Consider the following 57671-nt stretch of genomic DNA (forward strand, 5'->3'; position numbering starts at 1 on the left):
GCGCGTCGTGCAGCGCGTGGGCGAACGTCTTCTCCGCGATGGCGTCATCCGCAGGTTCCTCCTCGGGTTCCGGCACCCGCAGTCGTCTCCCGGCACCGATGCCGTGTTCGAGGTCAAGTTCACGGATCCACCGCCAGTCGATGGGTTTGCCGTCGGCGTCCCGCGGCATGACGGGCTCCCATTGGGCGATGTCCTCCTTGGCCTGGGTGAGCCATGCGCGGCCGGATGCGGGATTCGTGTTGGTCATGCGTTCATCGTAATCCGAGGGTTCGGGCAGCGGTAGATATCGCCCGGAAACCCGTGTCCGTCGACGCGCACCGGCGCCGGCAGACGCCGTGGGCCAGCGCCGCCGCACCGCCGGCGCACGTTCAGAGGAAGCGGCGCGGCAGGCCGTGCATGGCGTCGGAGATGACGGCCTGCACGAGCATGCGCGGGTAGATGTTCACGGTCCACATGGGCGCCTGCGTGGCGGCGAACCGCATCTGCAACTGGTTGACCACGCCGTCCTCGCTGGTGTACACGTATGGCGTGGAGCCCGGACTGGGCGCGGAGAGCACGCGCACGGTGCGCGCCACGGTGGGGTTGAGGCGCGCGGGGAACTCGAGGATACGCCGCTCCCAGCGGCCCGGCGGCACGAGGGGCGGCTCGTAGGAGGGCATGGTCTCGCCGAGTTCCAACGACCATCGCTGCGATGTGGCGGCGCTGAGGACGGGTGAGACGAATTGGACGGCATCGACGGCCACGTGGTTGCGCAGCGAGAGGATGGGCCCGGAGCACAAGCGGCTGACGGGCATGGGCATGCCGGTCTTGTTGAGGATGTCGAGGATGAGCTGGACGTTGCCGGTGGGCGCCACGGCCATGTCCACCCATCTGATGGTGGACATGGGTCCGTCGGACATGGGGCTTTTCTGGAACACGGTGGGCATGCCGGTGCCGGCGGCCCATATGGGGAACTGCCAGACGCCCTGCACGAAGAATTCCTTTTCCAGCATGCCTATGCTCCTTCCGTCGTATCCGCTTCCGTCCTGCTCATATCAGCGGGTTGTCCGTCGACTTGCCCGCGGACTATTCGCTGGGCGCCGCGTATGCGAACTGGGCCACGTAAAGCCCGTCGTCCCTGCTGACGATCTGGGCGCGTCCGGGGACGGCGCGTTTGGGTTTGACTCGGCCGATGAGCTGGCCTTCGTTGGGGTCGCCGGACAGGAGCACGCCGGTCATGCCGAGGTCCTGGAACGATTGGAGGACCGGGTCGTAGAGGGCGCGGCTGGCGCCGCCGGTGCGGCGGGTGACGATGACGTGCAGGCCGATGTCGCCCGCCTGCGCGAGGTAGGGCACGAGGGGGCGCAGCGGGTTGCCGCGGCTGGTGGCGACGAGGTCGTAGTCGTCGACGAGCACGTACACGTCGGATCCGGTCCACCAGGAGCGGTCGCGCAGCTGCTGCGGCGTGAGGTCGGGTCCGGGCATGCGGGTCTTGAGGTAGTCAGCGAGGTCCTGGAATTGTCCGGTGGCCTGGTCGTCGTTGGTGATGTAGGCGCCGATGTGCGTGTCCGGGATCTGCGCGAGGTTGGCGCGCCGGTAGTCCACCATGAAGATCTTGGCCTTGCCGTCCGGGTATCCGCGCACGATCTCGCGGATGGCGAGTCTGAGGAGGGAGGATTTGCCGGATTTCGCGTCGCCGAACACGTAGAAGTGGGGTTCCTTGCGCAGGTCGAACACGACGGGCGCGAGGGCGCTTTCGTTGATGCCCATGATGAGGCGTCCGCGGGTGAGGAGTTTCGCGGCCTCGGGTTGGCGGAGCACGGCGGACACCATGCGCTCGTAGGGCAGTTCGGTGGGCAGGAGGCGGAGTTTGGGACCGGGTTTGTGGCCTTGTCCCTGCCATGCGGCGTGCACTTTGGCGATGAGGTCGGCCACGCCGTCGGAGACGGTGCCGGCCGCGTGGTCGCCGTCGATGCGCGGCAGGGCGACGAGCATGTGGCGTTTGGCGGGGCTGAGGCCTCGTCCGGGCGCGCCTTTGGGCACGGTGGCGGCGATCTTGCGGTCGATCTGGGAGTCGCCGGGTTCGCCGAGCCGCAGTTCGAGCTTGGTGCCGATGAGGTCGCCGATGTTGGCGCGGATCTCCATCCACCGGTTGGCGCTGAGCATGACGTGCACGCCGAAGGTGAGGCCGCGGGCCACGATCTGCTGGACCTTGGGTTCGAGCTCCTCGTAGTCGCCGCGGAACACGCCCCAGCCGTCGATGACGAGGAACACGTCGCCGTAGCCGTCGTCGACCTGTCCGGCGGCGCGGCGCCTGCGGTAGGTGTCCATGCCGTCGATGCGCTGCGCCTTGAAGAAGCGTTCGCGCGCGTCGATGATGCCGGTGACTTCGGCGATGGTGCGCCGCACCTTCTCCTCCTCGTTGCCGGCGGCCACGCCGGAGACGTGTTCGAGGTCCTCGAGCGGCGTGAAGGTGCCGCCGCCGCAGTCGATGACGAAGAACTGGGTTTCGAGGGGCGTGTGGCTCAGGGCGAGCGAGGTGACGATGGTGCGCAGCATCATGCTCTTGCCGCTGAGCGGACCGCCGACGACGGCCACATGGCCGCCCGCGCCGGACAGGTCGAGCGCCATGACGTCGCGTTTCTGTTCGCGCGGCTTGTCTTCGAGCGCGCAGGGGGCGACGAGCGCGCCCGCCTTGCGCCATCGGGGCGAGACGAGACCGTATTCGCGGGTGACGGCTAGGTCGGGCATGAAGTCGGGGTCGTCGAGCGTGTTCGGTGTGACGAGCGGCGGCAGCCAGACCACGTGCGCCTTGCGCCCGTGGCCGCGCATCTGGTCGACGGCGTATTGGAACGTGGTGGTCTCCCCGTCGAGCCCTTTGGGCACGCCGGACACGTAGGAGGCGCGGAAGCGGGTGATGGTGCCGGCCGGGGTCTTGAGGTAGCCGATGCCGGGCAGACTGGGCAGTTCGTAGGCGTCCGGGATACCGAGCACGGCGCGGGATTCGGATGCGGAGAACGTCTTGAGGCCGATGCGGTAGGAGAGGTGTTCGTCCAGTCCGCGCAGCTTTCCTTGTTCGAGGCGCTGGGAGGCGATAAGCAGGTGCACGCCGAGGGAACGGCCGACGGCGCCGATGCGCACGAACGATTGGACGATGTCCGGTTTGGCTTTGAGCAGCTCGGAGAACTCGTCGACCACGACGAGCAGCGAGGGCAGCGGTTCGAGGTCGGTGCGCCCGCCGTTGGTGCGGGCCTCCTCGTATTCGGTGATGTTGGCGAAGTTGCCGGCGTCCCTCAGGAGCTCCTGCCGGCGGTTGATCTCGCCGTCGAGCGCGTCCTCCATGCGGTCCACGAGGGAGGCTTCCTCGCCGAGGTTGGTGATGATGGACGAGATGTGGGGCATGCCGTCCATGCCGGCGAAGGTGGCGCCGCCTTTGAAGTCGATGAGCACGAAGTTGAGCTGGTCGGGCGAGTGGCTGAGCGCGAGGGAGAGCACGAGGGTGCGCAGCACTTCGGATTTGCCGGAGCCGGTGGCGCCGACGAGCACGCCGTGCGGGCCCATGCCGTGCTGGCCCATCTCCTTGATGTCGAGGTAGGCGGTGCTGGTGTCGTCGTGCAGGCCGATGGGCACGCGCAGGCGTTCCTTGCCGGTGCGGTACGCCCAGAGTTTGGCGAGGTCGATGTGGCGGATGTCCTCGATGCCGAGCAGGTCGGGCAGTTCGGAGGATTTCTTGTGCCCGCCGCCGGCGGTCTGGCCGGATTCGTCCGCCGTTCCCGCGGTGGGCGCGGCCTGGAGGCGTTGGGCCACGGCTTCGGCTTCGCGCACGGTGAGCGCGTCCGGCGTGATTTCGAAGGGTTTGATGGTGGTGGAGAACAGTTCGACGGTGTCCGCCTCGTGGGTTTCGAGGATGTTGAGGCCTTCCTCCACGGTGGTCCGGGAGAAGAGGACGCGCAGGACGTCGTCCTCTTCGAGGTCGTCCCATTGGGCGGGCATGTCGATGACGGTGACGCCGTCGAGCCCGTCCTTGGAGAACAGGCGGGTCTCCTTGGCGAGGGTGTCTGGGTCGAAGCCGTCGTTGACGACGATGAGGTGCGGCGTGATCTCGTAGTCGCCGCCGGTGTACCGGCTGCGGTCGAGGACCTGCTCGCCGACGAGCGTGTCGACGGCGTGCATGTTGGCGGTGACCATGTAGCGGCCGTGTCCCACGGTGGAGGCGAGGATCTCGTGGGGTTCCCGGCCGAGTTCCTCGTTGAGGGCGCGCGTGTGGGGCAGGAGCCTCGTCCATGCCCATTGGTCGATGCGGTCGGCGGAGGAGAGGATGAGGATGCGTAGGTTGTCCATGTCATGCCATGTGGCGGCTTGGCAGAGGATGGCGCGGGCGAGGGATTGCGTGTGGTCGAGGTCGCCGAGGAGCTCCACGCGTTTGAATTTCCGCAGGTTCACCGTGTAGGGCATGTGGCGCAGGGATTCGTGGGCGATCATGAACCGGTGTGCGGCGGATGCGGAGACGGGGTCGAGCTGGGCGAGGGGCGGCAGTTCGGGCGCTTCGAGCGTGATGCAGAGGGGTTCGTCGTGGGTGCCGAACCTGAGGGTCATGAAGTCCTCGTCGGAGGGGATGCGCTCCCAGCGTCGTGCGGGTTCCTCGGCGATGCCGGGCAGCGAGTCCGGCGCTGGCGCGTTCCAGAGGGCGGCGTTGCGTTGTTTGCGTCCGGCGGTGCGGACAGTTTTGCGCAGTCCTGCCAGATAGGTGAGGTATTCACGGCGGGACGCGGTGAGGTTGGCCATGCGCTGGGAGCGTTGGCGGAAGCCGTTGACGACGACGAAGCCGAGCGAGGAGAGCATGAACATGCCGCCGGTGAGGATGCCGGTGAGTCCGGAGTTGGTCATGAGCATCATGACCATGGCGCTGGCGGTGCCGAGGAGGGGTACCAGCGAGGTGAGGAGCGTGTTGACGCCGTCGCTGGGTTCGAGTTCGGGCGGCTGTTGGAGCACCACCTTGCCTTTGGGCGCTTTGGGGCCTTCGAGCCGGTTCTGCTGTGTTTCGGTGGTCATGAGCGACGCCCCCTGCTTTTGGCGGTGATGATGCTGCATCCCATGTCTCCGAGCGTGATGCGCGCGCCGGAGCGGATGGCGTGTCTGACGTGCGGTTGGAGGGTGGTCTCTTCGCCGTCCTCGGCGATGACGCGTGTGCCGTTGGTGCTGCCCAGGTCCGTGATCCACAGGTGGGCGGCGGTGATTTCGAGGCGCGCGTGGCTGCGTGAGACGGTGCCGGTGTGGTCCGGCACGGCGAGTGTGGCGTCTCCCGGCTGTTGGGGCGCGGGTTTGCGGCCGAGCACCACGGTGGAGGGGATGACGAGCGGCTGGCGCGAGCCGTCTTCGAAGTAGATGCTGATGCGTGGTCCACCGTGCTGCGGCGCCGGCGGCGTGGGAACGGCTGCGGCAGCAAACATGGCCGGCGGGACCGGAACGCCGGCCTGTCCGGCGGCGGCCCGGCCGGGTACGGGTGGCGTGGTGGGTGCGGACGGGGCGATGAGTGCGGGCGCGGGCGCGGATGGAACGGCCTGCACGGGCGCTGCCGGCGCCTGGTATGCCATGGCGGGTTCCGGCGCGGCCGGCGTGTCCGGCGTGACGCGGATGTCGAGGGATTCGGAGGAGTCGTCCACATGCCGCATGGCTTCGGAGCGGCGTACTTCGTGGTAGCGCGCATCCTGCGGGTCCCGTACGGTGATGACGCCGGTGACGCGTTGGTGGATGTCCACTTCCACGAGTCCGGCGGCGCGGTCCGCCCATCCCTGGCGCAGTTCGCCGCGGCTGAACAACGGCGAGAGCACGGTGACCACGAGTCCGAGGAGCGCGAGGAGCGTGGATCCGGCGAGCACGAGGTATTTGAGGATGACGCGGCCGCCGCCGGGCAGGATGCCGGCGCGCGGATCCCGTTGGCTTTCGGCGCGTACGGTGCGGATGCCGAAGATGAGTTTGCCGGGGGTGACGCCTCTGGCGCCCTCCCCCACCATGTAGACGATGGCGCATTCCACGGCGACCAGCACGCCCAACGCGATGTTGCGGGCCACGAGGCCGGCGCCTGTCGCGGCCGCGATCAGGAGGATGATGTCGATGCATGCGGCGGCGCATTGTCTGCCGGCGAGGGCCGGCCGGTATCCGGTGACGACCGTTCTGGTGTGCGGAGCGCTGTTGGCGGCGGTGTTCACCATGGCATCCCCCTGAGCAGTTCGAATGTGCCTGCGGCGAGGAACGCGGCCGCGGGCGTGAGCATGGTGGAGGCGAAGCAGAGCGCGTCGCCGATCCGTGAGAGCGCGAGCGAATGGAAGCCGCTGCGTTGGGCGAGCATGCCGTAGCCGATGAGCATGCCCACCACGGCGAAGGTGGCCATGCCGGCCAACGGCGTGACGCTGCCCGCCACGGGCAGGGTCTGTCTGATGTGGGCGAGCCAGACGGCTGCGACGACGAGCGCGGCGGCGCGCATGAGGTACCGTTCGAACGGCCGGCCGGATTGGCGTGGTTTGAGCGTGAGGAAGAGGAACAGCGTGAGGCTGAGCGTGTGGAAGCCGATGCGGTCGAGCAGGGCGCCGTGGTCCATCCATGCGGCCAATGCCAGGTATGCGGATGCGGCGAGCGTCACGGCGAGGCTCAGACCGGCGGCGTATCGGGCGAGGAACGACCGCATGTCCTCGGAGACGTCCTTCGGGGTGAGCACGCGGGCTTCGTCCGGGATGGAGCCGCGCACCGTCCACCGGCGGGTCATGTAGGTGCGCCATTCCACGAGATACCGGTCCGGCACGTGCACCACGATGTTCGGCATGAGCTGGATGGCGCAGACGCCTGCGGCCGTCACTCCCCCGGCGAGGATGGATGCCGGCAGGCCGGCGAGGATGGTTCCGGCGCTGCATATGGCGAGCATGAGCGCGGTGGCGGCGAGCGTTGATGCCACGCCACGCAGGGTGGGGTCCGTGGCGTTCGGAAAGACGAGCGCCGTGTCCGCCACGATCATGCCTGCGGCGCAGAAGACGGCGGTGAGTGCAGGTCTGTCGCCGCCCATAGGTCCGGCCGCGGCGACTCCCGTCCAAGCCGCGAGGCCCGCTCCGGCGAGCAGCGTCCATACGGCCATGCCGGTGTTCCTGAGGACGGCCATGCGGATGGCGATGCGGTTGCAGGCGAGCGCCGCCGCCGCGGTGATGGCGACGACGACGCATGTCCATGCGACGCCCATGCGTGGGGTGCCGCCATGAGCCGCGGACGTGTGGATGAGCATGGCCGTGGCGGCGAAGAGCATGACGAGGAGCGGCGCCACCAGGTTCAGGTCGCGCCGCCGTGTCTCACGCTGCTCATGCTGTGTTCCGGTGGCCATGCTGGTATGGTACGGCCGGCGTGTGCCGGCCGGTACATATATTCCGTCCTATCGCCGTCCGGCGTGTCCGCGGTTGAGTTCCGCTTCCTGGGCGTGGAGTCTGCGCATGCCCTCGTCCAGCTCGGCGCGGCCGTGTGCGGCCTCGTTGTCCGGATCGTCCACGTCTTCGAGGCGGTCCCGCACGAGTCCCATGCTTTTCTCGAGGTAGCCGCGCACTTCGCGGGCTTCGGGCGATTTGTCGATGCCGGCGTAGATGTCGTTCTCGCAGGTCTTGCCCATGTCGATGCGTTGTTGGAGCACCTGCCATGCGTGCCCGTATTCCCCGCTGCGGCGTTTGGATTCGATGTCCTCGTGCTTCTCGGCGATCATCTTGTCCACGCGCGCCTTCTCCTTCTCGAATTTGGCGCGTTGCTCCTTGATCTGTTGGCTCAGGTCGTCCATCTGCTTCATGAACGCTTCGAATTCAGGCGATCCCATGGTCGGCTCCTTGTGCTTCCTGTTGACGTCTCATGTGTTGGGTCAGGCGAACACCACGGTGCCGTCGCGGCCCGCCGGGGTGAATCCGCCGTTGGAACCGGAACCAGAGCCCGAGCCGGAACCGAACGTGGCTTTCACGCCTTCCGATTTGCTGACGAGCTGCTGCATGGTGGAGATGCAGTTCGAGAATCCGGAGAATGCCGTGTACAGGTTGTTGAGGCAGGTGGTGATGTCGTTCGCCCACTGGATGGCCTGGGCAACTTCGGCAGCGCAGGTCACGGCCACGAGGACCGGGCCGGCACCGGGGATGATGAGCTCGCCGGAGATGATCTTCAGCAGGCTGATGATCTCGTCGATGGTGTCGAGGATCAGGTCGAACGCGTTCTGCGCGTTCTCGGCGAGCGCGTTCAACGCCTGCGACATCTCGGTGCAGGGGGCGCAGCCTTCGCCGGCCACCTCGCCCACGGCGTCGTTGCGTTCCTTGAACATGTCCGCCGCGCAACCGCACCAGGATTCCTCGTTCACGTTGCTGGACATGTTCTGTATGGCGGTCTGCACGCCGGTCAGGGAGGATGCGAGTGCGTCCCATTTGGCCGCGGTCTCCTTGAGTTCGTCCCAGTCGCCGAAGAACGGCTTCTTCACCCATTCGTCCACGATGCTGAAGCCGAACAGGGTCTTGGAGACGAAGTCCACCACGGCCACGGCCATGCGCACGTTGGCGATGCCGTTGCTGATTGCCTCGTTCATCCCCTTCGCGGTTTTTTGGATGGTACTGACGTTCTTGCTCACCTCCTCGGAGGCATTCCCGATTTCCTTGGAGACATCACCTATCTTCAGTTTTTTCAAGCCAAGGTCCGTCAGCAGTCCGTTGACGATCGGTCCCGTCTTCAACGGCCCGATGGTGGGGCTCAGCGCGCTGGTCAGTTTGCCCAGTTCGTGGGTTTTGGCGAATTCACCCAGGTTTTGGGCGAATTTGAGGTCGCGATGCACTTCGTCCAGGTTGTCCGGCGTATCGTAGCCGAGCCGTCCGATGCGGATGTCGTTTTCGGAGCCTTCGGGGACTACGGTCTCGTCCTTGTCCGGCACGTCGTAGCTGAAGGGTCCGATCGAGATGTCGTTGCCGGAACCGTCGTCTTTGGCCATCAGGCGAACCTCCTCGGGGTGGTGGGCATGGTGATGTCGGTGCGTTCGGGCAGGGTCATGAGGTCGCGGTCGGCGTAGAGCGCCTGCAGCTCCTCTGCGGAGCGTCCGAGCGGGTCGTTGCGGGAGATGTTCTCCCAGACGTTGGCTTCGGCTTCCTGCCTGATTTTCTCGTAGGCGGCTTCGGAGTCGCCGATGCGCACGACGGCGTCGTAGTCGCCGTCGCTGTCGAAGTCGATGGCGGCGTATTCGCCGTCCTCGTGGTCGAAGACGCTGATGCGCGAGTCGTCGCCCGCGTCAGGGGTGAGGGCGATGTCGTCGGTGCCGTCGTGGTCGGCGTCCACGGTGAACGATCCGCCCTTGCCGTTCTGCGTCTCATCCGCTCCGGGAGGCAGCGGCACGGTGGAGGTGTCCTGTTTGCCGAGGGTGACGGACCCGTCGGCGTTCACGGTGACGTGTGTGTTCCCGTCGGTGGCGTTCAGCGAATAATCGTCCGTGGCGTCGCCGTCGGTGTCGAGACCGAGGCTGGAGGTGGTGTCGCGACCGGTGCCGGGAGTGGTGGTTCCTCCGGGCGTCGAGCCATGACCGGTGCCGTTCGTACCGCCGGGAGTGGTGGTCGACGTGTCCGGCGGCAGGGGCACGCCGTTCGTGCCGCCGTTGGAGGCCCCTCCGTCCGGCAGCGTGGTGTAGCCGGGGGTTTGCCCGTCCTGCGTGGAGACGGATGCGCTCCCGCCGGTGGAGCTTCCGCCAGCACCTCCTGCACCGCCGCCCGCGGTGGGCGTGCCGCCGCTGAGGTCTGCTTGCTGAAGCGGCTGGTATTGGGATGAATCATCGCCAGACGAACCGGAACCACCACTGGAACCGGAGCCACCGGAACCGGATCCTCCTCCGCTGCCGGAGCCGCCGCCATAGCTTCCTCCTCCACCGGAGCCACCGGTGCCGCCGGTGGAGGAGCCGCTGCCGCCGTCACTCGTGCCTTCGTTGTCGGAGCCGCCGCCGTTCTCCTGGTTCCCCTTGATTTCCTCGAGTTCCTTGAGGATCTTGTTGAGCAGGTCGATGATCTTCTGCTCGGTGTCTTCGCCGTCCTGGGCCGTTCCCTGCACGGCGCCGGAGATGGAGTCGAGCATGGATTCGATGTTGTCCAGATACGTCACCGTGGAGCTCTTGGCCGTCTCATATGCCGGAGCCACGAAGCTGAGGAGTATGCCGAAGTTCGGGCTTCCGGAGCCTTCGAACTGCGCTTTCGCGCTGGCGAACTCGTTGGCCGCTTGACTGAAGGAATCGGATACGGTCCCTAAATCGTCAGGGTCCATTTGCATAAGCGATGCCGCCATATTGCCCCCTTGCTCTTCCCCTGCGGTTCCCTTGCTTGGTTCGATTATCGTCGACCCATTACAACATTGTCACCATCCATTCTGCCACGTGGAACGAATACGTCAATGTTTCCCGAAGATTCTTTTAACGGATGCCGTATGTTTCCGTTGCGTTCTCCCCATACGTCAGGCCGCCCGAATAAATCCACATACCGTAATGCGCGCCACGCGGATCGCCCGGCAACGGAAACCGCGGATCACACTGATCAGGCCACCCCACCGGCCCCATGAACGGAGCCGGCAACTCCCGACGCAACTGCTCGTAGTACACGCGATACGCACGGAACAACTCCAACTCGATATACGGCTGAGGCTGAAAGTACGAGACCTTCGGTTCCAAGTCCCCCCAGTGCTCCACGTTGATCCACAAGTGGAGCACACCCCGATAGATGATGAACGCGGGCTTGTGCGGGAACATGTTCATCAGCCGCAACATCTCCTGTGAGCAACGCCCGTTGATCAACGGCGCGAACGGCACCCACTCCGTCTCACCGATACTGCACGCCCCATACGCGATCAAATCCCTATCCAACGTAAGCGGAAACGGAGCCTTCAACACCCACACCGTAAAAGTACGGCCTAATGGCTTCACCGGCACATATCCTTCCAACGTGACATCGTCACTTTGGCTGGGACGAATCATCACCAAGTCGATCAACCAGCCAGCACGCGCCCTGTAATAGGGGAAACTTATATTGCCTTGTTTGGTCCTCCCGTGTTCATCGTTCCATGGCCAATCACGACCGGACACACACATGTAGAAGAGCCATGCAGGGAGGCTAAACCCCGGGAACGCATCGCCACGCAATGAACCCGTTGGATACGTCCACCCTCGGTCTTCCGGGTCGAACGGGTCCTCGCGTGTGCGGAAACTCAACCGTCCACCGGCAGGAACACGCGTCATCACACACCACCCTTTCCGGACACGCCAGCATGCCGCAAACCGGCACCATACGTTGTGTCCAACGTGTTCTCCCCGTACGTCAGGCCGCCCGAGTAGATCCACATGCCGTAATGGGCGCCACGCGGATCGCCCGGCAACGGAAACCGCGGATCGCACTGATCAGGCCAACACACCGGACCCATGAACGGAGCCGGCAACTCCCGGCGCAGCTGCTCGTAGTACACGCGATACGCACGGAACAGCTCCAACTCGATATACGGCTGAGGGTCCAATTGCGATACCTTCGGCTCGATATGCCGCCAATGCTCGACATTGACCCACACATATAACCAACCCCTACAAATGATGAACGCCGGCTTGTGGGGGAACATGTTCATCAACCGCAGCATCTCCATGGAACACCTGCCGTTGATCAACGGCGCGAACGGCACCCACTCCGTCTCACCGATACTGCACGCCGCATACGCGATGAGCTGGTCGTCCAGCGTGACGGGGAACGGCGCACGCAATATGTCTACAAAAAATAATCCACCCAACGATGCATGCACCGGGTAGTAACCATCCTGGTCCGAGGCGCGACCGCCTCTTGCCGAGTTCAGATTCTGCATATATCCATTCATCCACCCATCACGAATCTTCTTTCGTCTTAAGCTTCCGCCATATTTTTTGATTCGTCCCCGACTGTCATACCACGGGCGTTCACGACCGGAGATACACATGAACGACAACCACGACGGCAATCCAAACGGGAATAACTGTTTTGCCGTATCATCAACACGCTTCCAGCCACGCTCGCGGTAGTCGAACGGGTCCTCGCATGTGCGGAAACTGAACCGTCCACCAGCAGGAACACGCGCCATCACGCACCACCCTTCCCGTACACGCCAGCATGCTGCGGACAAATACCATACGTCGCCTTCAACACGTTCTCTCCATACGTCAGGCCGCCCGAGTAGATCCACATGCCGTAATGGGCTCCACGAGGATCACCAGGCAACGGAAACCGCGGATCGCACTGATCCGGCCACCACACCGGACCCATATACGGCTGAGCCAACTCCCGACGCAGCTGCTCGTAGTACACGCGATACGCACGGAACAACTCCAACTCGATATACGGCTGCGGCGAATAGTACGAAATCCTCGGCTCGACCTGACCCCAGTGCTCCACGTTGATCCACAGGTGGAGCACACCCTGATAGATGATGAACGCCGGCTTGTGCGGGAACATGTTCATCAGCCGTAGCATCTCCCGCGAACACCTGCCGTTGATCAACGGCGCGAACGGCACCCACTCCGTCTCACCGATGCTGCACGCCGCATACGCGATGAGCTGCTGGTCCAGAGTGACGGGAAACGGCGCACGCAGCAGCACCGGGGTGCAACGTCTTCCCAGTTTCGGTATCACCGGGTGATAGCCGCGCCCGTAGTAACCGCTCGCATCATATGAACAGTCCATGTTCGGGAACACTCCCAAAGACCATTCGTCCCGTTTCTGCGTGTCAGGAAGCGGCAGCAACAACCCTTTCTCGATATTGCCGAGCCAGCTGCGCCATGGATTCTCCTGACCGGACACGCACATCCACATCAGCCATTGCGGAATGAGAATGCTGTGCCGTCCGCTGGTCGAATACGACTCGTCGGCGTCGCGCCAGCCACGATCCCTCCTGTCGAACGGATCCTCGATGTATTTGTGGATGAAATTCCACGATAAATCCAAGCGCGCCATGGCTCAACGATAGTCCATTCCCGTACCGGCCCCGGAGCGGCGTACGTGCTTCCGACTGCCCGTCCCGGCATGCGGGACCGGCAGTGATGTCATGGAATGGCGACCGAACGAACGCCATCGCTCCCGAACCGTGGGAACGGCTTTCGTCCGGCCGCCTGCTTCAAGACGTCCTGTCACATCTCGTCTGGGCGCTTGCGCCGGCCGGCCATGGCCGCCAGCGGTTTGGCTTCGAATTCCTCGTCGTCCTCCAGGACGGGAGCGATGTAGCCGAGCCCGCGGCGCTTCTGCTTCTTGCCGTTGCCGGCTCCGCCCTGACCGCCCATCATGCCGGGTGCGCCGGTGCGTGCGCCCGCACCGGATGCGGCAGATGCTCCGGCCGTGTTCGCGGATTGCAGGCCGCTGGCCATGCCGGTGGCGCCCTTCAACGAGGAGGACGATGCGATGGTCGCGTGGACGGGCGTGTTCGCATAGTAGGAGCCGACGCCGCCTGCGCCACCCACGGCGGCGAGTCCGACGCCACCTCCGGAGACGCCCATGCCGGCTGCCGCCCCGGACAGGCCGGCGCCGCCGGCGGATCCGGACAATCGTCCGGCCGCCAAGGCACCGCCCACACCCACTCCGGCGCCGACGCCGGCGGCGCCGGCGATCTTACCGAAGCCGGTGCCGCCGTGCAGCCCGGATTGCGAGCTATCCACGGCGACGGAGTCGTCATCCTTGCGCACCCACTTGTGGGTCACCGGATCGTACACGTAGTCGCCGTATTCGGTGCGTCCGGAACCGTTGGAGCCCGCACCGCCTCCGTTCGGAGAGGAGCCCGACCCGTTGGTTCCGCCGTTGGAGGAGCCGGTGCCTGCGCTTGGGGGCGCCGGCACCGGGTGCGCGGAGACGTAACCGCCGGCCACGCCGGCTCCGGCCGTTCCTGTGGCACCACCCGAAACCGCGGATGCCACGCCTCCGGAGACGCCGGATGCCCGCGACAACGCCACGGCTCCGGCTCCGCCGGCGATGGCCGCGCCGCCACCGATCAGCGAGCCGATGGATTGTGAGGATGAGCCGCCGCCATGTTCCTCGTCATCATGCGGATCGGGCCATGGAATCGGCTGCTTCGCAGCGGGAGGATCTACGATGGGAATGGAGCTACCCTTAAACTTTTTCTTATCTGCAATATCCTGTACTTTGTCCAGTTCTTGCGCAGCAACATCATTACGATTTGTAGCCAACAACCGGTTAATCATATTCACACCGGCGATTCCGGCGATGCCGGTTATCTTGCCGAGTCCGGGCACCACGCAATCCAACGGTTCAGTCGCATTCATGATTGCCTGCTGGGACTCCTCATCCAATGCATCCCCCGGCAATGAAACATTCTGGGCGGCATGGATGGCGGCATTGTAGCTGCAGATCTTCTCTTTGATTTGAAGGACTTGCCCGTCAATGTCGACATTGCGTATCGCGGCGATGATGTTCTCGCAGTACTCCTGCGCTTGCCGCTTCGCCTGACATTCGAATACGCCCTTTTCGCTTAGCCGACTAGTGATGTCTGACAAGCTTTGTGAAACGTCACTCACCGCCTGCACGTACTGGGTTACTTCAGTTGGCATCGACCATTCAGGCGTCTGCGCTATCGTCGCAAGATCCTTCTCAGGATTGCCGCTACCCATCGTGGTTGTTTTCACAGGCATTCGAAGCCCCTTTCTTTCATAACCGTGTTATCAATTTCATGCTGACTAACGAGGAACATGCTTGCTCAATACCGGTGGAGCAAATAGCTGAGGCTTCTGAGACGCAGTTTCCCTTGAATAATTGGCTGGAGAATACGGGTTGGGGCCAGAGCCCGGCGCATCGCCATAAGGCGATGGAACGGCTGGACCTTGCGGCAACCGGCGTGGAGCCGTGGGAGCGTTGACGCCCGGTCGTCCGGTCATGGGAGGCATGGGAGGAGCAGGCGGCATGGGCGGGGCACCGGGGCCACTGTTCCCCGGACCGCCGTGACGGCCACGATTCCGCTTCCGCCTCGCAAGCACCACCGCCAGCACGACGCCACCGACCGCAAGCACCAGGGCGCCGGCACCACCGCCCACGGCCCACCAGAACCACGAAGGAAGACCGGACGAGACAGCCTTGCCACCACCCGTGTCCGGCAACGGCGTCGACTTGTCCGCCTCATCCGCCGTGTTCGTCGCCGAATACCGCATGCAATCCGAACCCCCGTCGGCACGGCACTGCTCCACCCGCTTCCACGCCTTCACCTGACGGTCCAACTCCTGACCGACCAGCTCCGCCTCCTTCGGCACACGAATCGTACGTTCGCCGTTGTCTCCGTCGAACGGATCGGTCTCACCGTAGGAATAATCTTCCCAGTCGGCGTGGCTGGTGTACATCCCCTTAGTCTCCTCATGCTTCTCGCTGGTCTCCACCTGCCATTGGAGAATAGGATTGATGTCCGGATACTGGGTCGGATCCACCTCGAGCAGCTTCCCCAAATCCACCTCGCCGAACCCGCGTTTGTGCTCCGGATCCAGCTTCGCCTCACCCGAATCATTCCCCTTCGTATTCCGGATCAGGGACTGCAGAATCTGATTGCCCGTCGCCTCAGGCCACCGCGACATCACCAACGCCAGATACCCCGACAAGACCGCCGTAGCCACAGAGGTGCCGCCCCCCATAATCTGAGGCGCTTTGTCCTCGGCCTTGTTGTAGCGCAGCACATCCACACCGGGAGACAACGTCGTCACGTTACCGTCCATCACATCCGTGGACTTGTCGATGTTCCCATCCCGGTCCACCATATTCGTCACCACCTGGCCGGGAAACTCATTCATGGCCCCGGGCTTGCCCACCAGATCCTTGGTCCCCTTCACCGGATCGTTGCCACGCCCCGTCACCATGATCACCCCATGACGAACCGCATACAGAATGGACGGGACTCCCAACCCGGTTATATTCTGATCGATGGATAGACTGATAATTCGCGCCCCGCCCTCAGCAGCAGCACGGATGGAATCAGGCCCGCTTATCGGTGCGTCATCCGAATCCATACAAGGGACAATCACCCCATCCAACAACCCTGTCGTTGCAAATCCCTTGGCATACGAGGTCACGCTCGCTTTCGGCGCGGAACCCAAGACCCCCGGGTTGCCGTCATATCCCTGGCCGTTGCCCACGATGAACGCCATCATGTTCGTCCCATGCGTCGTATAGATACCACCATCACCGGCCTTACGACCCGCATTATCCGCCTTGATGGTTCGACGCCCAGTGACTATATCTCCGTTATACTCTTTGGAGGTTGAGCACGAGTCACCATGTTTGATAGCGGCCTTGAACGACACATCGGCACCCGCATACCCCGGATAATTCGAAATCATCTCGTCATCTACCACCGCGACCTTCACGCCCTCGCCGGTGATCCCCTGCGCCCACGCGTCACGAACCCCCGTGTCGTCCACATACCAATACCCAGGGCTATCTGCGGCCACCGCCGACGGCACACACAACGCACCCGCCGCAACCACCGCCACAACACCCATCACCAAACGACGCACCACACCAGCCACACGACCACCAGCCATCAACACACCTCCACAACAACACGACCAATCACATCAACGACAACACGCATGTCAACCCGCATACGCACCACCACCATAAGGAGACGGAACGGTCGGACCTTGCGACAACCGGCCGGGAACTGCAGGAGCGTTGACGCCCGGTCGTCCGGTCATGGGAGGCATGGGCGGTACAGGCGGCACGGGGGGAACACCGGGGCCACTGTTCCCCGGACCGCCATGACGGCCACGGCTCCGCCTCCGCTTCGCAAGCACCACCGCCAACACGACACCACCGGCCACGAGCATCGCTGCGCCCACGCCGCCGCCCACGGCCCAGCCGAACCAGGACGGAAGCGTCCCGTAGGTACGACCGCCCCGCGTATAACCGGTGTCCGGCAGCGGCGTCGACTTGTCCGCCTCATCCGCCGTGTTCGTCGCCGAATACCGCATACAGTCCGAACCCCCGTCGGCACGGCACTGCTCCACCTTCTTCCATGCCTTCACCTGACGGTCCAGCTCCTGGCCCACCAGCTCCGCCTCCTTCGGCACACTGATGGGCCATTCGCCATCGTCGCCGTCGAACGGATCCGTCTGGCCATAGGAATAGTCCTTCCAGTCGGCGTGGCTGGTATACATGCCGCGGGTCTCCTCATGCTTCTCACTGGTCTCCACCTGCCATTGGAGAATCGGGTTGATGTCCGGATACTGGGTCGGATCCACCTCGAGCAGCCTTCTCAAATCCACCTCGCCGAACCCGCGCCTGTGCTCCGGATCCAGCTTCGCCTCACCCGAATCATTCCCCTTCGTATTCCGGATCAGGGACTGCAGCACCTGATTGCCCGTCGCCTCAGGCCACCGCGACAACACCAACGCCAGATACCCCGACAGAATCGCCGTGGCGGACGATGTGCCGCCCCCCGACACCTTGGGCTCCTTATCACCGGTGTCACCATACCTCAGCACGTCCACGCCCGGTGAAAGCACCACGACGTTCCCGTCCATCACATCCGTGGACCTGTCGATGTTCCCGTCCCGGTCCACCATGTTCACCACGACCTGCCCCGGAAACTCGTTGATTGTCTCCGGTTTGCCCACCAAATCCCGGGTACCCTCGACCGGATCGTTACCACGTGGTGTCACCATGATCACCCCATGACGAACCGCATACATGAGGTAGGGAATCTCGGCCGAGTTACCGGACATCGACATGCTGACAATCCTGGCTCCAGCCTTGGCCGCCTGCTGAATCGAAAAACTATTACTCAGCGAGTCCTTGTCCTCGTCAATGCACGGCACAGGAATGCCGCCTTCCATGAGTCCAGGAGTCGGGAAGCCTTTGGCATAGAACACAACGCTCGCCTTCGGCGCGGAACCCAAGACCCCCGGGTTGCCGTCATACCCCTGGCCGTTGCCCACAATGAACGCCATCATGTTCGTCCCATGCGTCGTATAGATACCACCATCACCGGCCTTTCGATCGGAATCGGTTTTGGTCATTGTTCGCTTTCCCTGAACCTTTATCTCCTGATAGGAATCGTCCGCTGTGCAGGAGTTACCATGCACGATTTCAGCCTTGTATTCAGTTTTAACCCCAGCGAATCCTGGATAGTCTGATACCGCTTGATCGTCCACCACCGCGACCTTCACGCCCTCGCCGGTGACCCCCTGCGCCCACGCGTCACGAACCCCCGTGTCATCCACATACCAATACCCCGGACTATCCGCGGCCACCGCCGACGGCACACACAACGCACCCGCCGCAACCACCGCCACAACACCCATCACCAGCCGACGCACCACACCAGCCACACGACCACCAGCGCTGAAAGACACCGTCCGGCGAGTCCGTGGCGTCATCGCCACGAGGCCCGCCGTAGAGCGGCGGCACACGACGGCAAGCCGTCGGAGCCTTCCCCCGAAGTCCTTGTCACCGGCGTTCGCGCCGGTCCCCTTCACCATCATCGCACCACATCGCCCAAACGGCAACGTCACGCCACGGCGGGTGGCGCCGGCGGGTCGGGCGGCAGCGGCACGGACGTCACATCATCGGCGTCCTCGACGTTGTCCGCCAGACTCAGCCCGAACAGGTCGTCCAACGGCTTGAGTACCTCACGCAGCGTGTCGCGGGCCTGATCGCTTTCGAACTTCGCATCCGAAGCCTGCTCCACCGCGGCCTGCGAGGCCGCCAACGTCGCCTGTTGCGCCTGCTCGCCCTCCTCGAGCTCGGCGATCGCCTTCACCAGACCGTCCGCGTACTTGCCGGCGGTGGCGTTCAGGTTCCTGCGCGACTCGCCGAACTTCTCGGCGACCTGCTTGAAATAGTCCTCCATGTCCCGTTCGAAGAAATTCGGATCGCTGCGGACGGTGCCGTCCCAGTGGCCTCCCACGCCATCCTGCACGTCCTTGCCGGCGGCCAGCATGTTCGCGGCCTCCGCACGCACCTTGTCGCCTTCCACATGAATGTCGCCCGTGGCCATCGCCGTCTCCCTTCCGGACATCCCATCATCCTCATGCGCGTCCGTCGCCGGCGCGCGGATGGAGAACCGGCTTCCGGACGGGCGTCGCCCCTCCCGGAAAGCCGGTCCCCACTACGCGATGCACGGCCCATGCCTCAGCAGCATGAGAGGCCAGGCCGTCGCATCGTCAGAAACGCTGCGCCGAACGGTTGTCCGACTCCACGTACTGCTGCGCGATCTGCGACGTGGCCTGGGAGATCTGACCCAGAATCTGGTTCATCTCCTGCAGCTTGTTCGTCCAATCGGTCTGCGCGCGGTGATACGCCTCCTGCGCGGCGCCATCCCACTGGTCGATGAGGCTGCGCACTTCGGAATCCAACGTGTCCAGCTCCTGGGCGATGCCCTGCGCGTCATTGGCGATGTCGCTGGACAGCGTGTCCACCATCTGCGGACGAACGGAAATGGAACCCACCATAATATGCTCCTTACGAACCCTGACTGATGATTGTTCGATCGTCCGCGGCTCAGCCGAGCAGCGCCTGCAGACGGTTGGTGCGGGACTGGTTGTCCTCCTCGTTGGCCGCCTGGTCCTTGGCCGTGCCGCGCAGGTTGTCGCGCAGATCGTTCAGGATACGGTTCAGGGAGTTGGCCTTCTCCTGCCAGTTCGTCATCAGCGTGTTGTACGAGGTGGCCGCGTCGCCGCTCCAGAACGAGCCGAGCTCCGCCATCTTGGACTCGATGTCCTTGATGCGATGATCGATGCCGGTACGGGCGTTCTCCACGGCCACGGCGCCCTTCTCAAGCGCACCTTCGCCAGCTGCAATCTTTTCCGCCATGTGTGCATCCCTTCATTGAGTGCGTTATCCGATGTCGCTGCGGCGGATGATGACAAATCCTCAGGCCGCTTCGCCCTTCCCCAAGAAAACCACCATGGTTCCGGCGGGACGCGCCCTTGGCTCTCTCTTCACCATATACAACGATGGTTTTCATCATACGCCCAGAAACCAACGCGTCAATGATTTCTCCTGAATTTCACGTGAACACGGGACGACAAGCGATTCGCCCCCTATGATGGGAACCAACCGGCATACGGCCACGCGGGCGTGGGCCGGAGGAATCAGAAGGGACGTCAGCAATGGCAGCACGCACACCCATACCCCCACGACGGCCGAACCATGCGCATCGCACCCCACCGGACGTCCCCGCCATCCCGCCGGCACCCTCCGTCGCACCGCCGCCGGCCTCCGCAGGCGTGCCGGCCCCCATTCCGGTGCCGACGGCCCCGCCCGTCGCACCCGTTCCGGCACGCGTCGCCACGGTCCCGCCACGTCCCGCCGCCGTGCAGGCGCCCGCACCCGCGCCGACCGTCACTCCGGCGGCCACGCCGCATGCACGGCGCACACCGGCGGCCGACATCCCGCAGATTGCATACCCCGTCGACGACGCGCCCCTCCCCCCGGAGACGGACGCCGACGACGATCCCCGCCTCACCGTCACCATCGGCTACAAGTCACGCACCATCACCCTCAACGTGGGCGCCACCCCCATCGTGGCCGACCTCCTGCCGGACATCGCACGACGGCTCGGCGTACTCGACCCCGCCATCGTCTATGGCGGATACCGGCTCGTCGCCTCCGGCGGAGAGGCGCTCGACCCCTCGCGCACCCTCGAGGAGCAGCACGTGGCGGACGGCGCCACGCTCACCCTCGAACCCGATGCGCTCACCGACGGCGACATCGTCTACGACGACGTCGTCGAAGCCGTCGGAGCCAGCGTGCAACGCGTCTACAAACCCTGGACCAACGAACACACCACCATCACCTCGCTCATCATCAGCGCGGGACTCCTCCTCATCGCCGCCGCATGCCTGGCGCTCTTCCCCGCCGGCCTCGTCAACGCAACGCTCGGCTTCGCGTTCTGCGCCGTGCTCATGGCCCTCGCCGCGCTCCTCAACGGCAAGGCCATGACCGCGCAGGCGCTCGTCATGGGGCTCGTCGCCAGCCTGTTCGCCGCCATCGGCGGCTACCAGCTCGCATCCACGCTGCTTCCCGGACAACCCTTCCACGGGCTGCCGCTCCTCGCCGCCGCCACGGGCCTCATCATCGGCGGCGGCGTCATGACGCTCGCCGCATCCGGCGCCCGCCCCTACAGCCTCATCCCCATCTGCGCGGGACTCCTCGCCGTCATTCCCAGCGGACTCGCGTTCATGTTCCCCGTGAACGCCGCGCAGATCTGGATCTTCACCACCACGCTCATCGCCCTCGCCGCCAACGCGCTGCCCTGGATGTGCCTCTCCATGGCGCGCATCAGCGTGGACAGCCCGCACAGCGAATCCGAGATCTTCAAACTGCCCGAGGACATCGACTACGAGGACATCCGCCGCCGCTACATCCTCGGCTCCACCATGCTGTTCATCGGACGCGTGGCCGTGGCCGCGCTCCTCATCACCGCCGCACCCCTGCTCGCCGCGCAACCGAACCCGCTGGGCGCGCTCATCTGCCTCGTCGCGTTCCTCGGCATGCTGCTCGACTCCCGGCAAATCTACACGCTGCGCGAGATGCTCGTCACCGTGGGCGCCGCCGGCATCGGGCTCGTCGCCACCGCGTTCATCGCCATCCGCACGCATCCCACGCTCGCCATGCCGCTCACCCTGGCATTGCTCATCGGCGCGATGGCCACCGTCACCATCACCCACGTCACCACCCGCAGCTCCCTGTTCGGCACGCGCGTGGCGGACGCGGCCGAAGTGCTGTGCATCATCCTGCTGCCGCCGCTCGCCTACCTGACGTTGACGATGTAACAGCCGCAGGCCAATAGGAAGGAACCCGCACCATGGCAGACAAGAAGGACCTTTCCGAAGCGCAGAGCTATTCGCGCCGCAGACTCGTCACCGCATTCACCAGCGGCATCCCCTCCGGCGTGGAGCTCACCCCGAAGAAGAACCAGACGCCCGTCATCGTGGGCGTGGGACTCGCGCTCATCGCCATCCTCGTCAGCGTGTTCTACGGGATCATGAGCCCGTCCCTGCCCGCCGGATGGGAGAACAACAAGCTCATCGTGGCCAAGGACTCCGCCGCACGCTACGTCAGCGTCAACGGCACCCTCCACCCCGTCATCAACGCCATCAGCGCGCGCCTGCTCATCCCCTCCTCCGATTTCGACGTCATCACCGTCAAGGACGACCAGCTCGCCGGCAAACCCATCGGCTCCACCATCGGCATCCTCGGCGCCCCCGACGCACTGCCCGCCAAGGACCAGCTCGCCGCCGGATCCATCACCAGCTGCGCGGACGGCCCCGTCGACAATCTCATCAGCGGAAGCACCATCCCCGTACTCGACGAACGCCAAGCCATCGTGGCCACCGTGGACGGCGACGACTATCTCATCGCCGGCTCCACCCACTACAAGCTGCCCAAACAATCCATCATCCGCGACAGCTTCCTGCGCGCGCTCGGCGTCCCCCAGACCAACACCATCCATGCCAGCGCGCAATGGCTCAACCTGTTCCGGTCCGGCGACCCCATCGACATCATCACCGTTCCCGGCGAAGGCGACACGGTCACCGTGCGCGGCACCACGCTCACCGTCGGCGGCGTCATCACCCAGCAGGGCGACGCCTCCGGCACCCGTTACCTCGTCCTCGAGGACGGTTCCGTCACCGCGCTCGACGACCTCGCCTACAACCTGTACGTCGTCGGCAAGCCGGAGACGCTCGCCAAACCCAGGACCGTCGGCACCGCCGACTTCCAGCAGCTGAAGAACGCATCCTCCGGCGTCATCCCGTCCGACTGGCCCACGTCCGCCCTGCGTCCAGTTGACGACGGCGCGACCATGTGCGCCACGTTCCCGTTGAGCTCCGGTTCCGGCACGCTCGGCTCCCGCGTGCGTCTCGCCGTGGCGCCGCAATCCCTCAAGTCCGACGGCGGCACCGGCACGACCAGGTCCGACACGAAGCAGTCCGACGGCCCCGGTCTGGACGAGACGCCCACTGTCACCACGCGCGTCACCGGCGGCACCGGCGCGCTCGTCCGCGCATCCATCGGCGACAGCGGCAAAGGCACCGTCTTCGCCATCGACTCCACCGGCACCGCCTATCCCATTCCCAACGCCACCGAGGAAATCCTCAACCGTCTCGGCTACACCGGCAAGGACGTGCACGCCATCCCCCGCGCCTGGGTGGATGTCTTCCCCACCGGAGTGCAGCTCACCCCCGCCGCAGCGGGCGACGCCCCCAACCCGCAGGCCGTCATCGACCAGACCGGCGGCACGCGATGACCGGACGTGACTCGGATGGAACCGGCGTGGCCGGACGTGGAACCGGCATGGCCGGACTCGGAACGGCACGCGCGGCGACGCACGCGGTAACAAGGCCACGCTCCGCGCTGGCCGCCGCAATCGGAGGCCTCGCCGCCATCGCACTGGGATGCACGCTCGCCCTCACCGCACCGTTCGCCAACCCGGCGACGGCCTACGCGGACGACGGCACGGCATCGGGCGACACGTCGACCTCCAACGGGGCCGGCGGAACGAACGGGGCAAACGGCTCGAACGGCTCGTCGAACGGCGGCCAATGCCAGGCCGGCGTCGAAAACAGCATCACCCAGACGCCATGGACCAACACGCTGTTCGCACTCGACCAACTCCACCATCACGCCACCGGCGCAGGCGTCACCGTCGCCGTCATCGACTCCGGCGTCGACACCGACAACCCGCACCTCGACGGCGCCGTCACCCCCGGCATGAGCCTCATACCGGACGACCCCTCCAACGGCATGGCCGACACCTACAACCACGGCACCGCCGTCGCCGGCATCATCGCCGCACGCCCCGTGGACGGCTCGCAGGTACAGGGCATCGCGCCCGAAGCCACCATCCTGCCCATCCGCGTCTTCCAGGACATCCGCGAAGAGAACGGACGCCAGACCGGCGCCCCCAGCATGGAGGACGTGGCCAGCGCCGTCACCTACGCCGTGGATCACGGCGCGCGCATCATCAACATCTCGCTGAGCGACATACGCGACATCCCCGAAATGCGCCAAGCCGTCTCCTACGCCGAATCGCACGGCAGCCTCATCGTGGCCAGCGCAGGCAACCGGCTCACCTCCTCCACCACTAAAGACGGGGAACGCTACCCCGCCGCCTATCCCGAAGTCGTCGGCGTCACCGCGCTCGACACCACGCTCAACCCCACCAACGACTCCGTACACGGCGATCAGGTGGACGTGGCAGCCCCCGGCGCCGACGTGGCCACCACCGTCCCCGGAGGACTGGACTGCGTCTTCGCCACCGACGCCGCATCATCCAGCTTCGCCACCGCCTACGTGAGCGGCGAGGCGGCGCTCATCGCCTCCGCGCATCCGGACGAGACACCCGAACAATGGCGGCAACGCATCCTCACCACCGCCAACCGCACCAACCCCGACCAGCGCGACGACCAGACCGGATGGGGCGTCATGGACCCGCTCAACGCCATCGACGTGACCCTCTCCCCGCATCTGCGCGGGCCCGCGGGCGGCGGGCGACACGCCTCCACCACACAGGACCCCATCGTGCTGCATCCGGTGAAGGACGCGAACGCGCAGGTGAAACGCATCGTGGCCATCACCGCCATCGGACTGGCCGCGCTCTGGGGCGTGGCATTCCTGCGCGGCTTGGGGCGGCGTGACGGACAGCGTGACGGACAGGCGGACGGACAGGGCGGCGTTCGTCGCGGCACGCGGATGGGCGGACGACGCAACGCACGTCACGACGAACGGACAAGCGGGGACAGCGGACTTCGGCGGAACGGCGGGGTCCTGAGCAACGGCGATACAGGGGCCGCCGCACTCGACCGCGACACCACGGAATGACGGACGCCCTGTGGCATAGGACATCCGATGGTGTCCTACGCCACAGGGCGTCATGCGTACGGGGCGTTTCCTATGGGACGTCGTCCACGAATCATCATCCGCAGGACACCACATACAGGTGACACCCGCGGAATCCCGTTCGCGGGACATCGCCCGCAAACCGTGTCACGCAAGGTTCCACGGTTCTCACGTCACAGGTCGAAGCCGAGCTCCTCCGCGGCGGCGGTCGGCACCGGATCCTCGCACCAAAAATCCTCCAGATTCTCGGAGGTGGTGAGCGAGCGGATCTCCGCCTTGTCGATGTACAGCTCGCCGCTCAGATGATCCGTCTCATGCTGGAAGATGCGGGCCGGCCAACCATGCAGACGCTCCTTGTGATGATTGCCCGCCTCGTCGTCCCACTCGGCCTCGATGTCCAGCCAACGCCGGCGCACCGCCTGATAGCCGTCGAAGCTCAGGCACCCCTCGAAGAAGCTCGCGGTCTTCTCCCCCACGGGCGTGTACTTCGGGTTGATGATCGCATGGAACGGGAACTCCGCGATCTCACGCGGATCGTCCTCGTCGTCGCGCACGTGGTCCTCCACCACGGCGAGCGCCAGGCCGAGCCCGATCTGCGGGCCGGCGAGGCCCACGCCGGGCGCCTCGAGCATGGTCACGCGCATCGTGTCGATGAGCTTGCGCAGCGTGCCCTTCGACAGCTGGCCGGTGTACGCGGCGCACTTGGCGCGCAGCACGGGCTCGCCCGCCTGCACGATGGGCAGGATGCGCTCCTTGCCGCCGGTCTTGATGAGCTGCTCGACATCGCGGTTCAACGCGATGTCGACCTTCGAGTTCTTGCCGAACATATCGGTTGTTTCCTTTGCTTCTGCTTCATCCCGCCGGCGGGGATATGCGGCGGGGTGCGTGGATGGGTGGGGCTGCGGGCTGCGGATGCCGAGGCCGGAGCGCTGGCGGGCCGGCCGGGCGTCGGCGAAGCGGAACGTTGACGAACGGACGTCGGCGGGCCCGGGTCGGACGGTTGCATCAAACGTACTGATCGGACGTCTGATGAGCACCCGCCCGACGGGCGAACGGACTGCCGCCGAACGTGAGGACGGCCGCCGAACGGAGACAATCATCGAACGTACGGGCGGTCGTCGATCGAACGGGCGGTTGTCAAACGTACGGACGACTGCCGTCGAACGTACAGACAGTCGTCGAACGAACAGACAGTCGTCGAACGTACAGACAGTCGTCGAACGAACGGACGATGGCCGCCTCGTCGCAACGGACCTCGGTCCCTCTACAGGGCGAGCTCCTCGGCGACGACCTTCGCCAGACGGTCGCACACCTCGTCGGCCTGCTCCTGCGTGGCGGCCTCGGCCATGACGCGCACGAGCGGCTCGGTGCCGGACGGACGCAGCAGCACACGGCCGGTCTCACCCAGCAGCTTCGACTCCTTCTCCACAGCGGCCTGCACCTTGGCGTTCGTCGTGGCGGCCATCTTGTCCACGTTCGGCACGTTGACGAGCGTCTGCGGCAGCTGCGGGAAGTCCGCGGCCAGCTCCTTGAGGCTCTTGCCGGAACGCACCACCTCGTTGCACAGGGTGAGGGCCGTGAGCGTGCCGTCGCCCGTGGTGGCGAACTCGCGGTTGATGACGTGGCCGGACTGCTCGCCGCCCAGCGTGTAGCCGCCGCGCAGCATCTCCTCCAGCACATAACGGTCGCCCACCGCGGTCTGCACGGTCTTGATGCCCATGTCCTTCAAGGCGAGCTTCAAGCCGAGGTTGCTCATCACGGTGACGACGAGCGTGTTGTCGGCGAGCTTGCCCGCCTCCTTCTTCGCACGCGCGAGAATGCCCATGATCTGATCGCCGTTGACCATGTTGCCGTCCTCATCCACCGCGAGGCAACGATCGGCATCGCCGTCGAACGCGACGCCCATCACCGCGTCCGTCGCCTTGACCATGGCCTGCAGCTGCTCCGGATGCGTGGAACCCGCATGCTTGTTGATGTTGTAGCCGTCCGGGGAGGCGTTGATGACGATCACGTCCGCGCCGGCGCGGCGCAGCGCCTCCGGAGCCACCACGGACGTGGCGCCGTTCGCGCAATCCGCCACGATCTTGAGGCCGCGCAACGGCTTCGGCTGCGTCTTGTCCGGGTTGAGCGGGGCGATCGAGGAGACCAGATGGTCGATGTACAGGTTCGTGGCGGTCACCGTGTCATGGCTCACACGGCCCACGCCGGCGCCGGTGGGACGATCCCAATCCTGGCCGAGCACCGCCTCGATCTCATCCTCCTTCGCGTCCGGCAGCTTGAAACCGCCGCGCGCGAAGAACTTGATGCCGTTGTCCGGCATGGGATTGTGGGAGGCGGAGATCACGGCGCCCATCTCCACATTGAGCACGGAGGTGAGGAACGCGACGCCCGGCGTGGGGATGATGCCCGCGTCGATCACGTCGAAACCACCGGCGGCCATGCCCGCGGACAGCGCGGAGGCGAGGAAATCGCCGGACACGCGCGTATCGCGGCCGACGAGCGCACGACGACGACCCTCCGGCTGGGTCTCGTCCTTCTGACCGGCCTTGCCCAGCACGCGCACGGCGGCATCGCCCAGATCGAGCGCCAGACGCGCGGTCAGATCACGGTTCGCCAGGCCACGAACACCATCGGTTCCAAACATCTTCGGCATTGTTCTGCATCCTTCATTCGAGTATTCGAACATCCTCGGGACCGCACACGACGAACGCCATGCGACGCAAGCCGGCCCGTCCCGTTACCCTGCCCCATGGTAATCGGCGTGAGCCGGGAAATCACCCGATTCGTCCGATTGCCGCCCAAATCGGCCACAATCGCGAGAATGAGGGCCTGCGGGAGGGCGGGAGAGCTGGCAGAGTCTGGCGGGACTCGGGCATGATCGCATGGACACATAATCGAATGGACCCGGAACAGAAAAACGCCATCCCACAGCATTCCGGACCACGGCACCCCGGTCCGGAACAGAAAACACGAGCCTAACAGCACTCCGGGTCCACGAAATCTGCCACCGGAACAGCAATCGCAAGCCCTACGGCATTCCGGACCACAGCGCTCCGGTCCGGAACAGAAAACACGAGCCTAACAGCACTCCGGGTCCACAGAACACCACGCAACCTGGACCCGGAACCGGAACCACACGCCTCACATCGTTCCGGCTCACACTCCTCTGGTCCGGAACCAAAATCACAAGTCCCACAGCACTCCGGGTCCACAAAACGCCACAGAACCCGACCCCGGAGCGTGAGAACACCATCCCACAGCACTCACTCTGAACCACACACCCCTAGGCTGGAACACACCAGCAAGTTCGCCTCACGCTCCGGACTCGCCTCCCCCGTAACCAGCGCGTGACATGCCGGTGTCCCATCGGACACCGGCATGTCACGTGTCAACATCACCACCGGCCATCCAGTCCAGACAGCCCTCGGCACCTCGTCTGCATCATCCCCACAACAACTCCTCCATCACACCATCCACGGCCTTCTCCCCCACAACACTCCTTCACAAATCACGGTGTCCCATCGGACACCAACCTGTCACGAGCATGAGAAAACAACGTGGACCCGAGATCGGAATCGTGCACTCTGCAGTGTTCCAGTTCATAAAGCCGCGGCCCATACGAACAACATAGATTCCGCAGCAGTCCCCCTATTCCAGACTCCGCGCCACCACATGAAAGGGGAACGACGCTCCACGCAACGTCAACTGTCGCGCCACACCGAACGCGAATTCCGCACTGGCCGCGGCGTCGGCAAGCGTGGCGGCGGTCGCCGTGAACACCACCCAGTCGCGGCCGTTCAAACGGCCACGCTTGCTGCGGTCGCGGCGCCACTGGTCCCGGTCCACACGATGATGGTCGCCATCGTATTCCACCGCCACGTGATAATCCGGCCATGCCATATCCAACGTCATCGCTACGCCCGAATCGAACGAGACGCCGGGCACGGCGTAATTCACCACGCATTCGGGCAACCCGTGCGACGACAGCATGAGCCGCGTCTTCGTCTCCTGGGGGGAATCCACATTCGGACGAATCAACGCCATGGCCCGTGCGCATTTGCATTTGCCGGTGAATCTCGGAATCCGCTCAAGGAACAGCCGCATATCCGCATGAATCTGCTCAGACGTACGTCCATTGGCCAACTCGCGTTGACGCGCGATCGAAGTGATGACCGACTCACCGAGCATGACGAGTGAAGGCAGAGACAGGTACGGCGACATCTGCGCCCATGTATGGAACAAGTCAAGCGCATACGCCCGTTGTCCCACGCATGTCCCGATGCACACGTTGTGGGCATGGCGCAACGGACTCCACGTATGGTGCCGAACACCCCGCGCCCGTATGCGCTTCCGTTTGCTGCCCGATACGGAGTGCAGCAGATCAGTGCCGAACGGGCAATCATCGGGGAGCGGCACCGATTGCAGCACCAGCGATGTGGTCATGCCGAACAGCATCGGCCTTCGCAACGATTCGACCTGTTCCATGCATCGTCGGACCGTGTCCGCACGACGCTGGGCGAGACTCTCCCCCATTGGCACCGGCACATCGGATGGTATGCCCGGAGGTCCGCCCGGAGGTGTATCCGGAGGAACCGCCATCATGGTCTCAGGCACGGATACGGACATGGGCGAGGAGACATAGGGCGTGGAGGCGCCGGTACCCGCGGCATCAGCACGGACCGCACCGGCACGGGCGGCATTGGCATGGCCTACATTGGCACGGCCTACATTGGCATCACAAGCGTTCATGCCGTTCACGGTAGACAACCGGGGCACATCCGGAAAAGCCCATCCGGGCAATGTGGATAGAGCCCTCGTAAATCTTCACATTTCAAACTGCCTTGAATACATCACGAACTCCAATCCGGACGCCCAAGGCGTCCAACAATTCGTCCGCACCCCCGCGCGTACGCGAAGCAGGTTCAGACACCGACCTGCTCAGTGTCCGCTGGCAACGATGCCGCATCCTTCCCAGACATGCACTTCCCAGACATGCACCGAAGTCCGCGGATCCTAGCCCCGGAGCAGGAAAACGCCATCCCACGGCATTCCGGACCACAGCGTTCCGGTCCGGAACAGAAAACACGAGCCTAACAGCACTCCGGGTCCACGAAATCTGCCACCGGAACAGCAATCGCAAGCCCTACGGCATTCCGGACCACGGCACCCCGGTCCAGAACAGAAAACACGAGCCTAACAGCACTCCGGGTACAGCTCACAGTCCAACACCTGCACCCGGAACAGGAAAACACCATCCCACGGCATTCCGGACCACGGCACCCCGGTCCGGAACGCGTCAGCACCCCTCTCCCCCGCTCCGGGGCCACAGAACCTGCCACCGGAACAGGGAAAACCCATCCCACAGCACTCCGGACCACGGCGCTCCGGACCGGAACGCAATCGCACACCACACAGCACTCCGGGTCCACGGAACACCACGAAACACCACGCAACCCGCCTGCCTTCCTCACCGGAACAGGAACCACACCCCTCACCGGTACGCGGAATACCGCGGATCGCCCGGCAGCGGGAAGCGCGGATCGCATTGGTCGGGCCACACGATCGGCCCCTCATAGGGTTGTGGCAGTTCGCGTCGCAGCTGCTCGTAATACAGTTTGTACGCGCGAAACAGGATGAGTTCGGCCGGCGCGGACACCGCCATGGTGTCCAGCAGCCGCTTGGGCGCGGTATCCGCTTGATCCCATAGCAGGTGGTTGAACCATACGTGCAGGAACCCGTTCCAGACGATGTACCCGGGTTTCGCAGGCACGGAGTTCATCAGCTCGATCATCCGCGACGAGGGATTGCCGCAGTACGGCGGCATGAACGGCGGATCGTCCACATGCCCCAACGAGCAGGTGGAGTGCAGGGTGATGGACGTGTCCAAGGTGAGCGGGAATGGAGCGCGCATCACGTAGAGCGCGGTGGAACGGCCCTGTTCGAAGAATCCTATGCCCTGGTCGGGCAGCGGTCGCACCGGTTTGAACCAGCGGGTGAAGCTGGTGCGATGGAAGCTGTCGATGCTCATCACCATCCAGCCGTCGTCGCGCCAGCAGAACGTCGGCTGGATCCATGTGGCGTCGTGCGACCTCATATGCCGCAGCGTGTCGTCCGTCACCTTGCCGGTGGGCACGTCGCTGCCGGATACGGCCATCCAGAACAGGCTCCATGGCAGGTCGAACGCGAGCGTCGGAAATGCGTACGTCGGCGACGTGACCTCCAGCTGGCTGGTCCAGCCGCGGTATTTCCAATGGTGCGGATTGTGCCGCGGGTTCTCGGCGCGTACCCATTCGAGCCACGATTCCGCCATCGTCCTCCTCTGTCTCCGATTCCGGTTCCCCTTCGGTTCTGTCATCCGGTTTCATGTTCCGGTCCATCACGCTCCGATGGCCGCCCGGGTGTGACGCCCGGGTTCCGCACGCAGACGCGTACGTGCGGAACCCGATGTCGGAGGCCCGACGGCGTGAGTCCGTCTCCATTCCCGCCCGGTCAGGCGGGGCCGTCGGTCGACCGGACGATTGACGGCCGACGGCTAATTGACGGCGCCGTCCACATCCCATGTGCGGTCGAAGATGTCCCCGTCGCCGCCCTGGATGTGGATGCGGATCTTCGCGCCGGACGAGGTCTTGACCTGCTTGTCGAGTTCCTGGCATTTCTCGGCGAAATAGGAGTCCTTCGTGTCGAACATCGACTCCCATGCGCTGGAATCCTCGTAGTCGTCGTTGGAGCCGTCGAACGTGGGCATGATGAAGATGTCGTAGGTGAGCGTATCACCTTGGCCGCTGACGATCGGGTTCAAGCCGTTCTTGGTGAACGCCTGGGCGATCGAATCGATGAAGTCGGTGCCGTCGCCGGACTGGACGAACTCGTCCATGTTCGCATACGTCTTGCCACCGCGCAGCGAACCGGAGCCGGACCCCGAATCGGAACCGGACGAACCGGACGAGCCTGAACCGCCGTCGGAACCGGATCCGGAATCGGACTTGGGCGAAGGCTCGGCGAGCGACGACCCGTCGCCGCCGGTGGAACCGCTCGAGTGGCTGCCGCTCGTCGCGACGGCCCCGCCGATGACGCCGATGACCAGGATGAGGCTCAGCACCATGCTGGCGCCGCTGATGATGATGCCGGCGAGCGCAAGGCCTCGTCCCTTCTCGCCGGTCTGTCCGGTCTGGCGGTAGCCGATGATGGAGCAGATGAGGCCGAGCAGGCTGATGAAGAACGAGCCGATGAAGCCGACGATCGCCATCGTGTTCCATTTCGCCTGCTGCGGCTGCTGATATGGGTTCGCCGGATACGGATTGGCCGGACCGCCCGGATACGCGCCGGGGCCGCCGGGATACGAACCTCCGGGGTATTGGCCGCCTGACGGATACGCGCCGCCCTGATACTGGCTTCCCGGATACTGGCCAGCCGGCGCGCCGTACGCGCCGCCGTATTGCCCGCCCTGGCCGTACACTCCCGGCTGCCCCGCCGGAGGCGCGGGATTCCACTGGCCCTGTGGGTTCATCGTTGGATTGGTCATCGTACCTGTTTCCCTTCTTGGCGGATCCGGTCGTTCATCGTCGTATGATGCCCCACCTTGACGTCCGCACTCCTTCATGCGTTCGACGGCTCACGCCGCCGTTGGATGATTCCGAGGAGATCGCCGTACCATTCAGGAAATCCCTTCATGTCCAGCCTACCCCCTATCGCGCCACCTACGAAACCCGACCCGCATGATTCCGTCCCCCACACCCGTTCACGTCCTATCTCATCAAGGTCGAAATCGCCACTCCCTCCATGAGCACGGTCAGCATCCACATGCTGAACACTCCGCCCGGATACCGCCAATGTCTTACCTTCAGGTTCCTCGTACGCATGCATCGCCAGCACACGAACGTCATCATCGGGAAGAACGGGATGTAGAGCACCAACATCAGCCGTTGCGGCAGATTCGGCGGCGCATCCTGCATCGTGCCGGGTATGAGCCAGACCGCGAACCAGATCAGGTACAGCAGCCAGTCCATGTGAATCCGTGTCAGGCGTTCCGCCAGACGATCCAGACGGTCCACCCGTTCCATGAGACGCGACATCGGCATCCTCCTACACGTACGCACCGTATCGCGGATCGGACGGCAACGGGAACCGCGGGTCGCACTGGTCCGGCCACACGATCGGCCCCGCATACGGGCAAGGCAATTCGCGTCGCAACTGCTCGTAATAGGCGCGGTATGCCTTGAACAGTTCGAGCTCCAGCGTGGCGGGCACGCCGCCGATGGCGTAGCGGAAATCATCGTTCGCATCCGGCAGCTGCTTCCAATACAGGGAGTTCACCCATACGTGCAGATACCCGTTCCATACGATCCAACCCGGCTTCATGCGGAACGAGTTCATCAACCGCACCATCGCCTGCGTCGGATTGCCGTTGTAGGGCGGCATGAACGGAGGGTCGTCGGTATGGCCAAGCGAGCATGTGGAAAACGATGTGAGGCCGGTGTCTTCGATGATGGGGAACGGGGCGCGCAGAATGCTGATGTCCATACGTCTGCTGCTGTTCCCCTTGTCACCGATCTGTCTGGGGAATGGCCGCACCGGAGCGCAATACCAGCAGCTTACGGTGCTTGCCGAATGATTATTGAACGAGTAGCTGGATGCGGACGCCACAATCCAATGGTCGCGCCATGCGTAGGCCGTCGGGCGTGATGCCTTTTCGAACTCTCCGAGGGGATTGATCAACGTGCTGCCATCGTCCGGGAACATCGGATGGTCCAAGCCCGACGCGCACGTGAACAGCAATGGAATCGGCAAATCGAATGCCTCGCGTTTGGCACCGAAATGATCGATGCTCGCATCCCAGCCGCGGTTCCTCCAATGCATCCTGTTCCAGCCCGGACAATTCGCCCGCATATACGCAAGATAGCCCATCACAACCACTTCCGAATCATCGCACGCCTCCTCTATACACGGACCTGTTCATAGGACCGTTCATGGGACTGTTGGGACCGTGCGCGGACCTGTTCACGGGCGGCGTCCAGCCGGGCGGGCATGCAGGCGGGTACGGGCTCATGCCCGCTCCCGGCACGCTCTCACAAATCAGCCCCCGGTATTCGCGGAACGTGAATTCCGCGAGCGCGACGCGCGCGGCGGCCGCGTTCGCCATGAGGAGCGGCACGTCCACGAACCGCATGGCGCCGACCGTCGCGTCCGCCCATTGCAGCAGTTGGACGGCGCGCACGGTCAACGGCATCATGTCCGGTCCGTCCGGCGGCTGCAGCACGATGCGACGTTCCGCGTTCCGCCGCGCCTCCTCATCGCCCATGGCCATGCTGGCGGCGATGTCCGCGCCGAACGGCAGCAGATGGTCCACGGCGAGCTGTCCCACGGCCGTGGCGACCATCGCGTTCTCCGATTCGGCGCTCGGCATGGTGAAGATCACGTGACGCCAATGCCGGGTGACGCCGTACACGTCGTTCGGGCCGGACTGCCATCCGATGAGCCGTCCGTGCGTGTAGTCCCACAGCATCCATCCGGCCGCGTACGCGGATGCCACTCGGTCCACGGCGCCCGGTCCGGCGAGCCACTGTTCGGTGCGGTTCGCCACGAGGCGTGCGGCCACGTTTCCCTGCGAGAGCGGATTGTCCAGCAGTCTGCCGTTCGGTCTGCGCATCGTCGCCTCGATTCCCCCCGTTTCCCGGTATCGCCCAGTCTATCGCCGTCGAGGAGGGAACCGTCGCGGCGACACGACGATTCAGTACGTCTTCAACGCGAGGTCGATGGTGAGGACGACGCCGGCGATCACGGCGGCGGCGCGCATGATGTTCGCGGGGATGCGTCGGGTGATGGGCGGGGCGATGTACCCTCCGATGAAACAGCCGATGCACAGCATGATCGCGGCGGGCCAGTCGACGGCGCCGCGCGCGATGAACACGACCGACGCGGTGATGTTCGCGCCCGTGCCGATCAGCGTCTTCAACGCGTTGATCTTATGGAACGGGCCGATCTTCGCCGCGTCGAGCACGGCGAGCGCGAGCGTGCCGGCACCCGCGCCGAAGTATCCGGAATACACGGCGACCGCGTCGACGCCGAGCCACACCCACCAGGAGTCCTTCTTCAGCGGCTGCACGGGGCGTTCGAGGGAGTCGGACAAGCGGACGAGGCGGGGGTGGCGGACGGACCGGAGGCGACGGACGAACGCTTGTCGGTCTTATCGGGTTTGTCGGACTTATCGGACACACCCGTTGCGGCGGATGCCTCGGCGTTCCGCATGCGCGCCAACTGCGCGTTCGCGTCGGCGGCCGCCTGCTTCGCCTGCATGCGTCCGCGCGGGTTGACCGCGATGATGAGCGACGAGAACAAGATCAATGCGGGCGCGGCGAATTCGAACACCTTCGGGTCGAGTTCGAGCAGCAGGAACGCGCCGATCACCCCGCCCACGGCGCCCACGGCCACGTAGACCACCGAGCGCAGCGTCTGTCCCTTCAGTTCGCGACGCGCGCCCATCACGCCGCCGATGCCGGTGCCGACCACACCCACCGTGTTCGAGGCGTTCGCCAGCACCGGCGGGATGCCGCATGCGAGCAGCGCGGGGTACGAGACAAGCGACGAGGCGCCCACGGCATACCCGACGAATCCCGCACCCACACCGGCCAGCAGAATCAACAGCAGCGTCACCAAGGAAAAACCCGCGACCATATCCACATCCTTCAACCTCGTCATGCATCGTCCCGCGTCCATGACAGGGCATGCCTTCCACGGAGCACACGGGAACCCTGGTTTTCCTATCAACCTGTTGCGAGGATACGCCGTTGGGAACCGGCCGCGGGTTTTCTCTTGCCATACGGACCGCACCACCCCTCCGGAGTCTTCGCGATCGCACGCCGATGCATGGACGCGAGCCGAACGACGCGTCGGCGCATCCAACGGCGACCGGCCGCACGCCGTTGCATGCCTGCCATGGCGTGCCTCTTGGTACGTGTCCTCCTGATGCGTGGACGTCCTATGCTGGCCAATCCCGATTGTGAAGATTCGCGAGGGCTCCGTCCACAACCCTTGCATTGGCTTTACACGCGGCGTCCATTCCCCGTACCGTGCCTGTATGAATACGATGATCGATGACGATTGGACCTACGAGCCCGTGGACGGCATGGATGAGCCAGCCGTTCCCTCGGTGTCTCTCCCCTGCCCACCGCCGGCTTCGAGCGCGTCGGTTGCGACCCACCAGCGTACGGCGGACACCACAACGGACATATCCACGAACACCGCACCCATGGGCATGGGCCTCGTCCAACGCAGACAGGATGCCATCCGCCGATGCACGCAGGAGGCCCAGTCCACGAAAACGACCCTGCTGTTCGGCATGACCACGTCACTCATGCTGCAGACCGTGCCGATTCCGCCCGATTGCGGCATCGATGAGACACTGCTGCATACGGTATCCAGCAGCAGGACCAAACGCGTGCGCAAACGCGCATTGACAATGCGCAACCACATCTGGAAACCGCTGCCACCATCAGGCCACATCCGCATCAACCAGCTCGTGTACGCGCTGGACCTGCGCCACACGTGGGCGCAGCTGTCCAACCACCTGACGTTGGAATCGACCATCATACTCGGCGAGTCGATCGTCACCGCGATAAGCCGTCAACCGGCGCTGGCGAACGGACGGGCACCGGACACCATCCTGCGGGAGCTTGATGCATGGCTCACCTCGATGCCCCGGTTCAAAGGCAAACGACTATGCGAACAGGCCATGGCAATGATGCGTCCCCATGCGGAGTCACCGCAGGAGACACGCACCCGTCTCGGGCTGCTGGCTCACGGACTACCCGATCCCGTGGCAAGCTACGCCGTTCCCAATGTGACATTCCGTTCCGGCAGCCCCATGACATTGGACCTCGCATGGCCGGATCATCTGGTCGCCGTGGAATACGACGGTGATCAGCATCGCACCGACCGGACGCAATGGCGGCGCGACCAGGAGAAGAGGGATCGTCTTCGCGGCAGAGGCTGGCACATCGGCATCGCCACCGCGGCCACACTCGCCGATGACGCGTCCCGCGCCGATTTCGCCTTCTCCATCGCCCGTGTGCTCGCAGGACGCGGCGCCATATTCGATTTCCATGTCCTCGCCCGGCCATTGGAACGTATCGCGCGGGAACGAGCCGGGCGATCGGATACGGGCGGGATGTAGGAACGGAGTACAGGAATCGGACGGTATACAGAAACCGGACGGAGGATGGGTAATGGAAATGCGGACGTCCGGTGGGAAGCGCCGACGGACAGGTGCCGCGGAATCCAGCGGAATGTCATGGACGGACAACGGCTCACCGGTATACATCTGCATTGCCAGTGGTACGCAACGCCGATACAGAGATTCATGACGTTGCGTACCGCAAATTCGGGGTACACAACACGATTAACGCATCCCGCAAGACCGTGTACCCCGATGTTTCGGCTCACGCCATGGCGAACCGTTGGAAAATGGCCGTTCTCATCGTAAGCACCATGGTCCGCCGCGGTACGCAATGCCATCAGCCCCTGAAACCGCGTTGTGTACCGCAAATTCGGGGTACACAACACCACAGGTCCTCGGAATCACATTGCGTACCAGAGCCCGGGGTACACAACACCGCAAGGGCACGGAACACGGTCATGTCCCCACCCGAGTGGTACACACCCGGGATATGCCCGAATAGGCTATTGCATACCCGCAACCGCATTGCCATACGGGTATGTGGCATGCAGTCATATGCGTATGGGGCGTGCCGAATCGATTCGGCACGCCCCATACGGCTTCAGCAGGCTTCAGCGATGATCCACGCCGTGAATCCACGCATCACCCGGTGTCACAACCAGACCGCGTCACAACCGGACCGCGTCACAACCGGACCGCGTCACAGCCCCTCGTTGTAGCGGCGCACGTTGAGGGTGCGCTTGGAGGAGGCGACGTTCTCGACGACGAGACGCTTCAGGGCGTCCGCGGCGTCGGCGTGCCCCTCCAGCCAGGCTTCGCCGAGCGAGACGAGCGTGGCGGGGTCCGCGTAGCCCGGGTACAGGCCGTTGAGCAGCGCCTCGGCCATGTGGTAGGTCTTGTTGCCCCAGATCCAGTCGATGGTCTCGAAGTACTTGGCGGCGTACGGCTCGGCCAGGTCTGTGCGCGGCGTGGCGGCGAATCCGCGGGCCACGGCCTCGAGCTGGCTGTTGGTGAGCTCTTCGTTGTGGAGCGCCTGGTCCCACGCCCACGCCTTCGCCTCGGCGGTGCCGCGCACGGCCTTCGCGCCGTACGCGAACTCGCGGTTCTCGGTGGTCTCGCGCTTGGCGAGCTGCGCGTCGATGTCGGTCTCGCCGAACGCGTTCACGGAGGCGAGCGCGTTGACGATGGTCCACGTGAAGTTGTTGTCGATGTCCAGTCCGGGCACGATGACGTCGCCGTCGAGCAGTCCGCGGGCGTGCTCGATGAACGCCTGATCGCCTTCCTCGCCGTAGCCGAGGTAGGCGGTGGCGAGCTGGAACTGCTGGTCGGAGCCGCCGGGTGCGGCGGCGACGAGCTTCCACAGTTCGGCGGCCACGTGGCGCAGCACGGTCTCGCGGCGGTCGGCGGCCACGTAGTGGTGCGCGGTGGTGCTCATGCAGGCGAGCGCGTAGCGGAACGTGGTGGATTCGGTCTCCCGGGCGAGCAGGCGCAGGGTGAGGTCCACGAAGCGTTCGGCGGGGAATTCGCCGTCGCGGGTCATGTCCCAGAAGGCGAGCCAGATCACGGCGCGGGCGAGTGCGTCGTCGAAGTCGGGCAGGCGCTGTTCGGCGAAGCGCAGGGAGTCGGCGTCGAAGCGGATCTTCGTGTAGGTGAGGTCCTCGTCGTTGACGAGCACGAGCGAGGGGCGCTGCTTGCCGGCCACGGCGTCCACGAGGGTGGTTTCGCCGTCCACGTCGAGTTCGTAGCGGTCGGTGCGCACGATGCGCTTGGTCACGGGGTCCTCGTTGTAGAAGCCGATGGCGAGGCGGTGCGGGCGCAGCACGGGGTGTTCGGCGGGCGCGGTCTGGGTGAGGGTGAGCGCGTCGATGGTGCCGTTCTCACGCTCCTGGACGTCGGCTGCGATGGTGTTGATGCCGGATTCCTCGAGCCACTTGGCGCTCCAGATCTTGAGGTCGCGGCCGGAGGTCTTCTCGAGTTCGCCGAGCAGGTCGGCGAGCGTGGCGTTGGAGTACGCGTGCTTCTGGAGGTAGTTGTGGATGCCTTCGAAGAACTTGCGGCGGCCCACGTAGAACACGAGCTGCTTGAGCACGGAGGCGCCCTTGGCGTAGGTGATGCCGTCGAAGTTGACGTACGTGTCGTTGAGGTCGTTGATGGGCGCGACGATCGGGTGCGTGGTGGGCAGCTGGTCCTGCCGCAGGGCCCAGCTCTTCTCGCCGGAGCAGAACGTGGCCCATGCGTCGTGCCATTCGGTGGCTTCGGCGGTGGCGAGGGTGGAGGTGAATTCGGCGAAGCTCTCGTTGAGCCACAGGTCGTTCCACCACTTCATGGTGACGTAGTCGCCGAACCACATGTGGGCGAGCTCGTGGAGCACGGTGACGACGCGGCGTTCGGCCAGGGCGTCGGTCACCTTGGATTCGAAGACGTAGGAGTCGCGGATGGTGACCATGCCGATGTTCTCCATGGCGCCCGCGTTGTATTCGGGCACGTAGATCTGGTCGTACTTGGCGTACGGGTAGGGCACGCCCCAGGTCTTGGCGTAGAACGCGAAGCCCTTCTTGGTGATGTCGAACAGGTAGTCGACGTCCTTGGAGAACGCTTCGGCGAGAGACTGGCGGCAGTACTGGGCCATGGGCACGGTGCGGCCGTCCTCGTTCTGGTATTCGGTGTGCCATTCGGCGTACGGCCCGGCGCAGATGGCGGTCAGGTAGGAGCTCATCACCGGCGTGGGGTCGAAGGACCACAGGCGGGTGGTCTCGTTCGGCTTGGCTTCGAGGGTGCCGTCGAAGGTCTCGCGCGGGTCGTCCTCCACGCTGTGCGCGGGCATGTTGGAGGTGACGATCCAGCTCTTGGGGGCGAGGACCTTGAAGTCGAAGGTGGCCTTGAGGTCGGGCTGGTCGAACACGGCGTACACGCGGCGGGCGTCCGGCACTTCGAACTGGGAGTAAAGGTACACGTTGCCGTCGGACGGGTCGACGGAGCGGTGCAGGCCTTCTCCGGTGTTGGAGTAGCGGCACAGCGCCTTGACGACGACTTCGTTCTTGGCCTTGAGGTCCTTGAGTTCGACGCGGTCGTCGGCGAACACTTCGGCGGGATCGAGGGCGACGCCGTTGAGCGTCACCTCGGTCACCTGGTCGGCGATGATGTCGAGGAAGGTGGCGGAGCCCGGCTTCGCGTTGAAGCAGATGAGGGTGTCGGAGCCGAAGGTCTTCGCGCCGACCGTCAGGTCGAGGTTGACATGGTAGTGGATGGGCGCTTCGACGACGGCCTTGCGTTCCTCGGCCTCGACGCGGGTCAGGTTCGATCCGGGCATGTGGTTCTCCTTGTGCGATGCTTGTTGTCTGTGACCGGTCGCATCCGTGGGATGCGGCCGGTGCGGTTGGTCTGCTGGAGTGCGTTTCCGACGGCGGGCGCGCCGGTGGCGTACGGCGCATGTGTCTTCCACGCGACAAGGCTCCCCGAGCGGGGAGCCTTACGTTTTATGGTCCGCGGGTCACGTCCGCACGGCCGTCGGTGACGGCCGCACGTGTCCGTTGCGCCCGCGGTGTCGTCCGATGAGGCCGTTCCGGCGTGCCGGAACGGCTTGGGATCAGTGCTGCTCTTCGACGTCGGTGGCGATGTCGGCCACGACGGGGACGATCATGGGCTTGCGGCGCAGCTGGCGCGCGATCCATCCGCCGAGGGTGCGGCGCATGATCTGCTGCAGCTTGTACGTGTCGGTGGTGCCCTGCATCATCGCGTCGTTGAGCTGTTCGACGATCTGGTGGCGGATCTTGTTGAATTCGCTTTCGTCCTCGGCCACGGCGTTGAGGTAGATCTTCGGGCCGGAGACGACCTCGCGGGCTTCGGTGTCGACCACCACGAAGCTGGAGACGAAGCCTTCGGTGCCGAGGATGCGGCGCTTCTCGAGCTCCTCGTCGGTGAGCTCGCCCACCGAATCGCCGTCGACGTACACGTAGCCGCACGGCACGGAACCGACGACCGCGGCCTTGCCGTGGTAGAGGTCCACCACGTCGCCGTCCTCGGCGAGGACGACGTTCTGCGGGTCCACGCCGGTCTTGACGGCGATGAGGCCGTTGGCCACGAGGTGGCGGTTCTCGCCGTGGATCGGCATGGCGCACTTGGGCTTGACGATGTTGTACATGTACAGCAGCTCGCCCTCGTTGCAGTGGCCGGACACGTGCACGGCGGCGTTGTCGCGGTTGACGACCTTCGCGCCGAGCTGCACGAGCTTGTTGATGACCTTGTACACGCCGTGCTCGTTGCCGGGGATGAGCGAGCTGGCGAGGATGACGGTGTCGAACTCGTTGATGTGGATGTCGCGATGGTTGCCGTCGGCGATGCGGCCGAGGGCGGCCATCGGCTCGCCCTGGGAGCCGGTGCACATGTAGACGAGCTTGTCGTCCTGGATGTCGTTGGCCTGCTTGAGGTCCACGACGGTGCCTTCGGGGATGTGCAGGTAGCCGAGGTCGGCGGCGATGGACATGTTGCGCACCATGGAGCGGCCGACGAACACGACCTTGCGGCCGTACTTGTGCGCGGTGTCGACGACCTGCTGCACGCGGTGCACGTGCGAGGAGAAGCTGGCGACGATGATCTTGCGGGTGGCCTGCGCAAACGCCTGGTCGAGGGCCGGGCCGATGGAGGTCTCCGGCTTGACGAAGCCCGGCACCTCGGCGTTGGTGGAGTCCATCATGAGCAGGTCCACGCCCTTCTCGCCGATCTTGCCGAATTCGACGAGGTCGGTGATCTTGTGGTCGAGGGGCAGCTGGTCGAGCTTGATGTCGCCGGTGTCGATGAGCGAGCCGGCGGGGGTCTTCACGTGCACGGCGAGCGCATCCGGGATGGAGTGCGTGACGGTGATGAACTCGAGGTCGAACGGGCCCACCTTGAGCTTGTCGCGGCCCTGGACCTCCACCTTGGTGGGGTTCTGATGGTGTTCCTTGCACTTGGCTTCGACGAACGCGAGCGTGAGCTTGGAGCCGATGAGCGGGATGTCCGGACGGAGCTTGAGCAGGTAGGGCACGCCGCCGATGTGGTCCTCGTGGCCGTGGGTGAGCACGAGCGCCTCGACCTTGTCGAGACGGTTCTTGATGTAGCTGAAGTCCGGCAGGATGAGGTCGACGCCCGGCTGCTCCTCCTCGGGGAAGAGCACGCCGCAGTCGATGAGCAGCAGGTGGCCGTTGTATTCGATGACGTTCATGTTGCGGCCGATCTCGCCGAGGCCGCCGAGCGGCGTGATGCGCATCGAGCCCTTGCGGTACTTCGGCGGGGCGATGAGGACGGCGTCCTGCTGGGGTGCGGTGGCCTGCGTGGTGGTGTTCTGGTGGCGTCCGCGTCCGGTGTTGCCGCCGCGGGTGCGCCCGGTGCCACGGCCGCGGCCGGCGCCGGTTCCGCGCCGGCGGGAGCCGCCGGCGTTCTTGGAGTTCTTGGTGGATTTGGTGTTGGTGTTCTCTTGTGCCATTGCTTTCTTGTGTTTCCTGGGTTTTCGCCCCCGTGCTCTCACGGGGACTGTGGCTTTACAGCAGGCCGGCGGCGCGCATGCCTTCCTCGGCCTTGGCGAGTTGGTTGGCGTCCGGGCCGACGTTCGGCAGACGCATGGTGGTGGAGTCGATGACTCCGCGGATCTTCAGCGCGGCCTTGGCCATGACGGCCTGGTATCCGTCGCCGTTGAGGGCGTGGACGAGCGGCGCGAGACGGTTGGCGAGGCGCTGCGCCTCGTGGATGTCGCCGCGGTCGAACGCCTCGGCGAGGTCGCGCATGGGGCCGGCGGCCGCATGCGCGATGACGGAGATGATGCCCACCGCGCCGATGGACAGGAACGGCAGGAACAGGCCGTCGTCGCCCGAGTACCAGGCGAGGCCGGTGCGCTGCTGCTTCTCGACGGCGGCGGCGAGGTCGCCGGTGGCGTCCTTGACGGCCACGACGTGGTCGAGTTCGGCGAGACGGTCGTAGGTGTCGACCTTCACCTTGAGTCCGGTGCGTCCGGGCACGTCGTAGATGATGATCGGCTTGTCGGTGCTTTCGTCGACGGCCTTGTAGTGGCCGACGACGCCGTCCTGGGAGGGGCGGGAATAGTACGGCATGACGACGAGCACCGCGTCGGCGCCCGCCTCCTGCGTCTGTTCGACCATGCGCACGGTGTGCGCGGTGTCGTTGGAGCCGGCGCCGGAGACGACCGGCACGTCGACGGCCTCCTTGACGGCGCGCACGAGGTCGACCTTCTCGTCGATGTGGGTGACGGGCGATTCGCCGGTGGTGCCGTTGACGACGATGCCGTCGGCGCCGTCCGCGACGAGTTGTCTGGCGAGTTTCTGCGCCGCTTCGAAATCGACGTCCCCGTTGGGTTTCATCGGGGTGACCATGGCGGGCAGGATGCGCCCGAACGGGGCCGGATTCAGCAGATGCATAGCGCTCTCAGTCATAGTGTTCACCGTACTTCGCGTTATGGACGCCGTATGGGGGTCGTCCGCGGGCGCATGGATGCGCGGCGGACGCTGGTCCGCGTCATGGGCGTCCTCTCATGGCGCGGACCATGGGATGCTCCGGAGATACGTTCCGGAGCATCCCGATTAGCGGAACAACCTCGAGAACAGGCCGCCGCGCTTGGGCTGCTGCTGTTGGGGCTGGGCCGCGGGTTGCGGCTGCGGGACCTGCTGCGCTTGCGGAGCCTGCGGAGCGGGGACCGCCGGACGCGGCGGGAGGGACGGCTGCGGCGGGTTGAGCAGCCGCAGCTGCTCCGGCGTGAGGTCGACGCCCTCCTGCTGGGCCTCACGATACAGATCGACGGCCTTCGCCACGTCCACCGGCACGCCTCGGCCCTGCGCGTAGCAGTCCCCCAGACTCGCCTTTGCGTTGGCGTAGTCCTGTTCGACAGCCGCGGTCAGCCAATGCACCGCCTGGACGTCATCCTGCGGCACGCCGGCTCCTTCCATGCAGAAGACGCCGAGGGTCCATTGGGCGACGGCGTTCCCCCGTTCCGCGGCCCTGCGGTACCAATCCGCCGCCTGGTGCCAATCCTCCGCCACGCCGATGCCGTTCGCATAACATGATCCCATCATGACCTGCGCGTCGAGGTTGCCCTGCCGCGCGGCCCGTTCGAACCAAGTGAACGCCTGGGCGTCGTCCTGCGGCATGCCACGGCCTTCCTGATACATCAGTCCGAGCAGGAAAGGAGCGTCCGTATCACCGTTCTCCGCAGCCCTGCGATACCAATCCGCGGCCTGCGCATAATCCTGCGGCACGCCTTTGCCTGTCTCATACACCGCACCAAGCGTGAATTGGGCGCGTGCATGGCCGTTCTCCGCGGCCTTGCGATACCAGTCCGCCGCCTGCGCGTAGTCCTGCGGCACGCCGGCGCCGTCCCGGTACAGCACGCCGAGCGTGTATTGGGCGTCCGGCTCATCGTTCTCCGCGGCCTTGCGATACCATGCGACCGCCTGGGCGTCATCCTGTCCGACGCCGTGTCCGTACGCATAGCAGTCGCCGAGCAGCGATTGCGCGACGGCGTTCCCCTGCTCGGCGGCCTTGGTGAACCAGACGACCGCCTGCGCGTAGTCCTGCGGCACGCCGTAACCGCCGTAGTAGCAGCTGCCCAGGGCGCATTGCGCGCCGGCGTAGTCCTGTTCGGCGGCTTTGCGGTACCAGGACATCGCCTGCGCGTAGTCCTGTTCGACACCTTGTCCCTGCGCGTAGCAGTCGCCGGTCCTCTTCTGAGCCTCGTCCAATCCCTGCTCGGCCGCCGCGCGGTACCATGTCACCGCTTCGGCCCAATCCTGTTCGACACCGTCGCCATAGGCGTAGCAATCGCCGAGCGCGAACTGTGCATTGACGAATCCCTGCTGGGCGGACTTGGCGTACCACTGCCGCGCCTGCTGCATGTCCTCGGCCATGCCCAGCAAGCCGTACGCGTAGATCGCCCCGAGCATCCACTGGGCCTGCGCGTATCCCTGCTGGGCGGCGGCCAGATGCCAGTGCAGGGCCGCCGCGTCATCCTGGGGCACGCCGTCGCCCGTCGCGTAGCATCGGCCCAGTTCGAGCTGCGCCTCCGCGTCGCCGGCCTGCGCACGCCGCATCAGGTCCTGGATATCGTCGGTATCGTCGCTCATGATCGGTCCTTCCCTAAATGCCGTTGACCATCCGCCGCCGTCCGGCGCCGTTCACAGGTCGAGGAACTTGTCGAGTCCGACGGTGAGTCCCGCGGGCGCGTCGCCGGCGAGCTTGCGGACGGCGAGGAGCACGCCGGGCATGAACGAGCCGCGGTCGAAGCTGTCGGCGCGGATGACGAGCTGCTCGCCGGCGTTGCCGAAGAGCACCTCTTCATGGGCGTTGAGGCCCCTGAGCCTCACGGCGTGGACGTGGATGCCGTCGACGACCTGGCCGCGCGAGCCGCCGTCGGTCTGGGTGTTGTCCGGCACGGGGCCGAGGCCGGCGGCCTTGCGGGCGGCCGCGATGCCCTCGGCGGTGTGGATAGCGGTGCCTGAGGGAGCGTCCACCTTGTTCGGGTGGTGCAGTTCGATGACCTCGACGGATTCGAAGTACTTGGCGGCCTGCGTGGAGAAGTAATCGGCGAGCACGGCGGAGATCGCGAAGTTCGGTGCGATGAACACCTTCTGCGTGCCCGGACGCGGGCCGGCGGCGAGCGCCTCGCGCACCTGCGCGAGCTTCTCCTCGGTCCAGCCGGTGGTGCCGACGACCACGTCGACGCCTTGGGCGATGAGAGCGAGCACGTTCGTGAGGCTTACGGACGGCACGGTGAATTCGACGACGACGTCGGTGTTGTCCGGCGTGATGGCGGTGAGGTCGTCGCCTGCGTCGAGCGCGAGCGCAAGCTGCGTGTCCGGGGCGCCGTTCACCGCGTCCACCACGTGCGATCCCATGCGTCCCTTGGCGCCGACGACCGAAACCCTGATCATGTCCGTTCCTTTCCGTTGCACCGGCGTCATGCCGGCGTCGTACCGTTCATCCGCGGGCGTCCCGTCCGCCCGTGGCGTGCGGGGCGTCGCATCCGTGTCGAGCCTATCATTTCCGTTTTGCCCGGTGCGCGTCCGTTCCACGGGCGGTGTGCCGGCGTTCATGTCAGCAGTCCAAGCAGGTCGTCCCTGGTGAGGGAGGCGATGGAGGCGGGCGCGGCCTCGGCGAGCGCGGAGGCGTCGGTGAATTGTCTGGCCAGTTCGCTTTTGGTGTGCTGCAGTTCGAGGATGCGTTCCTCGATGGTATCCTTGGCGACGATCTGGTAGACGTCCACGTCCCTGGTCTGGCCGATGCGGTGCGCACGGTCGGTGGCCTGGTTCTGGGCTGCGGCGTTCCACCAGGGGTCGGCGTGGATGACCACGCTGGCGCCCACGAGGTTCAGCCCGGTGTTGCCGGCCTTGAGGGAGATGAGGAACACGGGCGTGGAGTCCGCGTTGAACCGGTCGACGAGTTCGAGCCGGCGTTTCTTCGGCGTGGACCCGTCGATGGTGTAGTGGCGGATGCCGTGTTGGTCGAGCCGTGCGGCGATGAGTTCGAGGTAGCTGGTGAACTGGGAGAAGACGAGTGCCTTCTTGCCTTCGGACATGCAGCTGTCCACGAGCTCCTCGATGGCCGCGAGCTTGGCGGAGCGGTCCTTGGCGTCGGCGTACAGGAGGCGCGGGTCGCAGCAGATCTGCCGCAGTTTGGTCAGTTCGGCGAGGATCTGGATCTTGGACGTGTTGAAGTCGCCGTCGTCCTTGTGTTCGAGCTGTCGGCGCAGGCGCTGCTCGTGGGCGGCGTAGAGCTTGCGCTGCTCGCCTTCCAGCTGGACGGTGATCGTCGTCTCGATCTTGTCCGGCAGGTCGGTGAGCACCTGGCTTTTGAGCCTGCGCTTGATGAAGACGCCGACGAGCGCCTGGAGGCGCCGGGCCACCTGTTCGCCTTCGGGGTTGATGCGGGCGGCGGCCCGTCCCTGTTCGCTGGCGGCGTCCGCGGCGCGTCCGTTGGCGATGGGCAGTTCGTAGCGTTCGTGGAATCGCTTGTAGGAGCCTAGGAGGCCGGGCATGAGGAAGTCGAAGATGCTCCACAGTTCGCTCAGCCGGTTCTCGATGGGCGTGCCGGTCAGGGCGATGCGGTGGTCGGCTTCGATGGTCTTGACGGCCTTCGCGATCTTGGTGGTGTGGTTCTTGATGACCTGCGCCTCGTCGAGGGCCATCACGGAGAACCGGCGCCCGGCGTAGTCGTCCACATCCCGGCGCAGCAGGTCGTAGGAGGTGACGAGCACGGCGGGCGCGGCGTCCCGGTCGGCGTCCGTACCGTCATGGCCGTCGCCTTCGTCGCCGTCGCCCTGTTCCCCGGCCGGCGCGTACCGGGCGATGGCGGCGCGGCGTTCGGTCTTGGTGCCGGCAACGGCCACCGCGCGGATGTCCGGCGCGAATTTGGCGAATTCGGCGACCCAGTTGTAGACGAGCGAGGCGGGACACACGATGAGCGAGGGCAGGGAGGCGTCCGCGGACCGCAGCCCCTCCAGCAGCGCGATGAGCTGCACGGATTTGCCCAGGCCCATCTCGTCGGCGAGGATGCCTCCGAAACCTTTGTCGCACAGGGTGCGCAGCCAACGGTAGCCGTCCTCCTGATAGGGGCGCAGAACGCCGCGCAGGGGTTCGGGCACCTCGTAGGTGGCCGGGTCGATGTGCGTGAGCTCGTCCACGTACGCCATGAACGAGGGTTCCTTCTCGACGTCCGTCCCGGCGAGTTCGCCGTCGAGGAGGAACGCCTGCATGCCGGGCAGGGTGACGGCTCCCCCGTTGAGCTCATCCTCGCTCAGGTCGAGGTCGTCGGCCAGATGGTCCAGCGCATCGAGCCGGGCGCCTTCGAGGTTGACGAGCGTGCCGTCCCTGAGCCGGTGGAAGCGTTGGCGTCTGCGGTATGAGGCGAGCAGCGAGCCCACCTCGTCCGGCGGCACCTCGTCGGCGATGGGCGAAATCTCCACCAGATTGGACTTGACGGACAATCCCACCTTCACGGTGGGCGGCTTGGGCGCGAGCATGCGGTCGAACGCGGGTGTGGTGAACACTTTGCCGGCTTGCCGCAGGGCGGGCAGCCCCTTGTCGAACAGGGCCACGATGCGCGTGGTCTCGTCGCGGCCGATGCGTCCGGGGGCGGTGGGCGCGTCGATGGTGAAGTAGGCGCGGACGAGGTCCATGATCATGCGTTCGACGCCGAAGTCGTGGCCGGCGCCGACCATCGGCGTCACGCCGGAGGCGAAGTCGCCGCCGCGCTGGGGCACGATGACGGTCTCCCGTTCCCCGTAGCGGGCCTTCGCCACGCAGGTCAGGCCGTGCTCGTCGCGGTCAAGGTAGAACTCGGGCCCGCATTCGACGGGACGCAGCAGTTCGATCTCCCTCGGCACGTTGCCGGCGGGCAGGAGCCCGGAGTCCATCATCCTGGGCAGGAGGGTGCGTGCGAACAGCGGCGCGTCGTCGAACGCGACGGTCGTCTCCGTCCCGCCGCAGAGCACGGGCAGCAGGTCCGCGTATGGTTCGAGCGTTTCGGGGCAACGGACGAAGCGGTATCCGGCGGCGCTGACGTGCACGTCGTTCCGGTACGTCAGCCGGCTCCGCGCGGACCGTGTCACTGTGGCGCCCCGTTTCTCGCCGGGCGGCATGAGCAGCCAGGCGCCGTGGTCGCCCGTGATGACGGAGTCCACGGTGGGTTCGCCGCTGAGCGCGTATCCGTCCACGCCCTGCTTGCCGTTGATGCGTCTCATGGACACCAGCGGCATAGCGAACGGCGCGTCCCCGCCGACGTCCACGGTGGACGGCGAATTGTCGTACCATGCGTCCAGCACGAGGTCCAGACGGCCGCCGTCCATGATGTCGAGCAACCGGGCCGTCTCGCTGTCCGCCAATGTCAGGTAGCGGTCGATGGTGACGGCGCCGAATCTGCCGTACCGGATGTCCTGGAGGTCGGTGGCGCGGCGCACGTCCTCGACGCCCCCGAGGAAGGACAGGAGCCGCCGCGAACGCTCGTCGAACATGGAAGGGGTATGCGTGAACGCGAGTTTCCTGCCGTATTCGTGGTATCGGCGGGCGCGCACGTCGTCCAGCAGGCCGGAGATCGTCTTGAGCACATAGGAGGAGCCGCCGCGCACGCCGATGCGGAACCAGATGTTCCATCCGTTCACGCGGCGCAGCGTGGGCAGCAGTTCGACCTGTCCGGGGGCCACCACCGGCCGAGTCTCGCCGCCGCCGCGCGCGTCCGACGTGCCGGCGCGGGCGATGGTCTCACGGCGTTTCGCGTCCCGCTCCTGCTCGTCCTGTTCGTCGATGGCCCGCATCACGGCCAGCAGGTCCGTCGAAGAGGCGTGCGCCGGCTGCGCCGAGAATCCCGCAAACGTCTCGGGCCGGCCCGCGAACGCGATGACGAGCGCCGCCATGTGCTTGCAGACCACGTAGCCGCGGCGGTATGCGGGGCACGTACATCCCCCGCCGGAGACCACCGCCTCCTGACCGCCGATGTACACGTTCACCGTGTACCGGCTCGTGGGGCTGGTGGTGCCGTGCACGCGTCCGGAGATGGTGACCGCGCCGCCTTCATCCCGTTCGTAGGTCAGCGAGTCCATCATCGAGGTGGCACGACGCGCGATGACCCGGGCGCGTGACACCGTCGCGGCGTCCGCCTCGTACTTGAGGTCGGTCATCAGGTCGTCCATGAAGGACCGGTCGATGGGCCGTTGCCCACCGCGGCCCCGGCGTGCGCCGGACCGCCGCATGCCGCCGCTCCCCCACGCGCCGTCGTTCCACGGATCGACTTCGGCCGGACCGTCGCCGAACGCGGGGAATCCGGAGATCGGGCCGTCGTCGAACCCGACGTCGTCGAAATCGCCCGGTACATGCCCGAACACGCTCACGCCCATGTGCATCTCCTTTCCGCGAGACCCGACGGACGCGAACGGCCGCGTCCCGCCCCGCCATTCTATCGTCGCGGGACGGCTCCGGGCGATATCGCCCGGAGCCGTCCCCTACCGGCATGCCGGCGTGTCCCGCCCGTCCATCCCCGGCTCAGACGGCGGCGACCATACCGATCCGGCCACAACGCGCGGCTATACTGGTCTCGGCGTCGACGGAAGGTCCGCGGCGACCGGCACGCGGCATCGGCGCGCGTGCGCACGCCGGAAGGATTTCCGGCCGGAGGCTTGGCATATGGCGAACATTCTTCTCGGGGTCACCGGCAGCATCGCGGCATTCAAGGCATGCCACCTGGCCTCGGACTGGACGAAGGCCGGACACACGGTGCGCGTGGTCGAGACGGCCGCGGCGGAACGGTTCGTCACCCCGCTCACCTTCACCTCGCTCACCGGCCAGACCACCCGTACCGCCATGTTCCCGGCCATACCGGCCGTACCCGGCGACGTGGCCGCGAACCCGCAGTCGCCCGCCACCATCAACCACGTCAAGGACGCCTCCTGGGCGGACCTGCTGGTGGTGGCGCCGGCGAGCGCCGACGTCATCGCGCGGATCGCCTGCGGACTCGCCGACGACACCCTCACCTCCACCATCCTCGCGTACGAAGGGCCGAAGGTCCTGTGCCCGGCCATGAACGTGCACATGTACGACAATCCCGTCACGCAACGCAACCTCGCCACCTGCCGGGAGCTCGGCTGGAACATCGTCGAACCGGGCGAGGGCACGCTGGCGTGCGGCGACACAGGCCGCGGGCGCATGGCCGAACCGGACGTCATCGAACGCGCGGCGGACGGACTGCTCGCGCACGGCCGCGACGCATCCGGCGAGACCGTGCGGAACCCGCAGACCGCACGGACGCAGGCGGTCCCGCAACCCGGGCGCGACGCAGTCCGGAGGACGGACGTCGAAGACGCCGTCCCCGCGGCCGATTCCGGCATCACGGACGGCGATCCCGTCGCCTCACGCCCGCTCGACGGCCTGCACGTGCTCGTCACCGCGGGCCCCACGCAGGAGCCGCTCGACCCGGTGCGGTTCCTCACCAACCATTCCACCGGCAAGATGGGCTACGCGCTGGCGGAATCGGCCGCGGCGCTGGGCGCGCACGTCACGCTCGTCTCCGGACCGGTGGCGTTGGCCGCGCCGGACTCCCCCGACGTGGACGTGGTGCACGTCTCCACCGCACAGGACATGTTCGACGCGGTGGCGGAACGGTTCGCCTCCGCGGACATCACCGTGATGGCCGCCGCCGTCGGCGACTTCCGCGTGGCCGACGTGGCGCCGGAGAAGATCAAGAAGGCGGGGCGCGACTCCATCACGCTCACGCTCGTGGCCAACCCGGACATCCTCGCCTGGGCGGGCGGGCGCAAGCGCGACGACGGATCGCAGGTCCTGTGCGGGTTCGCGATGGAGACCGAGCACCTGCTGCGCAACGCGGCGAGGAAGCTCGCCGAGAAGCATTGCGACATGCTCGTCGCCAACAACCTGCGCGAGGAGGGCGCCGGCTTCGCCACGGACACGAACGTGGTCACCGTACTCACCCCGGGGATCGCGGACCCGCGCACCCCGCAGGTCGAGCATTGGGACAAGATGGACAAGACCGTGCTGGCGAAGCGCATCATGCTGCGGCTCGCGGCCCTGCGCAACAGCTGACCGACCGTATGCCGCGCACGGTATACGGCGGCGCGGCACGATACGTGACACACGCAACACACCTGACACACGCGACACACGCAACGAAGCATTCAAGCACATCCAAGGAGCAGACATCATGCTGATGGCCGTCGATATCGGCAACACGAACATCGTCATCGGATTCCTGGAGCGGGACCGCATCGTCGGCACGTACCGCATCACCACGAAGGCGACGCACACCTCGGACGAGTACGGGCTGATGATCACCCAGTTCCTCGCGCTCAAAGGCTACACGGCGGAGGACGTGGACGACGTCATCGTCTGCTCCGTGGTGCCGAAGGTCATGTACTCGTTCCGCTCGTCGATCATCAAGTTCCTCGGGCTCGAACCGATGGTGGTGGGACCGGGCATCAGGACCGGCATGAACATCCGCCTGGACGATCCGAAGACGCTCGGATCGGACTGCATCGCGGACTGCGCGGGCGCCTACCACACGTACGGCGGACCGGTGCTGGTGGCCGATTTCGGCACCGCCACCACGTTCAACTTCGTGGACGCCAAGGGCACGATCTGCTCCGGATTCATCACCACGGGCATCCGCACCGGCGCCGAGGCGCTGTGGGGGCAGACCGCGCAGTTGCCGGAGGTGGAGATCACCCGTCCGCAGTCGATCCTCGCCACGAACACGCGCACCGCCATGCAGGCGGGCCTGTACTACACCTTCCTGGGCGGCATCGAACGCACGATCACCCAGTTCCGCAAGGAGATCGACGAACCGTTCCGCGTGGTGGCCACGGGCGGGCTGAGCCGCATCTTCAAGAACGACACGGATCTCATCGACATCTACGATCCGGACCTCATCTTCAAGGGCATGGCGTACATCTACTCACGCAACGTGTGACGCGGCGTCGCGGGCTTCCTATTCAGGGGCTTCCTATTCGATGGTGAAGCCCTGGTTCGTGCCGTACTCGCGCAGGTCGGCCTGCCACGCGGAGAGCCCCTTGCGCAGGCTCACCTTCGCCTCCGGCCGCTCCAGCGGCTGGAGCGGATCGCCGTTCTCGTCCCTCATGCCCTGACGGATCTGCTCCTGACGTCTCTTGTACGCCTGCCATGAGCTCGACCACCGGTAGGCCTTGCCCACCGTGTTGCGGAAGTCGGTGCGCGCGTACACCTCGAACGGCAGGTACTGGTATCCGACGGACACGTTCTCCGCCGCCTCGGCGAGCACACGGTTGAACTGCTGGCCGCCGAAGTACGGGATGTCGATGCCGTCCGTGTTGCGCACGGTGGTCTTGTCGAGGAAGCTCTCGCTTTGCAGGGTGGCGAGGTCGGCGGGGAACGCGCCGCCGTCCACGCGAGCGCCGATGCCCTCCTTGTCATGGGTGACGAAGTCGACGAACCGGTACGCGGCGCGAGGCTTGCGCGTGGATTGGAGGACGCTCATGGCCGATCCGCCGTTCTCCGCCGTGGTGGTCGAGCCGTCCGGCGTGGGCATGGCCGTGACGCGCCACAGGCCGGAGGCTCCGAGCACGTTGGACAGCAGCATGGACGGCATCCATGCGCCGGAGAACACGGAGGCGACGTCGCCGGTGCCGAGGGCGCGCTTCCAGCTGTCGGACCATGTGGTGCGGCGGGTGTCGACGAGTCCCTCGTCGATCATCTTCTGCCAGAATTCGGTGAACCGTTCGGTGCCTTCGTCGCCGGCGAGGTCCACGGTGACGGTCTTGCCGTCGGCGCTGGTGTGGAACGGCCGGCCGCCGGCCAGCCAAATCATGGCCGCATAGAAGCTGGCATCACCGGCGTCCGCGGCGATGTACACGCCGATCTCCTTGAGCTTCTTGGCGGCCTCGTAGTAGTCGTCCCAGGTCTTGATCCGGCTGGCGTCGACACCGACCTGATCGAACACCTCCTTGTTGTAGAAGAAGGCCATCGGTCCGGAATCCATCGGCAGGCCGTAGACGCGTCCAGCGAGCTGCACGCTCGACCAGGTACCGGGTGAGAAGAACCCGGAATAGTCGTCGCCCACGTAGTCGGACAGGTCGAGCAGCTGTCCGGACACGGCGTATTGCGGGAGCGCGAAGTATTCGATCTGGGCGACGTCGGGCATGCCGTAGCCGTCCTGGATGGCCGTGTTGAGGTTCTCGTAGCCGGAGATGTCCTTGAGGTCCACGACGATGTCCGGATTGGCCTGTTCGAACCGGTCCACCACGGTGGCCATGCTCGGTTCCCAGCTCCATACGGTGATGTGCGTGCGGTCGTCGGCGGCCTGTCCGCAGGCGACGAGGGAGACGATGGAGGCGATGGCCGCGAGGGATGCGGCGACGCGGGTGATCCGATTGCGCAGTGCCATGTCCGTCCGTGCTCCTTGCCTGTGTCCGTCAGTTGCGTACCGTCGTCTCGAGTCTACACGCAACGACGAGGCCCCTTGGGGCGATGCGTGCATCGCTCCAAGGGGCCTCGCGTGTTCAGTTATGCGTCAGTCCACGCCGGTGCGTCCGGTTCGGACCGGAGTCGGGTTCACTTGACGGTGAAGCCCTGGTCCTTGCCGTAGTCCTGCAGGGCCTTCTGCCAGGCGGCGATGCCGTCGCTCAGCTTCTGGTCGCCGGTGTAGGACTTGCCGACGTAGTCGCCGAAGATGGTGCGGGCCTTGACCTCGAAGGGCAGGAACTGGTAGTCGGAGGACACGTTCTCAGCGGCCTGGGCCAGGACCTCGTTGTACTTCTGTCCGCCGAAGTAGTCGACGTCCTCGCCATCGGAGTTCTTCACCGTGGTGGCGTTCTTGAAGGAATCGGCTTCCATGGAGGCCTTGTCGGCCGGGAAGGCGCCGCCGGCCACACGGGTGGCCACGCCGTCGCCGTGGTTCGCGTACTCGATGAACTGGTACGCGGCGTCGGCCTTGGTGGAGGACTTCAGGATGGCCAGCGAGGAACCGCCGTTCTCGGAGTTGGTCGCGGAGCCGTCGGCGGTCGGCATCTGGGTGACGCGCCACTTGCCGGCGCCAGCCGGAGCGGAGTTGGCGAGGTTGGCCGGCATCCAGGCGCCGGTGAACAGGGATGCGATGGTGCCGTCGCCCATGCCCTTGAACCAATCCTCGGACCAGCCGGTGGTCTTGGTGTCGAGCAGGCCCTCATCGAGGAGCTTCTGCCAGAAGTCGGTGAAGGTCTTGACCTTCTCGTCGCCGGTCAGGTTGATGGTGACTTCGGAACCATCGGAGGAGGTCTTGAACGGGGTGGCGCCCGCAAGCCAGGTCATGGAATCGAAGAAGCCGGCGTCACCGGTGTCGGAGGTGATGTAGTAGTTGTCGCCGAGGGCGTGGATCTTCTTGGCGGCCTCGTAGTACTGATCCCAGGTCTTGATCTGCTCGGCGTCGACGCCGGCCTTGTCGAAGACCTCCTTGTTGTAGAAGAAGGCCATCGGGCCGGAATCCATCGGCAGGCCGTAGACCTTGCCGGAGAACTGCACGGAAGCCCACGGGCCGGGGGTGTAGAAGTCCTCGTAGCCGGAGGTCTTGTCGGTGATGTCCAGCAGGTTGCCCTTGATGGCGTACTGCGGGATGGCGTAGTACTCGACCTGGGCGACGTCCGGGGCGCCGGAGCCGGCCTCGATGGCGTTGTCCAGCTGGGTGTATTCCTTGGTGTTGGTGCCGACGTTCTTGAGGTTGACCTTGATGCCGGTCTTCTTCGTGAAGTCCTTGGCGACCTGGGTCAGGGTGGGCTCCCAGGCCCACACGGTGATCTCCTTGGCGTCCTTCTCCTGCGCCGGCTGGTCGCTGGCGTTGTCGGAACCGCAGGCGGCGAGGCTGGCCAGCATGGCGACCGCACCGGTCAGTGCGATGGCCTTCTTGGCGTTCGTGAACTTCATCGTCCTTTATCTCCTTCCCTTCGGCCGACTCCATTTCGACCGAAGACATTTGTGGTTGCCGCTTCCATCTCCGCGATCTTCGAACCGAATCTCTTCGATTCTCGGCTGTGAGAACCGGTTGAATTGCCTACCTGTTCCGCTTTGATGGTTGCGATAACATTGATTATACACATGCCGAGCTTTTTCGCCACCAGCTTGGGTGTTTCGGCGTGTTATCGATAACACGGCATGTTCTTCAGTTGTGGTTCTTCAGTTATGGACGGCCGCGTCCGGCCGGCATGCCCAAAGGCGGTTCCGGCCAGACGCGACGGGCGGCGGAGGGCCGGCCGCCGTCTCCCCACGATCCGGGGAAGAGGACGACCTGCCCATGCACCGGCCACGAGGTCACAGTTTGACGACGAGGACGCCGTTGGGGCTGATGGCGGCCGTGTGCTCGCTCTCGTTGACCTGGGCGAGGGAGGCGACGAGGGGCTCGCCCTCGACGTCCACCACGGCCGTGCCGTGCGTACGGTTGAACAGGAATACGAAGTGGTTCTCGCCAGTGTCGTCCGCACGTTCGACGCGCAGCACCTCGTCCCGGTCATCGCCGGCCGGAACCTCGATGCCGAGATCCTCGAGCAGTGCGGGCAGGCTCTTGGCGAGCCCCTCGCGTCCGAGTCGCGCGCCGACGTAGGCGGCCTTGCCGTCGCCGTATTCGTTGACGGTGATGGCGGGCGCGCCGTCCAGTCCGGTCCACTTGTCCGCCTTGAACTTGGAGACCACACGGCAGGTCTCGGCCACGGAGGTGATGACGTCGGCGAAGTCGTGCGCCACGGCGCCGTTGTCCAGGTCGAGATGATCCATCGCGCCCGGGAAGTCATCACCCATGGCGGCGAATTCCTCGACGCGCACGCCGACGACGTCCCGGATGGAGCCGGGATAACCGCCGAGCCACACATGGTCGCGTTCGTCGACCAGACCGGTGTAGTAGGTGACGAACAGCTTGCCGCCGTTCGCCACGTAGTCGCGCACGCGACGGGAGGTCTCCTCGCTGAGGATGGCGAGGCTGGGCAGCACCACGGCCTCGTAGTCGTCCCAGTTCCCGCGCACGGGCACCACGTCTGCGGTGATGCCGTTGTCCGCGAGGGCGCGGAACCAGTCGAGCGGCTCGGTCCAGTGGCGCACCTGCTGCGTGGGCGTGGCGGTGTGTTCGGTGGCCCACTCGGACTCGTAGTCGAACACCACGGCCACCTTGGACCTGACCAGTCTGGTGTCGAGGAGGCCCTCGTCGGCGAGCTTGTTCAGGTCGGCGCCGAGTTCGCACACATCGCGGAACACCTGGGAGTCCGGGCCCGCGTGCGGCACCATCGACGAATGCCACTTCTCCGCGCCCGCCTTCGACTGACGCCACTGGAAGTAGCAGATCGCGTCCGCACCCATCGCCAGATGCGCCAGCGAATCACGCACCAGCTCGCCCGGTTCGCACCGGTAGTTGATGGGACGCCAGTTCACCGCGGACGTGGAATGCTCCATGAGGAACCATGGATTCTTGCGCGCGATACCGTCGACGAGCGAGGCGGAGTACGCCAGCTCGTCGAAATGGGCCTCGCCGGGGGTGAAGTAGTGGTCGTTGGATACGAAGTCCACGTCCGCGCCCCACTTGTCGTAGTCGAGACCGGTGCCGCCGGCGGAGACCATGAAGTTGGTGGTCTGGGGCTTCGGCGCGATCTGAAGCAGCGCGTCGCGCTCGGCGCGGTAGAAGTCCAGCAGCGCGTCCGAGCTGAACCGCTTCCAGTCCAGCAGCTTGCCCGGGTTCATGAAGTTCCCCTCGCCGATGTAGCGCGGCGGGATGATCTCGCTGAACGAGTTCATCCGCTGCGCCCAGAACGCCGTGCCCCACGCCTCGTTCACCGCGTCGATCGTCTTGTAGCGATCCTCGCACCAGGCGCGGAACGCGCGCTCAGCGTCCGGCGAATAGTCGAACCGGTTGTGGCACCCGTACTCGTTGCTCACATGCCACGCCACCACATACGGGTTGTCCTTGTAGTGTTCGGCCATCGCACGGCACAGCCTGAGCGCGTACTCCTGGAACACCGGGCTCGTGGCGCGCCAATGCTGGCGCGCGCCCGGCTGGCACACGTCGCCCCGCTCATCCACCCACAGGATCTCCGGATGCGCCTGCGTCAGCCACATCGGCGGCGACGCCGTGCCCGAGGCGAGGTCGACGGCGATGCCGGCCTTGCCGAGCTTGTCGATGACACGGTCCAG

The 57671-nt window shown here is 65.4% G+C and carries 40 protein-coding genes and 1 pseudogene (2 of these 41 only partly in view); 6 read left to right on the top strand and 35 right to left on the bottom strand.

What is annotated here, in order from left to right:
* The 17 genes from JS531_RS03625 to JS531_RS03705 form a co-directional block, all read right to left on the bottom strand.
* Positions 1-247, bottom strand: partial view of a DNA polymerase III subunit epsilon gene (locus tag JS531_RS03625; protein ID WP_214312769.1) — the beginning only. The gene continues 1208 nt to the left of window position 1, outside the view; 247 of the gene's 1455 nt are visible here — the first part of the coding sequence; its start codon is at positions 245-247; its stop codon lies beyond the left edge, outside the window.
* A 121-nt stretch (positions 248-368) separates the two neighbouring features.
* Positions 369-992, bottom strand: coding sequence for a hypothetical protein (locus JS531_RS03630; protein ID WP_214312771.1), 624 nt, complete (start codon positions 990-992; stop codon positions 369-371).
* A gap of 73 nt (positions 993-1065) precedes the next feature.
* Positions 1066-5031, bottom strand: coding sequence for a type VII secretion protein EccCa (gene eccCa, locus JS531_RS03635; protein ID WP_240542013.1), 3966 nt, complete (start codon positions 5029-5031; stop codon positions 1066-1068).
* Positions 5028-6191: an FHA domain-containing protein gene (locus JS531_RS03640; protein ID WP_214312800.1), complete on the bottom strand. Its 1164-nt coding sequence runs from the start codon at positions 6189-6191 to the stop codon at positions 5028-5030. Before JS531_RS03640 ends, eccCa begins: the two co-directional genes overlap by 4 nt.
* Entirely contained in the window at positions 6185-7345 is a 1161-nt protein-coding gene (locus tag JS531_RS03645) for a hypothetical protein (protein WP_214312803.1), read from the bottom strand. The genes JS531_RS03640 and JS531_RS03645 overlap by 7 nt, the downstream gene beginning before the upstream one ends.
* A 48-nt stretch (positions 7346-7393) precedes the next feature.
* The gene (locus JS531_RS03650) at positions 7394-7822 is read right to left on the bottom strand and encodes a hypothetical protein (protein WP_214312805.1); all 429 of its coding nucleotides are present in this window, start codon (positions 7820-7822) and stop codon (positions 7394-7396) included.
* 42 nt (positions 7823-7864) lie between these two features.
* Positions 7865-8965: a hypothetical protein gene (locus JS531_RS03655; protein WP_214312807.1), complete on the bottom strand. Its 1101-nt coding sequence runs from the start codon at positions 8963-8965 to the stop codon at positions 7865-7867.
* Complete coding sequence (locus JS531_RS03660; RefSeq protein WP_214312809.1) at positions 8965-10281, bottom strand: hypothetical protein; 1317 nt, start codon at positions 10279-10281, stop codon at positions 8965-8967. Before JS531_RS03660 ends, JS531_RS03655 begins: the two co-directional genes overlap by 1 nt.
* A gap of 139 nt (positions 10282-10420) precedes the next feature.
* On the bottom strand, positions 10421-11239 hold the full coding sequence (locus tag JS531_RS03665; RefSeq protein ID WP_214312811.1) for a hypothetical protein: 819 nt from the start codon (positions 11237-11239) through the stop codon (positions 10421-10423).
* Entirely contained in the window at positions 11239-12099 is an 861-nt protein-coding gene (locus JS531_RS03670) for a hypothetical protein (RefSeq protein ID WP_214312813.1), read from the bottom strand. Before JS531_RS03670 ends, JS531_RS03665 begins: the two co-directional genes overlap by 1 nt.
* Positions 12099-12968 (bottom strand): hypothetical protein, encoded by an 870-nt coding sequence (locus JS531_RS03675; protein ID WP_214312815.1) that lies wholly within the window; start codon positions 12966-12968, stop codon positions 12099-12101. The genes JS531_RS03670 and JS531_RS03675 overlap by 1 nt, the downstream gene beginning before the upstream one ends.
* A 173-nt stretch (positions 12969-13141) precedes the next feature.
* A complete protein-coding gene (locus tag JS531_RS03680; protein WP_214312817.1) occupies positions 13142-14650 on the bottom strand; it encodes a hypothetical protein in 1509 nt (502 codons plus the stop codon).
* 45 nt (positions 14651-14695) lie between these two features.
* Entirely contained in the window at positions 14696-16540 is a 1845-nt protein-coding gene (locus tag JS531_RS03685; RefSeq protein ID WP_214312818.1) for a S8/S53 family peptidase, read from the bottom strand.
* A gap of 51 nt (positions 16541-16591) precedes the next feature.
* Positions 16592-18328 carry a S8/S53 family peptidase gene (locus tag JS531_RS03690; RefSeq protein ID WP_214312819.1) on the bottom strand — a complete coding sequence of 579 codons (1737 nt, stop codon included), beginning with the start codon at positions 18326-18328 and terminating at the stop codon, positions 16592-16594.
* Between the two features lie 179 nt (positions 18329-18507).
* Complete coding sequence (locus JS531_RS03695; protein WP_214312822.1) at positions 18508-18996, bottom strand: hypothetical protein; 489 nt, start codon at positions 18994-18996, stop codon at positions 18508-18510.
* 166 nt (positions 18997-19162) lie between these two features.
* Positions 19163-19450, bottom strand: coding sequence for a WXG100 family type VII secretion target (locus JS531_RS03700; RefSeq protein WP_214312824.1), 288 nt, complete (start codon positions 19448-19450; stop codon positions 19163-19165).
* Positions 19451-19499: 49 nt separating this feature from the next.
* Complete coding sequence (locus tag JS531_RS03705) at positions 19500-19811, bottom strand: WXG100 family type VII secretion target (RefSeq protein ID WP_214312826.1); 312 nt, start codon at positions 19809-19811, stop codon at positions 19500-19502.
* A gap of 299 nt (positions 19812-20110) precedes the next feature.
* Between JS531_RS03705 and JS531_RS03710 the strand changes: the two genes are divergently transcribed.
* Genes JS531_RS03710 through JS531_RS03720 form a run of 3 tightly spaced genes read left to right on the top strand, consistent with a single transcriptional unit; the run spans position 20111 to position 24824 of the window.
* Entirely contained in the window at positions 20111-21775 is a 1665-nt protein-coding gene (locus JS531_RS03710; protein ID WP_214312828.1) for an EsaB/YukD family protein, read from the top strand.
* A 32-nt stretch (positions 21776-21807) separates the two neighbouring features.
* On the top strand, positions 21808-23250 hold the full coding sequence (gene eccB / locus JS531_RS03715; RefSeq protein WP_214312830.1) for a type VII secretion protein EccB: 1443 nt from the start codon (positions 21808-21810) through the stop codon (positions 23248-23250).
* A gap of 47 nt (positions 23251-23297) precedes the next feature.
* Positions 23298-24824 (top strand): S8 family serine peptidase, encoded by a 1527-nt coding sequence (locus tag JS531_RS03720; protein ID WP_240542014.1) that lies wholly within the window; start codon positions 23298-23300, stop codon positions 24822-24824.
* A gap of 191 nt (positions 24825-25015) precedes the next feature.
* Here the strand turns inward: JS531_RS03720 and JS531_RS03725 are convergent, their stop codons facing one another.
* The 9 genes and pseudogenes from JS531_RS03725 to JS531_RS03765 form a co-directional block, all read right to left on the bottom strand.
* Positions 25016-25669, bottom strand: a complete 654-nt coding sequence (locus JS531_RS03725; protein WP_214312839.1) for a peptide deformylase — start codon at positions 25667-25669, stop codon at positions 25016-25018.
* Positions 25670-26106: 437 nt separating this feature from the next.
* Positions 26107-27495, bottom strand: a complete 1389-nt coding sequence (gene glmM / locus JS531_RS03730; RefSeq protein WP_214312841.1) for a phosphoglucosamine mutase — start codon at positions 27493-27495, stop codon at positions 26107-26109.
* A 995-nt stretch (positions 27496-28490) separates the two neighbouring features.
* Complete coding sequence (locus JS531_RS03735) at positions 28491-29327, bottom strand: hypothetical protein (protein ID WP_240542015.1); 837 nt, start codon at positions 29325-29327, stop codon at positions 28491-28493.
* Positions 29328-30333: 1006 nt separating this feature from the next.
* Positions 30334-31152, bottom strand: a complete 819-nt coding sequence (locus JS531_RS03740; protein WP_214312843.1) for a hypothetical protein — start codon at positions 31150-31152, stop codon at positions 30334-30336.
* Between the two features lie 222 nt (positions 31153-31374).
* Positions 31375-32364 carry a DUF4190 domain-containing protein gene (locus JS531_RS03745; protein ID WP_214312845.1) on the bottom strand — a complete coding sequence of 330 codons (990 nt, stop codon included), beginning with the start codon at positions 32362-32364 and terminating at the stop codon, positions 31375-31377.
* Between the two features lie 223 nt (positions 32365-32587).
* Positions 32588-32914, bottom strand: coding sequence for a hypothetical protein (locus JS531_RS03750; protein WP_214312847.1), 327 nt, complete (start codon positions 32912-32914; stop codon positions 32588-32590).
* A 10-nt stretch (positions 32915-32924) separates the two neighbouring features.
* Complete coding sequence (locus JS531_RS03755; protein WP_214312849.1) at positions 32925-33362, bottom strand: hypothetical protein; 438 nt, start codon at positions 33360-33362, stop codon at positions 32925-32927.
* Between the two features lie 400 nt (positions 33363-33762).
* On the bottom strand, positions 33763-34488 hold the full coding sequence (locus JS531_RS03760) for a hypothetical protein (protein ID WP_214312851.1): 726 nt from the start codon (positions 34486-34488) through the stop codon (positions 33763-33765).
* A gap of 81 nt (positions 34489-34569) precedes the next feature.
* A pseudogene (locus tag JS531_RS03765) lies at positions 34570-35513 on the bottom strand (sulfite exporter TauE/SafE family protein).
* 574 nt (positions 35514-36087) lie between these two features.
* Here JS531_RS03765 and JS531_RS03770 point away from each other — a divergent pair.
* A complete protein-coding gene (locus JS531_RS03770) occupies positions 36088-37011 on the top strand; it encodes a hypothetical protein (protein ID WP_214312853.1) in 924 nt (307 codons plus the stop codon).
* Between the two features lie 703 nt (positions 37012-37714).
* Here JS531_RS03770 and pepN read toward each other — a convergent pair.
* From pepN to JS531_RS03800, 6 genes are all read right to left on the bottom strand, one after another.
* A complete protein-coding gene (pepN, locus tag JS531_RS03775; RefSeq protein WP_214312855.1) occupies positions 37715-40324 on the bottom strand; it encodes an aminopeptidase N in 2610 nt (869 codons plus the stop codon).
* A gap of 276 nt (positions 40325-40600) precedes the next feature.
* Entirely contained in the window at positions 40601-42475 is a 1875-nt protein-coding gene (locus JS531_RS03780) for a ribonuclease J (protein WP_214312857.1), read from the bottom strand.
* Positions 42476-42530: 55 nt separating this feature from the next.
* Positions 42531-43436, bottom strand: a complete 906-nt coding sequence (gene dapA, locus JS531_RS03785) for a 4-hydroxy-tetrahydrodipicolinate synthase (protein WP_214312859.1) — start codon at positions 43434-43436, stop codon at positions 42531-42533.
* A gap of 147 nt (positions 43437-43583) precedes the next feature.
* Positions 43584-45119 (bottom strand): SEL1-like repeat protein, encoded by a 1536-nt coding sequence (locus tag JS531_RS03790; protein ID WP_214312861.1) that lies wholly within the window; start codon positions 45117-45119, stop codon positions 43584-43586.
* A gap of 51 nt (positions 45120-45170) precedes the next feature.
* Positions 45171-45926, bottom strand: coding sequence for a 4-hydroxy-tetrahydrodipicolinate reductase (gene dapB / locus JS531_RS03795; RefSeq protein WP_214312863.1), 756 nt, complete (start codon positions 45924-45926; stop codon positions 45171-45173).
* Positions 45927-46084: 158 nt separating this feature from the next.
* Entirely contained in the window at positions 46085-49678 is a 3594-nt protein-coding gene (locus JS531_RS03800) for an SNF2-related protein (protein ID WP_240542020.1), read from the bottom strand.
* A 490-nt stretch (positions 49679-50168) separates the two neighbouring features.
* On the opposite strand from JS531_RS03800, the gene JS531_RS03805 reads away from it, so the two are divergent.
* Both JS531_RS03805 and JS531_RS03810 read left to right on the top strand, forming a co-directional pair.
* Positions 50169-51581 carry a bifunctional phosphopantothenoylcysteine decarboxylase/phosphopantothenate synthase gene (locus tag JS531_RS03805; RefSeq protein ID WP_214312866.1) on the top strand — a complete coding sequence of 471 codons (1413 nt, stop codon included), beginning with the start codon at positions 50169-50171 and terminating at the stop codon, positions 51579-51581.
* 118 nt (positions 51582-51699) lie between these two features.
* Entirely contained in the window at positions 51700-52464 is a 765-nt protein-coding gene (locus tag JS531_RS03810; RefSeq protein ID WP_214312868.1) for a type III pantothenate kinase, read from the top strand.
* Positions 52465-52497: 33 nt separating this feature from the next.
* On the opposite strand, the gene JS531_RS03815 is transcribed toward JS531_RS03810, so the two are convergent.
* The 3 genes from JS531_RS03815 to JS531_RS03825 all read right to left on the bottom strand — a co-directional run.
* On the bottom strand, positions 52498-53913 hold the full coding sequence (locus JS531_RS03815) for a sugar ABC transporter substrate-binding protein (protein ID WP_214312870.1): 1416 nt from the start codon (positions 53911-53913) through the stop codon (positions 52498-52500).
* A 167-nt stretch (positions 53914-54080) separates the two neighbouring features.
* On the bottom strand, positions 54081-55424 hold the full coding sequence (locus JS531_RS03820) for a sugar ABC transporter substrate-binding protein (RefSeq protein WP_214312872.1): 1344 nt from the start codon (positions 55422-55424) through the stop codon (positions 54081-54083).
* Between the two features lie 384 nt (positions 55425-55808).
* A protein-coding gene (locus tag JS531_RS03825) for a beta-galactosidase (protein ID WP_214312874.1) crosses the window boundary here: on the bottom strand, positions 55809-57671 show its 3' portion. It continues 216 nt past the right edge of the window; 1863 of the gene's 2079 nt are visible here — the last part of the coding sequence; its start codon lies off the right edge, out of view; it ends in the stop codon at positions 55809-55811.

Source organism: Bifidobacterium sp. CP2, from assembly GCF_018555635.1.
In the GTDB taxonomy this organism is placed as follows: Bacteria; Actinomycetota; Actinomycetes; order Actinomycetales; family Bifidobacteriaceae; genus Bifidobacterium; species Bifidobacterium saguinibicoloris.

Coding starts and splice junctions, on each gene's coding strand:
- JS531_RS03705 (WP_214312826.1), bottom strand. CDS start 19,811: ATGGCGGAAAAGATTGCAGCTGGCGAAGGTGCGCTTGAGAAGGGCGCC.
- JS531_RS03750 (WP_214312847.1), bottom strand. CDS start 32,914: ATGTCGCGTCTCATGGAACGGGTGGACCGTCTGGATCGTCTGGCGGAA.
- dapB (WP_214312863.1), bottom strand. CDS start 45,926: ATGATCAGGGTTTCGGTCGTCGGCGCCAAGGGACGCATGGGATCGCAC.
- JS531_RS03725 (WP_214312839.1), bottom strand. CDS start 25,669: ATGTTCGGCAAGAACTCGAAGGTCGACATCGCGTTGAACCGCGATGTC.
- JS531_RS03770 (WP_214312853.1), top strand. CDS start 36,088: ATGGGCATGGGCCTCGTCCAACGCAGACAGGATGCCATCCGCCGATGC.
- JS531_RS03680 (WP_214312817.1), bottom strand. CDS start 14,650: ATGCCTGTGAAAACAACCACGATGGGTAGCGGCAATCCTGAGAAGGAT.
- JS531_RS03760 (WP_214312851.1), bottom strand. CDS start 34,488: ATGCGCAGACCGAACGGCAGACTGCTGGACAATCCGCTCTCGCAGGGA.
- JS531_RS03810 (WP_214312868.1), top strand. CDS start 51,700: ATGCTGATGGCCGTCGATATCGGCAACACGAACATCGTCATCGGATTC.
- JS531_RS03640 (WP_214312800.1), bottom strand. CDS start 6,191: ATGGTGAACACCGCCGCCAACAGCGCTCCGCACACCAGAACGGTCGTC.
- JS531_RS03820 (WP_214312872.1), bottom strand. CDS start 55,424: ATGAAGTTCACGAACGCCAAGAAGGCCATCGCACTGACCGGTGCGGTC.
- JS531_RS03720 (WP_240542014.1), top strand. CDS start 23,298: ATGGCCGGACTCGGAACGGCACGCGCGGCGACGCACGCGGTAACAAGG.
- JS531_RS03685 (WP_214312818.1), bottom strand. CDS start 16,540: ATGGCTGGTGGTCGTGTGGCTGGTGTGGTGCGTCGTTTGGTGATGGGT.
- JS531_RS03815 (WP_214312870.1), bottom strand. CDS start 53,913: ATGGCACTGCGCAATCGGATCACCCGCGTCGCCGCATCCCTCGCGGCC.
- pepN (WP_214312855.1), bottom strand. CDS start 40,324: ATGCCCGGATCGAACCTGACCCGCGTCGAGGCCGAGGAACGCAAGGCC.
- JS531_RS03675 (WP_214312815.1), bottom strand. CDS start 12,968: ATGGCGCGCTTGGATTTATCGTGGAATTTCATCCACAAATACATCGAG.
- JS531_RS03800 (WP_240542020.1), bottom strand. CDS start 49,678: ATGGACGACCTGATGACCGACCTCAAGTACGAGGCGGACGCCGCGACG.
- dapA (WP_214312859.1), bottom strand. CDS start 43,436: ATGACTGAGAGCGCTATGCATCTGCTGAATCCGGCCCCGTTCGGGCGC.
- JS531_RS03665 (WP_214312811.1), bottom strand. CDS start 11,239: ATGACGCGTGTTCCTGCCGGTGGACGGTTGAGTTTCCGCACACGCGAG.
- glmM (WP_214312841.1), bottom strand. CDS start 27,495: ATGCCGAAGATGTTTGGAACCGATGGTGTTCGTGGCCTGGCGAACCGT.
- JS531_RS03805 (WP_214312866.1), top strand. CDS start 50,169: ATGGCGAACATTCTTCTCGGGGTCACCGGCAGCATCGCGGCATTCAAG.
- JS531_RS03780 (WP_214312857.1), bottom strand. CDS start 42,475: ATGGCACAAGAGAACACCAACACCAAATCCACCAAGAACTCCAAGAAC.
- JS531_RS03695 (WP_214312822.1), bottom strand. CDS start 18,996: ATGGCCACGGGCGACATTCATGTGGAAGGCGACAAGGTGCGTGCGGAG.
- eccB (WP_214312830.1), top strand. CDS start 21,808: ATGGCAGACAAGAAGGACCTTTCCGAAGCGCAGAGCTATTCGCGCCGC.
- JS531_RS03670 (WP_214312813.1), bottom strand. CDS start 12,099: ATGGCGCGTGTTCCTGCTGGTGGACGGTTCAGTTTCCGCACATGCGAG.
- JS531_RS03655 (WP_214312807.1), bottom strand. CDS start 8,965: ATGGCCAAAGACGACGGTTCCGGCAACGACATCTCGATCGGACCCTTC.
- JS531_RS03745 (WP_214312845.1), bottom strand. CDS start 32,364: ATGACCAATCCAACGATGAACCCACAGGGCCAGTGGAATCCCGCGCCT.
- JS531_RS03650 (WP_214312805.1), bottom strand. CDS start 7,822: ATGGGATCGCCTGAATTCGAAGCGTTCATGAAGCAGATGGACGACCTG.
- JS531_RS03735 (WP_240542015.1), bottom strand. CDS start 29,327: ATGGAACAGGTCGAATCGTTGCGAAGGCCGATGCTGTTCGGCATGACC.
- JS531_RS03660 (WP_214312809.1), bottom strand. CDS start 10,281: ATGCAAATGGACCCTGACGATTTAGGGACCGTATCCGATTCCTTCAGT.
- JS531_RS03790 (WP_214312861.1), bottom strand. CDS start 45,119: ATGAGCGACGATACCGACGATATCCAGGACCTGATGCGGCGTGCGCAG.
- eccCa (WP_240542013.1), bottom strand. CDS start 5,031: ATGACCACCGAAACACAGCAGAACCGGCTCGAAGGCCCCAAAGCGCCC.
- JS531_RS03710 (WP_214312828.1), top strand. CDS start 20,111: ATGGCAGCACGCACACCCATACCCCCACGACGGCCGAACCATGCGCAT.
- JS531_RS03700 (WP_214312824.1), bottom strand. CDS start 19,450: ATGGTGGGTTCCATTTCCGTTCGTCCGCAGATGGTGGACACGCTGTCC.
- JS531_RS03645 (WP_214312803.1), bottom strand. CDS start 7,345: ATGGCCACCGGAACACAGCATGAGCAGCGTGAGACACGGCGGCGCGAC.
- JS531_RS03755 (WP_214312849.1), bottom strand. CDS start 33,362: ATGGACATCAGCATTCTGCGCGCCCCGTTCCCCATCATCGAAGACACC.
- JS531_RS03630 (WP_214312771.1), bottom strand. CDS start 992: ATGCTGGAAAAGGAATTCTTCGTGCAGGGCGTCTGGCAGTTCCCCATA.
- JS531_RS03740 (WP_214312843.1), bottom strand. CDS start 31,152: ATGGCGGAATCGTGGCTCGAATGGGTACGCGCCGAGAACCCGCGGCAC.